At 70.2% G+C, this 45,688-nt stretch carries 44 protein-coding genes (1 of these 44 running past the window's edge); 28 read left to right on the forward strand and 16 right to left on the reverse strand.

Annotation, left to right across the window (positions count from 1 at the left end):
• Positions 1–206, forward strand: partial view of a MaoC family dehydratase gene (locus E1202_RS14475; protein WP_132683576.1) — the end only. It extends 223 nt beyond the left edge of the window; the window shows 206 of its 429 coding nt (coding positions 224–429); its start codon lies beyond the left edge, outside the window; it ends in the stop codon at positions 204–206.
• A gap of 85 nt (positions 207–291) precedes the next feature.
• On the opposite strand, the gene E1202_RS14480 is transcribed toward E1202_RS14475, so the two are convergent.
• From E1202_RS14480 to E1202_RS14495, 4 genes are all read right to left on the reverse strand, one after another.
• On the reverse strand, positions 292–1,398 hold the full coding sequence (locus E1202_RS14480; RefSeq protein ID WP_132683577.1) for an acyl-CoA dehydrogenase family protein: 1,107 nt from the start codon (positions 1,396–1,398) through the stop codon (positions 292–294).
• A gap of 137 nt (positions 1,399–1,535) precedes the next feature.
• Positions 1,536–2,507, reverse strand: coding sequence for an acyl-CoA dehydrogenase (locus E1202_RS14485; protein WP_132683578.1), 972 nt, complete (start codon positions 2,505–2,507; stop codon positions 1,536–1,538).
• The gene (locus E1202_RS14490) at positions 2,504–3,619 is read right to left on the reverse strand and encodes an acyl-CoA dehydrogenase family protein (protein ID WP_132683579.1); all 1,116 of its coding nucleotides are present in this window, start codon (positions 3,617–3,619) and stop codon (positions 2,504–2,506) included. The genes E1202_RS14485 and E1202_RS14490 overlap by 4 nt, the downstream gene beginning before the upstream one ends.
• Positions 3,620–3,622: 3 nt before the next feature.
• Positions 3,623–4,477 carry an enoyl-CoA hydratase gene (locus E1202_RS14495; protein WP_132683580.1) on the reverse strand — a complete coding sequence of 285 codons (855 nt, stop codon included), beginning with the start codon at positions 4,475–4,477 and terminating at the stop codon, positions 3,623–3,625.
• Positions 4,478–4,581: 104 nt separating this feature from the next.
• On the opposite strand from E1202_RS14495, the gene E1202_RS14500 reads away from it, so the two are divergent.
• The 3 genes from E1202_RS14500 to E1202_RS14510 are packed head-to-tail and all read left to right on the forward strand — an operon-like array spanning position 4,582 to position 7,213.
• Positions 4,582–5,772, forward strand: a complete 1,191-nt coding sequence (locus E1202_RS14500; RefSeq protein ID WP_132683581.1) for an acyl-CoA dehydrogenase family protein — start codon at positions 4,582–4,584, stop codon at positions 5,770–5,772.
• Positions 5,769–6,542, forward strand: coding sequence for an SDR family oxidoreductase (locus E1202_RS14505; protein ID WP_132683582.1), 774 nt, complete (start codon positions 5,769–5,771; stop codon positions 6,540–6,542). The genes E1202_RS14500 and E1202_RS14505 overlap by 4 nt, the downstream gene beginning before the upstream one ends.
• Before the next feature lie 44 nt (positions 6,543–6,586).
• The gene (locus E1202_RS14510) at positions 6,587–7,213 is read left to right on the forward strand and encodes a TetR/AcrR family transcriptional regulator (protein ID WP_235878371.1); all 627 of its coding nucleotides are present in this window, start codon (positions 6,587–6,589) and stop codon (positions 7,211–7,213) included.
• A 93-nt stretch (positions 7,214–7,306) separates the two neighbouring features.
• On the opposite strand, the gene E1202_RS14515 is transcribed toward E1202_RS14510, so the two are convergent.
• Genes E1202_RS14515 through E1202_RS14530 form a run of 4 tightly spaced genes read right to left on the reverse strand, consistent with a single transcriptional unit; the run spans position 7,307 to position 10,730 of the window.
• On the reverse strand, positions 7,307–8,359 hold the full coding sequence (locus E1202_RS14515) for an NAD(P)H-dependent flavin oxidoreductase (RefSeq protein WP_207918635.1): 1,053 nt from the start codon (positions 8,357–8,359) through the stop codon (positions 7,307–7,309).
• Positions 8,360–8,370: 11 nt separating this feature from the next.
• A complete protein-coding gene (locus E1202_RS14520) occupies positions 8,371–9,114 on the reverse strand; it encodes a CoA-transferase subunit beta (RefSeq protein WP_132683584.1) in 744 nt (247 codons plus the stop codon).
• On the reverse strand, positions 9,111–9,980 hold the full coding sequence (locus E1202_RS14525; protein WP_132683585.1) for a CoA transferase subunit A: 870 nt from the start codon (positions 9,978–9,980) through the stop codon (positions 9,111–9,113). The genes E1202_RS14520 and E1202_RS14525 overlap by 4 nt, the downstream gene beginning before the upstream one ends.
• Entirely contained in the window at positions 9,981–10,730 is a 750-nt protein-coding gene (locus tag E1202_RS14530) for an enoyl-CoA hydratase family protein (RefSeq protein WP_132683586.1), read from the reverse strand.
• 94 nt (positions 10,731–10,824) lie between these two features.
• On the opposite strand from E1202_RS14530, the gene E1202_RS14535 reads away from it, so the two are divergent.
• From E1202_RS14535 to E1202_RS14545, 3 genes are all read left to right on the forward strand, one after another.
• The gene (locus tag E1202_RS14535) at positions 10,825–11,577 is read left to right on the forward strand and encodes an SDR family oxidoreductase (protein WP_207918632.1); all 753 of its coding nucleotides are present in this window, start codon (positions 10,825–10,827) and stop codon (positions 11,575–11,577) included.
• A 171-nt stretch (positions 11,578–11,748) separates the two neighbouring features.
• Positions 11,749–12,645, forward strand: coding sequence for an SDR family oxidoreductase (locus tag E1202_RS14540; RefSeq protein ID WP_207918636.1), 897 nt, complete (start codon positions 11,749–11,751; stop codon positions 12,643–12,645).
• A 55-nt stretch (positions 12,646–12,700) separates the two neighbouring features.
• Positions 12,701–13,729 (forward strand): MBL fold metallo-hydrolase, encoded by a 1,029-nt coding sequence (locus E1202_RS14545; protein ID WP_132683588.1) that lies wholly within the window; start codon positions 12,701–12,703, stop codon positions 13,727–13,729.
• Here E1202_RS14545 and kstR read toward each other — a convergent pair.
• Positions 13,715–14,323 (reverse strand): cholesterol catabolism transcriptional regulator KstR, encoded by a 609-nt coding sequence (gene kstR / locus E1202_RS14550; RefSeq protein WP_132683589.1) that lies wholly within the window; start codon positions 14,321–14,323, stop codon positions 13,715–13,717. The genes E1202_RS14545 and kstR overlap by 15 nt on opposite strands.
• Before the next feature lie 172 nt (positions 14,324–14,495).
• On the opposite strand from kstR, the gene E1202_RS14555 reads away from it, so the two are divergent.
• From E1202_RS14555 to E1202_RS14565, 3 genes are read left to right on the forward strand one after another with little or no spacing between them, the layout of a single operon-like run.
• Positions 14,496–15,752: a glycosyltransferase family 4 protein gene (locus E1202_RS14555; protein WP_132683590.1), complete on the forward strand. Its 1,257-nt coding sequence runs from the start codon at positions 14,496–14,498 to the stop codon at positions 15,750–15,752.
• 2 nt (positions 15,753–15,754) lie between these two features.
• Entirely contained in the window at positions 15,755–16,468 is a 714-nt protein-coding gene (locus E1202_RS14560) for a methyltransferase domain-containing protein (RefSeq protein ID WP_235877096.1), read from the forward strand.
• Complete coding sequence (locus tag E1202_RS14565; RefSeq protein WP_132683591.1) at positions 16,455–17,519, forward strand: prenyltransferase; 1,065 nt, start codon at positions 16,455–16,457, stop codon at positions 17,517–17,519. The genes E1202_RS14560 and E1202_RS14565 overlap by 14 nt, the downstream gene beginning before the upstream one ends.
• Before the next feature lie 93 nt (positions 17,520–17,612).
• On the opposite strand, the gene E1202_RS14570 is transcribed toward E1202_RS14565, so the two are convergent.
• Entirely contained in the window at positions 17,613–18,296 is a 684-nt protein-coding gene (locus E1202_RS14570) for a class I SAM-dependent methyltransferase (protein ID WP_235878374.1), read from the reverse strand.
• Positions 18,297–18,409: 113 nt separating this feature from the next.
• On the opposite strand from E1202_RS14570, the gene E1202_RS14575 reads away from it, so the two are divergent.
• The 13 genes from E1202_RS14575 (at position 18,410) to hsaB (ending at position 32,073) form a co-directional block, all read left to right on the forward strand.
• The gene (locus tag E1202_RS14575) at positions 18,410–20,509 is read left to right on the forward strand and encodes an acyl-CoA dehydrogenase (RefSeq protein ID WP_132683592.1); all 2,100 of its coding nucleotides are present in this window, start codon (positions 18,410–18,412) and stop codon (positions 20,507–20,509) included.
• Between the two features lie 112 nt (positions 20,510–20,621).
• Positions 20,622–21,677, forward strand: coding sequence for an acyl-CoA dehydrogenase family protein (locus tag E1202_RS14580; RefSeq protein ID WP_132683593.1), 1,056 nt, complete (start codon positions 20,622–20,624; stop codon positions 21,675–21,677).
• 9 nt (positions 21,678–21,686) lie between these two features.
• The gene (locus E1202_RS14585; RefSeq protein WP_132683594.1) at positions 21,687–22,841 is read left to right on the forward strand and encodes an acyl-CoA dehydrogenase family protein; all 1,155 of its coding nucleotides are present in this window, start codon (positions 21,687–21,689) and stop codon (positions 22,839–22,841) included.
• A gap of 13 nt (positions 22,842–22,854) precedes the next feature.
• Entirely contained in the window at positions 22,855–23,814 is a 960-nt protein-coding gene (locus E1202_RS14590; protein ID WP_132683595.1) for a bifunctional MaoC family dehydratase N-terminal/OB-fold nucleic acid binding domain-containing protein, read from the forward strand.
• Between the two features lie 70 nt (positions 23,815–23,884).
• Positions 23,885–24,310, forward strand: coding sequence for a MaoC family dehydratase (locus E1202_RS14595; protein ID WP_132683596.1), 426 nt, complete (start codon positions 23,885–23,887; stop codon positions 24,308–24,310).
• Positions 24,307–25,473: a lipid-transfer protein gene (locus tag E1202_RS14600; RefSeq protein WP_132683597.1), complete on the forward strand. Its 1,167-nt coding sequence runs from the start codon at positions 24,307–24,309 to the stop codon at positions 25,471–25,473. The genes E1202_RS14595 and E1202_RS14600 overlap by 4 nt, the downstream gene beginning before the upstream one ends.
• Before the next feature lie 110 nt (positions 25,474–25,583).
• Positions 25,584–26,360 carry a 2-keto-4-pentenoate hydratase gene (locus tag E1202_RS14605; protein WP_132683598.1) on the forward strand — a complete coding sequence of 259 codons (777 nt, stop codon included), beginning with the start codon at positions 25,584–25,586 and terminating at the stop codon, positions 26,358–26,360.
• 213 nt (positions 26,361–26,573) lie between these two features.
• A complete protein-coding gene (locus E1202_RS14610; protein ID WP_132683599.1) occupies positions 26,574–27,479 on the forward strand; it encodes an acetaldehyde dehydrogenase (acetylating) in 906 nt (301 codons plus the stop codon).
• A complete protein-coding gene (dmpG, locus tag E1202_RS14615) occupies positions 27,476–28,519 on the forward strand; it encodes a 4-hydroxy-2-oxovalerate aldolase (RefSeq protein ID WP_132679270.1) in 1,044 nt (347 codons plus the stop codon). The genes E1202_RS14610 and dmpG overlap by 4 nt, the downstream gene beginning before the upstream one ends.
• A 30-nt stretch (positions 28,520–28,549) precedes the next feature.
• The gene (gene hsaA / locus E1202_RS14620) at positions 28,550–29,728 is read left to right on the forward strand and encodes a 3-hydroxy-9,10-secoandrosta-1,3,5(10)-triene-9,17-dione monooxygenase oxygenase subunit (RefSeq protein ID WP_132683600.1); all 1,179 of its coding nucleotides are present in this window, start codon (positions 28,550–28,552) and stop codon (positions 29,726–29,728) included.
• On the forward strand, positions 29,728–30,579 hold the full coding sequence (gene hsaD / locus E1202_RS14625; protein WP_132683601.1) for a 4,5:9,10-diseco-3-hydroxy-5,9,17-trioxoandrosta-1(10),2-diene-4-oate hydrolase: 852 nt from the start codon (positions 29,728–29,730) through the stop codon (positions 30,577–30,579). The genes hsaA and hsaD overlap by 1 nt, the downstream gene beginning before the upstream one ends.
• A 22-nt stretch (positions 30,580–30,601) precedes the next feature.
• Positions 30,602–31,507, forward strand: coding sequence for an iron-dependent extradiol dioxygenase HsaC (hsaC, locus tag E1202_RS14630; RefSeq protein ID WP_132683602.1), 906 nt, complete (start codon positions 30,602–30,604; stop codon positions 31,505–31,507).
• 11 nt (positions 31,508–31,518) lie between these two features.
• Positions 31,519–32,073 (forward strand): 3-hydroxy-9,10-secoandrosta-1,3,5(10)-triene-9,17-dione monooxygenase reductase subunit, encoded by a 555-nt coding sequence (hsaB, locus tag E1202_RS14635; RefSeq protein WP_132683603.1) that lies wholly within the window; start codon positions 31,519–31,521, stop codon positions 32,071–32,073.
• A gap of 323 nt (positions 32,074–32,396) precedes the next feature.
• On the opposite strand, the gene E1202_RS14640 is transcribed toward hsaB, so the two are convergent.
• Positions 32,397–33,527, reverse strand: coding sequence for a steroid 3-ketoacyl-CoA thiolase (locus E1202_RS14640; RefSeq protein WP_132683604.1), 1,131 nt, complete (start codon positions 33,525–33,527; stop codon positions 32,397–32,399).
• 201 nt (positions 33,528–33,728) lie between these two features.
• On the opposite strand from E1202_RS14640, the gene E1202_RS14645 reads away from it, so the two are divergent.
• A complete protein-coding gene (locus E1202_RS14645; RefSeq protein WP_132683605.1) occupies positions 33,729–34,955 on the forward strand; it encodes a cytochrome P450 in 1,227 nt (408 codons plus the stop codon).
• 277 nt (positions 34,956–35,232) lie between these two features.
• On the opposite strand, the gene E1202_RS14650 is transcribed toward E1202_RS14645, so the two are convergent.
• The 5 genes from E1202_RS14650 to E1202_RS14670 are packed head-to-tail and all read right to left on the reverse strand — an operon-like array spanning position 35,233 to position 39,729.
• On the reverse strand, positions 35,233–35,664 hold the full coding sequence (locus E1202_RS14650) for a nuclear transport factor 2 family protein (RefSeq protein ID WP_132683606.1): 432 nt from the start codon (positions 35,662–35,664) through the stop codon (positions 35,233–35,235).
• Positions 35,665–35,675: 11 nt separating this feature from the next.
• Positions 35,676–36,545, reverse strand: coding sequence for a TIGR03619 family F420-dependent LLM class oxidoreductase (locus E1202_RS14655; protein WP_132683607.1), 870 nt, complete (start codon positions 36,543–36,545; stop codon positions 35,676–35,678).
• 1 nt (position 36,546) lies between these two features.
• Positions 36,547–37,707 (reverse strand): thiolase domain-containing protein, encoded by a 1,161-nt coding sequence (locus tag E1202_RS14660; protein ID WP_132683608.1) that lies wholly within the window; start codon positions 37,705–37,707, stop codon positions 36,547–36,549.
• On the reverse strand, positions 37,707–38,762 hold the full coding sequence (locus E1202_RS14665) for a thiolase domain-containing protein (protein ID WP_132683609.1): 1,056 nt from the start codon (positions 38,760–38,762) through the stop codon (positions 37,707–37,709). The genes E1202_RS14660 and E1202_RS14665 overlap by 1 nt, the downstream gene beginning before the upstream one ends.
• Before the next feature lie 10 nt (positions 38,763–38,772).
• The gene (locus E1202_RS14670; protein WP_408006464.1) at positions 38,773–39,729 is read right to left on the reverse strand and encodes a Zn-ribbon domain-containing OB-fold protein; all 957 of its coding nucleotides are present in this window, start codon (positions 39,727–39,729) and stop codon (positions 38,773–38,775) included.
• 91 nt (positions 39,730–39,820) lie between these two features.
• Here E1202_RS14670 and E1202_RS14675 point away from each other — a divergent pair, with 91 nt between their 5' ends.
• The 4 genes from E1202_RS14675 to E1202_RS14690 all read left to right on the forward strand — a co-directional run bounded on the left by E1202_RS14675 (position 39,821) and on the right by E1202_RS14690 (position 45,458).
• Positions 39,821–40,858, forward strand: coding sequence for an LLM class F420-dependent oxidoreductase (locus tag E1202_RS14675; RefSeq protein ID WP_132683610.1), 1,038 nt, complete (start codon positions 39,821–39,823; stop codon positions 40,856–40,858).
• 135 nt (positions 40,859–40,993) lie between these two features.
• Positions 40,994–42,544, forward strand: coding sequence for an acyl-CoA synthetase (locus E1202_RS14680; protein ID WP_132683611.1), 1,551 nt, complete (start codon positions 40,994–40,996; stop codon positions 42,542–42,544).
• A 158-nt stretch (positions 42,545–42,702) separates the two neighbouring features.
• Positions 42,703–44,343, forward strand: coding sequence for an acyl-CoA synthetase (locus tag E1202_RS14685; protein WP_165943861.1), 1,641 nt, complete (start codon positions 42,703–42,705; stop codon positions 44,341–44,343).
• A gap of 11 nt (positions 44,344–44,354) precedes the next feature.
• Positions 44,355–45,458, forward strand: a complete 1,104-nt coding sequence (locus tag E1202_RS14690) for an NAD(P)H-dependent flavin oxidoreductase (protein ID WP_132683612.1) — start codon at positions 44,355–44,357, stop codon at positions 45,456–45,458.
• Positions 45,459–45,688: the final 230 nt, after the last annotated feature.

The following is a 45,688-nucleotide window of genomic DNA, read 5'->3' on the forward strand; positions in this document are numbered from 1 at the left end:
TCGGTGACCCCGGCGCGGTCGAGGAGTACGGCGTGCGGTTCGCCAAGCCGGTGGTCGTTCCCGACGACGACACCGGCGTCGAGGTCGAGGTCGCCGGCGAGGTGACGGAGAAGCTCGACGGCAACCGCGCGGTGGTGGAACTCTCAGCCACCTCCGGCGGAGTGGAGGTCCTGGCCCAGGCCCGCGCGGTGGTCCGGCTCTCCTAGGTCGAATGTTCGAGGCGCGGCGCGGGGAGCCGCGCAGGTTCCGCCGCCCGCACCGCCGAGCAAGGCGACGACCTCCGCATCTTTCCTAGGCGGTCAGCAGCTTTGCTCGGTGGGTGCTCGGGGTGCCGAACAGCTGGATCGCGGAGTGTGCGCGCTTGAGGTGCAGGTGCGCTTCGTGCTCCCAGGTGATCCCGATGCCCCCGTGCAGCTGCACCCCTTCGGCGGCGATCGCGTAGTAGGCCTCGGTGCAAGCTGACTTCGCCATCGCCGCCAGTTCGCTCGCCCGTTCGTCCCGGGTGGACACCGACCAGGACGCGGCGTAGGACAGCGAGCGCGCGGACTCCACGGCCGCGTAGCAGTCGGCCAGCCGGTGCTTGAGCGCTTGGAACGAGCCGATCGGGCGGCCGAACTGGGTCCGCATCTTGGTGTACTCGACCGTTTCCTGCAGCCACCGCTGAGCGGCTCCCACGGACTCCGCGGCCAGCGCGGCTGCGGCGACGTCGACGATGCGCTGCACCGGGGGAGCGCCCAGCAGTCGCGCCGGGGCGTTGCGCAGGTGGATCTCGGCCATCCGGCGGGTCAGGTCCAGGGGAGTGGTGGCGGTGGCCTCGGGTTCGGCGAGCTCGAACAGCGCGGGACGTCCGTCGGTGGTGGCCAGCACCAGGACGGTGTCGGCCTGCGCCCCGTCGAGCACGTGCACCTTGCGCCCGTCCAGCAGCCACGCGTCGCCGTCGCTTCGCGCCGTCGTGCGGAAACCCCCACGCGCCCAGCCCGTTTCGGGTTCGGCCCAGGCGAGGGACACCACCTGCTCGCCCGAAGCGATCCCCGGCAGCAGCCGTTCGCAGGCCGCCCGGTCGCCCGTGGCCAGCACCGCCTCGGAGGCCAGGACCGCGCTGCCCAGGAACGGGATGTCCGACAACCGCCGGCCCAGCTCCTCCACCACGATCAACGTCTCCAGCAGGCTGAACCCGCCACCTCCGAACTCCTCCGGAATTCCCAGCGAGTGCGCCCCGACCTGCTCGGCGAGCTGCGCCCACACCTCGCGGTCGAACCCGTCGGCCACGACATCGGGCTCCCGGACCTCCGGCCCGCCGCGCCGGTCCAGCAACCGCCGCACGACCCCGCGCAGCTCGTCCTGCTCCTCGGTGAAAGCGAACCGCACAACAACCTCCCAGCTCAGATGCTCATCCATGTCGAACCCGTCCCCGACCCGGCCAGATCCGGCGACTTCAGTGGAGATCAGGAACCGGATTTCAGTGGAGATCGGGAACGGGACTTCGGTGGAAATCAGGTACCGGGTTTCCACCGAAATCGCGGAACCCCGTGGGGTCAGGGGCTGCCGATGGGGGTGTCCGGGTCAGTGGTGAGAGATCGGGCGATGCGGCGGCGGTGCCAGGTGGGGGTGCCCCAGGACTGGCGCAGGGCCGCGGTCTTGGTGAGGTGGCGGTGCAGGTCGTGCTCGGCGGTGTAGCCGATGGCGCCGTGGACCTGCAGGGCGATGCGGCTGGTCAGGTGGGCTGCGTCGGCCGCTGCGAGCTTGGCCGCCGAGGCGTCGCGGCCGGCGTGCGCGGAGCCCGCCGACAGGGCGGCGCCGCGGATGAGCGGGCGGGCGAACTCCAGCTTGAGCAGCGCGTTCGCCAGGTGGTGCTTGACCGCCTGGAACTCGCCGACCGGGCGCCCGAACTGCTGCCGCTGCTTGACGTGCTCGGTGGCCAGGTCGAGCATCCTGCGTCCCAGCCCGAGCAGGTAGGCGGCGCAGCCCAGCACGGCGGTGTCGAAGGCCCGGTCGAAGTCCGCACCGGGGATCTCCTCGCCGGAGCCCTCGACGTCGAACAACCGGCGTGCGGCGTCGAACGAATCCTTGCGCCGCAACGAGGTCGATGACAGGAGGCGGCTCGATTCCGGCCCGCACGCGTAGACCTCGTCGGCGAGATCGGCATCGAGAGCGTGCGGAACGTGCTGCTCGACGATCGCGGTGCGCACCCTGGTGTCGGCGGTCAGGTCGGGCAGCAGCGCAGGCAGGAACGCCAGCGACTCGATCACCGGTCCCGGCACACCGGCGTAACCGCATTCCTGCAGGCACAGGGTCAGTTCCACCGGACCGAGACCGAGTCCGCCGCGCTCCTCCGGCAGCGTCACACCGGTGACACCGAGGTCGGCGAGGTCCCGCCACAGCTTCCGCCAGCTCTCGGCGTCCCCGTCGGCCCAGGAGCGGGCGATGGCGGGCACGTCCGCGGCGGTGAACATGGCGCGCAGGGTCTCGGCCATGTCCTGCTGCTCGGGTTCGAGCACGAATCTCATCGCGACCCCCTCGGCAGTCCGAGCACCCGCTCGGCGGCGATGTTGCGCTGGATCTCGTTGGTCCCGGCGTAGATCGGGCCGGCCAGCGAGAACAGGTAACCCTCGACCCACGAGCTCGTCTCCGCCTCCGGCCCCAGCAGGTCCCAGGCGGTCTCGTGCATCGAGGTGTCCAGTTCGGACCAGAAGATCTTGTTCAGGCTCGCCTCGGCGCCCAGTCCGGCGCCGTCGAGGACCTTGGTGACCGTCTCGAACGTCGCCAGCCGGTACGCCTGCGCGGACACCCACGCGTCGACCACCCGGTCGTCGTCGAGCCCGCCTGATAGCTCGGTCAGCTTCCGCGCGGTGGCCAGGAACCGTCCCGGGCTGCGCAGCGTGAGGCCGCGTTCGTTGCTCGCGGTGCTCATCGCGACCCGCCAGCCGTCGCCGACCCCGCCCAGCACGTCGGCGTCCGGGACGAATACCTCGTCGAGGAACAGCTCGGCGAAGGCGGGTTTGCCGTCGATCCGCTGGATGGGCCGCACCGTGACGCCGGGCGCGTCCAGCGGGAACAGGAAGTAGGTCAGGCCCTTGTGGCGGGGCGCCTCCGGGTCGCTGCGGAACAGGCCGAAGGCGATGTCGGCGAACGCCGCGCGCGAGCTCCACGTCTTGTTGCCGCTGAGCAGCCAGCCGCCGTCGACGCGGCGCGCGGTCGAGCGGATCCCGGCCAGGTCGCTGCCTGCTTCGGGTTCGGACCACGCCTGCGCCCAGATGTCCTCGCCGGAGGCCATCCGCGGCAGGTAGCGCTGCTTCTGCTGGTCGGTGCCGTGCTCGAAGAGCGTGGGGGCCAGCAGGAAGATGCCGTTCTGGCTGACGCGGCCGGGTGCTCCGGCGGCGTAGTACTCCTCCTCGAAGATCACCCACTGCAGCAGCGATGCGCCGCGACCGCCGAACTCCTCCGGCCACGACACCACCGACAGCCCCGCCGAGTGCAGCTGCTGCTCCCACTCGCGGTGCGCGGCGAATCCCTCAGCGGTCTCCAGCGACGGCAGCGGTTCGGCGGGCACGTGCTCGCGCAGCCACGCCCGCACCTCGTCGCGGAAGGCCAGATCGGTCTGCGAGAACTCCAGATCCACGGCTCACCCACGCTCCTGGTCGGACTTCTTCATGCTGCGCGCGTCCATGCCCGCCAGCGAGTCCTTGCCGACCTCGGCGTTGTGGGCGTGGGCGAAGTGGTGCAGCCCGAAGGCGGAGTCCATGCCGCTGTGCATGCCCATCAGGTCCTCGGCCTGGTTGATCGCCTTCTTGGTCAGCGACAGCCCGAGCATCGGCATCTCCGCGACGTTGCCCGCCAGGCTCATCGTCGCGTCGGCGAGCTCCTCGCGGGGCACCACCTGGTTGACCATGCCGATCTCGTAGGCCCGCTGCGCGCTCATCCGCTTGCCGGTGAACAGGAACTCCTTGGCGATCCGCGGGCCGAGCATCCACGGGTGGGCGAAGTACTCCACGCCGGGGATGCCCATCTTCACCACCGGGTCGGCGAAGAAGGCGTCGTCGCTGGCCACGATCAGGTCGCACACCCACGCCAGCATCAGCCCGCCGGCCACGCACGCGCCCTGCACGGAGGCGATGGCGGGCTTGGGCATCTCGCGCCAGCGGCGGCACATGCCCAGGTAGACCTCCTGCTCGCGGGCGAAGCGCGACTCGCCGCCGGTGTGCTTGGTGTGGTCCCACCACAGGCCCGCCCGGCGGGGGTAGCTGACGTCGATGTCGCGCTCGGGAGACCCGATGTCGTGACCGGCGGAGAAGTGCTTCCCCTCGCCGGCCAGCACGATCACCTTGACCCGGTCGTCCTCGCAGGCCCGGTAGAAGGCGTCGTCGAGCGCGTAGGTCATCACCGAGTTCTGGGCGTTGCGGTAGTCGGGCCGGTTCATCGTCACCACGGCGACCTGGTCGCGGACCTCGTAGTGGACGACCCCTCGTTCTGCTGCCATCGGGCGCTCCTAGCTCGGCCTTGCGATTGCGGCACGTCGAGGTTAGCCGAACAAGCAAGTGCTTGGTAGAGTGCCGACGCGGGAACGACGCCGAGGAGGCGGTTGTGGACCTCACCGACAGCGCCGAGGAAGCGGCCTTCCGCCGCGAAGTCCGGCAGTGGTTGTCCGAGAACCTGACCGGCGAGTTCGCCGAAGCGCGCGGACTCGGCGGACCCGGACGTGAGCACGAGGGATTCGACGTGCGGCTCGCGTGGGACCGGCTGCTCGCCGAACACGGGTGGACGTGCTTGGGGTGGCCCCGGGAGTTCGGCGGGCGCGAAGCCGACGTCGGCCGGCAGATCATCTTCCACGAGGAGTACGCCCGCGCTCAGGCTCCGGTGCGCGTCGGCCACATCGGCGAGGAGCTGCTCGGGCCCACGCTGATGGCCTTCGGCAGCCCCGAGCAGCAGAAGCGGTTCCTGCCCGAGATCGTCGGCGCGCGCGAGCTGTGGTGCCAGGGCTACTCCGAGCCCGGCGCGGGCTCCGACCTCGCCAACGTCGCCACCACCGCCCGCCTGGAGGGCGACGAGTGGGTGCTCAACGGCCAGAAGGTGTGGACGTCGATGGCGCACGTCGCCGACTGGTGCTTCGTGCTCGCCCGGACCGACCCCGAACAGCGCCGCCACCAGGGGCTGTCCTACTTCCTGGTGCCGATGGACCAGCTCGGCGTCCGGGTGCGCCCGATCATGCAGCTCACCGGCACCTCGGAGTTCAACGAGGTGTTCTTCGACGACGCCCGCACCGCGGCCGGGCACGTCGTCGGCGAGGTCGGGCAGGGCTGGAAGGTCGCGATGGGCACGCTCGGGTTCGAGCGCGGCATCGGAACCGTCGACCAGCAGGTCGTCTTCCGCCGCGAACTCGCCGAGATCACCGAGCAGGCCCGCGCCGGCGGTGCCCTCGACGACCCGCTGCTGCGCGACCGCATCGCCCGCGCCTGGACCGACCTGGAAGCCCTGCGCTGCACCGTCTTCCGGCTGCTCGGCGCCGAGGGGCCGCCCGGTCCCGAATCGTCGGTGGTCAAGCTGCTGTGGTCGAACTTCCACCGCGAGCTCGGCGAACTCGCCATGGCGGTCGCCGGACCCGACGGGCTCATCGCCCAGGGCGAGCCCTACGACCTCGACAGCCGTCAGCGGCTGTTCCTGTTCACCCGCGCCGACACGATCTACGGCGGCTCCAACGAGATCCAGCGCAACATCATCGCCGAGCGGGTGCTCGGCCTGCCGCGCGAACCCCGACCCCAGGAGGGCACCCGATGACCCAGGCCCCGCCCGCGCACGGACTGCTCAACGGCAAGACCGCGGTGGTCACCGCCGCCGCGGGCACCGGAATCGGCTCGGCGGTCGCGCGCCGGATGCTCGAAGAAGGCGCGCAGGTGCTCATCAGCGACCGGCACGAGCGCCGGCTCGCCGAGACCTGCGCGGAACTCGCCGAGCTGCCCGGCGCGAAGGTCGCCTCGGTGGCCTGCGACGTCACCGACGAGTCCCAGGTGCAGCGCATGTTCGACACCGCGACCAGCACCTTCGGCCAGGTCGACGTGGTGGTCAACAACGCCGGGCTGGGCGGTACGGCCTCGATCCTGGAGATGACCGACGAGCAGTGGGACAAGGTCGTCGACGTCACCCTCGGCGGCACCTTCCGCTGCACGCGCGCCGCGACCCGGCTCTTCCGCGACCAGGGCAACCCCGGCGTCGTGGTCAACAACGCCTCCGTCGTCGGCTGGCGGGCGCAGGCCGGGCAGTCCCACTACGCGGCCGCCAAGGCCGGGGTCATGGCCCTGACCCGCTGCGCCGCGATGGACGCCGCCGAGCTCGGCGTCCGGATCAACGCCGTGGCCCCGAGCCTGGTGATGCACGAGAACCTGGCCAAGGTCACCTCCGACGACCTGCTGGACGCGCTCACCCGGCGCGAGGCGTTCGGCCGCTCCGCCGAGCCGTGGGAGATCGCCAACGTGATCGTCTTCCTCGCGTCGGACTACTCGACCTACCTCACCGGCGAGGTCATCTCGGTCTCCAACCAGCACCCATGACCCTCCGGCGCGCAACGCCGCGGCGGCTTTGAGAGGATGGTCTCGTGGTCTCGACCAAGCGCTTGTCCGCACGCAACCGCCCGGCGCGGGAGAACGGCTCCGAACGCCGAGCCGAACTGCTCGCCATCGCCGGCGAGCTGTTCGCCACCCGTGGGTTCCTCGCGACCACGGTCCGCGACATCGCCGACGCCGCGGGCATCCTCTCCGGCAGCCTCTACCACCACTTCGACTCCAAGGAGGCGATGGTGGACGAGATCCTGCGCGAGTTCCTCGACGACCAGCGGCAGGCCAACGCCAAGATCATCGAGGAGGCCGAGGACCCGCGCACCGCGCTCACCGAGCTGATCAAGCGGTCCTACGCGGCGCTGCGCCGGCACCCGGCCGCGATCGCGATCTTCCAGAACGAGGCCAACTACCTGGCCCAGTTCGAGCGCTTCGACTACCTGCCCGGCGTGGCCGACGAGTTCGAGAAGACCTGGCTGAAGGTCCTCCAGGAAGGGCAGCGGAGCGGGGTCTTCCGGGAAGACCTCAACGCCAAGCTCACCTACCGCTTCATCCGCGACACCGTGTGGACGACCGTCCACTGGTTCAACCCGAGCGGCAAGCTGAGCATCAAGTCCATCGCGGACCAGTACATCAACATCCTCTGCGACGGCATCGTCACCCGCTGACCGGCACCAACACACCCGGCCGGGTGAGGAATACCCATGTCGCGCGGAGTTCGAGTGCGACCTTTCGCGGTCGAACTTCGCGCGACATCGGAATCAGGCGCTGAGCGCGCCGGTCCTGCGGAGAGTGGCCGCTGCTTCGGTGATGAGGGTGTCGATGAGCTTCTCGCAGCTGGGGAGCTCGTCGATCATGCCGACGACCTGGCCCGCCGGGAGGACACCGGCTTCCGGGCGGCCGTCCACCAGCGCCGATTTGATGAGCATCGGCGTGTTGGCGGCGAGCAGGACCCGGTGCAGCGGGAGCTTCTGGGCCTTGCGCATGGCCAGCCCGTCGGTGACGAGCTGCCGCCAGGACATGCCGGTGAGCGACTTGAACGCCACCGCCTGGCGCAGCGCGTCGGGGAGACGCCGGAGCAGACCCCGCGACTCGGCGGACTCGGTGAGATCGGTGCGCAGCATCCGGTGCGGCAGACCGTCCACCTTGGACGTGACGACGGTGTCGCCGACCTGGGCGGTCAAGTAGGAGCGCTTGACCTCGTCGGGAACCCGGCTGTCGGTGGTGAGCAGGAACCGGGTCCCCATCGCCACCCCCGCCGCGCCGTAGCACAGCGCGGCGGCCAGGCCGCGGCCGTCGAAGAACCCGCCCGCGGCGATGACCGGGATGTCCACCGCGTCCACCACCTGCGGCAGCAGCAGGGTCGTGGCGACCGCGCCGGTGTGACCGCCGCCCTCGCCGCCCTGCACCAGCACCGCGTCGGCTCCCCACGCCGCGACCTTCTCGGCGTGCCTGCGGGCGCCGATGGACGGGACCACCACGACCCCGGCGTCCTTGAGCTTGCCGATGAGCCGCTGCGACGGCGCGAGCGCGAACGAGGCCACCTTCACGCCCTCGCGGATGAGCAGGTCGACGCGCTCCTCCGCGTCACCGGCGTCGGCGCGCAGGTTCACCCCGAACGGCTCGCCGGTGCGCTCCTTGACCTCGCGGACCGCGTCGGTGAGCTGCGACAACGTCATCGTCGCCGAGGCCAGCACGCCCAGACCGCCCGCGTTCGCGGTCGCCGAGACCAGGCTCGGACCGGCCACCCAGCCCATTCCCGTCTGCACGATCGGGTGGCGCACGCCGGCCAGGTCGCACAGCGGCGTGCGCAGCAGCTGCTCGGTCACGCCGGGACCTCCTTGTCCCGCAACCCCTTCGGGTCGATCCGGTCGCGGATCAGGGCGAGCTCGTCCTCGGTCGGCAACCGGGTCTCGGCTACCTGGTCGACGGCGAGCTCGAAGCCGGTCTTCTCCCGCACCTCGTCCACGCTCACCCCGGGGTGCACCGAACGCAGCCGCATCGAGCAGTCCGGGCCCTGGAAGTCCAGCACGGCCAGGTCGGTCACCACGACCTGCACGTCGTGGTACCTCGCGCCGATCTGGCGCGCCCGGTCGTGCCCGACACCGGCCACCAGGTCCACGGATTCGACGAAGATCTTGGGGCTGTGGTGGGGGATCCAGTAGTTCGTGGTGTGGTTGACCGAGTTGCCCGGCGCCCCGCGCACCCCGATCAGCTGCACCTTGGGCTGCGCCCAGTCGCCGATGCGGGAGATGTTCTGGTTGCCGAACCGGTCCACCTGGGAAGCGCCCATCATCACCCGTCGCTTCCCACCGGCCAGCAGGTCGAGGACCTTGCCGTAGGGCAGCCAGCCCTCGACCGCGGCGGTGGACTCCTCGCCCAGCGGCGTCGTCTCGGCGATCAGCATCGCCTCGCCGTCGGAGAGCAGCAGCTCGGGCGCGCTGGTCAGCCGCGCCAGCCGGGCGCCGATCGAGGGGATCGTGCCGAACGGCGAGGCGATGACCGTCCCGGCGTCGGCGAAGCTGTCGGCGCAGGCCACCGCGCAGACCTCGGCTCTGGTGATCGTCATGCCGGCACCTCCGCGCGCGCGTGGAACTTCTCGACCGCCGCCTGGTAGTCCGCCTCGTCCCCGTCGAGGAACTCGGCGCGGAACGCCTCCCACTGGCCGGGTTTCGCGCTGGCGACGTAGTGCCGCTGGAACGCCTCGTCGCGGCCGTAGTCGGGCACGCAGCTGGTGAAGTGCGCGCCGTGCGGCGTTTCCACCACGCCCTGCGGGTGGAGGCGGTTGATCAGCAGCGACTGCGGGGGAGCGGTCTCGGTGAGCTCCTCGGTCGCGACGATCCGCTCGCAGCTGAGGAAGCTGGTCGCGGCCGCCGCGCACATCAGGTCGTCGAAGTACGGGTCGGGACCGAGGTACTGGCCGTTGCCGTAGCGGTCGGCGCGGTTCATGTGCACCAGCGCGACGTCCAGCTTCAGCGCCGGCATCGCGACCAGTTCCTCGTCGTCGGCGTAGGGGGAGCGGACGGTGCGCAGCTCCGGGTTCAACGCCATCACGTCGGAACCGAGCCCGGCGCGCGTGGGCAGGAACGGCAGTCGTGCCGCGGCCGCGCGGAGACCCGCCAGCACCATGCCCTCGTCGTACTCGGCCACGTCGAGCTCACCGCGCTGGCGGGCCGCCCGGAAGTGCGGGTCGAGCGGGATCGAGTCCAGCGAGACGAAACCGTGGACGACCTTGCGGAGCTTGCCCGCGGCGCACAGCAATCCGACGTCCGGGCCGCCGTAGGACACCAGCGTCAGGTCCTTGAGGTCGGAGCGCAGGATCGCGCGCACCAGCGCCATCGGCTTGCGCCGGGAGCCCCAGCCGCCGATGCCGATCGTCATGCCGTCGCGCAGGTGGGAGACCACCTCGTCGACGGTCAGCTGCTTGTCCTGCACCTACGCCTCCTTCTCGCGGCCGAACTCGGCGCGGATCTCGTCCGACACCCCGGTGAGGTTGAGCTCGAAGGTGAAGCCCTGCTCGAACCGGTAGCTGCGGTTGACGTCCACCGGGTCGATGCCGTTGAGCGCGGCCTTGGCCTTGCGGATCACCAGCGGGTTCTTGGCCGCGATGTCGGCGGCGACCTCCAGCGCGGCGTCCAGGAGCCCTTCGCGCGCAACGACTCTGTGCACCGATCCGAACTCGGCCAGCTGCTGCGCGGTGGCGGTCTGCCCGGTGTAGAACATCGCGCGCATCATGTGCTGGGGCACCAGCCGTGACAGGTGCGTGGCCGCGCCCAGCGCGCCCCGGTCCACCTCCGGCAGGCCGAAGGTCGCGTCGTCGCCGGCCACGATCACGTCGGAGTTGCCGACCAGGCCGATGCCGCCGCCCACGCAGAACCCCTGCACCGCGCTGATCACCGGCACCGGGCACTCGTAGACCGCCTTGAACGCCTCGTAGCAGCCGTTGTTGACGGCGACGAGCTTGTCGTGGCCGGGATCGGCGGCCAGTTCCTTGATGTCCACACCCGCGTTGAAGCCGCGGCCCTCGGCGCGCAGCACCACGACCCGGGTCTGCGGATCGGCACCGCTGTCGCGCAGCGCCTCGGCGAGGTCGAACCAGCCCCTGACCGGCAGTGCGTTCACCGGTGGGTGGTCGACGGTGAGGACCACGATTCCGCCGTCCCGCCGTTCGATTTGCGTGCCCATGCCACCTGCCAAACCTAGCACTTGTTTGGTTGGGTTGTTACCGTAGCAACACCGCAGGACACCCCGCCAGGGGCGAGAGCGCAGGGAGCGGCGGATGGGCATCGAGATCGACCTCACCGGCCGAGTCGTGCTGGTGACGGGGGGAACGCGAGGCCTCGGCGCGGGCATCGCCGAGACGTTCCTGCGCGCCGGGGCGGAGGTTCACGTCTGCGCCCGCCAACCGGTCGACGAGCTGCCCTCGCACGGCTCGGCCACCGCGCACTTCGCGCAGGTCGACGTCCGGGAGAGCGAGCAGGTCGCCGAGCTGATCGGCAACATCCGGCAGCGCTCCGGGCGGCTGGACGTGCTGGTCAACAACGCGGGCGGTACCCCGGTCGCCGACACCGCGGACGCGTCGATCCGGTTGCACCGCAAGGTCGTCGAGCTGAACCTCATCGCGCCGCTGCTGCTGGCCCAGCACGCGCGGGACGCGCTCGTGGAGTCCGCAGGCTCGATCATCAACATCAGCAGCGTCTCCGGGCGCCGTCCCTCACCGGGCACCGCGGCCTACGGAGCCGCCAAGGCCGGCCTGGACAACCTCACCGGCACGCTCGCCCAGGAGCTCGCACCCGACGTGCGCGTCAACGGCGTGGTCGTGGGTCTGGTCCGCTCGGAGGACCAGGCCGACCACTACGGCGACGCCGACCTGAGCTCGATCGTCCCCATGGGACGCCTGGCCGAGCCGTCCGACGTCGGCAACGCCTGCCTCTTCCTGGCGTCACCGCTGGCCTCCTACGTCACCGGTTCGACGATCACGGTCGACGGCGGAGGCGAACGAACGGCTTACCTCAACGCAATCCGCTCCTGACCACAACAACCCCAACCCCGTCACCCTCCCCACGAAACCTCGATTCCAGCGGAACCCCGACCCCGGATTTCAGTGGAAGTTCGGGTCCTGATTCCCACTGAAATCGGTCGGGGTGGGGTCCTCAGAGGCCGGTGTTGGGTGCCGACAACGACTTCTAGGAGGACGAACGTGATCTGTGAGGACAGGGTCGTCATCGTGACCGGGGGCGCGCGCGGGTTGGGCCGGGCGCATGCCGTGGAGTTCGCGCGGCAGGGGGCGAAGGTCGTGGTCAACGACATCGGGGTGCAGTTGGACGGCAGCGGGGGCGACGGGTCCGCTGCCGCGGAGGTCGCCGACGAGATCCGGGCGCTCGGTGGCGAGGCCGAGGTGCACGGGGCCGACGTCGCGGACTGGCAGCAGGCGCGGGAGCTCGTGGAGTTCGCGGTCGAGCGGTTCGGGCGGTTGGACGTGCTGGTCAACAACGCCGGGTTCGTGCGCGACCGGATGTTCGTCAACATCGCCGAGGACGAGTGGGACCAGGTCATCCGCGTCCACCTCAAGGGCCATGCCGCCACGATGCGGCACGCCGCGCAGCACTGGCGCGACCGCACCAAGGCGGGCGAGGCGGTGCAGGCGCGGATCATCAACACCACCTCGGGCGCGGGACTGCTCGGCAGCATCGGCCAGACCAACTACGCCGCGGCCAAGGCCGGGATCATCGCGCTCACCCTCAACACCGCCGCCGAACTCGCCCGCTACGGCGTCACCGTCAACGCCATCGCGCCGTCGGCGCGCACCCGCATGACCGAGACGGTCTTCGCCGACATGATGGCCCGGCCGGAACAGGGATTCGACGACATGGCGCCGGAAAACGTCTCACCGCTGGTGGCCTGGCTCGGCAGCGTCGACTCCGCCGAGGTCACCGGTCGGGTCTTCGAGGTCGCCGGTGGCGACATCACCGTCGGAACCGGCTGGACCCGAGGGCCCTCGCGCGACGCCGGCCGACGCTGGGACGCCGACGAACTCGGACCCGTGGTGGCGGAACTGCTCGCCAAGGCCCCCGTTCCCGACCCCGTCTACGGCACCTGAGGAAGCGGAGTGGTACATCTCTTTGAAGAAGTTCGTCAAAACTCGGAGGACAGCGGTGAGCGATCGGCACGCGTGGATCGAGCCCGGCGTGGAACAGGTCGGGCCTGGCGTGCACCGGATTCCGCTGCCGCTGCCCGACGACGGACTGCGGGCGGTCAACGTCTACGCCATCGAGGACTCCGACGGGCTGGTGCTCATCGACTCCGGCTGGGCGCTGGAAGAAGCGCGCACCCAGCTGGAGAAGGGCCTCGGCGAGATCGGCTACGACTTCGCCGACGTGCAGCGGTTCTTGGTGACCCACGTGCACCGCGACCACTACACGCTCGCGGTGCAGCTGCGCCGCACCTTCGGTTCCCAGATCAGCCTCGGCGCCGGTGAGCAGCCCACGATGGACGCGATCCTCGCAGGTGGCACCGAACTCGCCGAGATGCGGCGATTGCAGCGGTGGGGCGCGCAGGAACTGCTCGGCAAGCTCGCCGAGGCCTACGGCGGCGCACCGCCGGAGCGCAAGGGGGAGAACCCCTACGAGCAGCCGGACGAGTGGCTGCACGGCAAGGTCGAGATCCCGCTGGGGTCGCGCACCCTGCTCGCCGTGCCGACACCCGGGCACACCCGCGGGCACGTGGTGTTCCTCGACGCCGACTCCTCGACGCTGTTCTCCGGCGACCACATCCTGCCGCACATCACGCCTTCGATCGGCGTCGAATCGGCCCGCCCGGAGCTGCCGCTCGGTGACTTCCTGGACTCGCTGCGGCTCATGCAGACCTACCCGGACCTGCGGTTGCTGCCCGCGCACGGGCCCGTCGGCGGCAGCTCCCACCAGCGCATCGAGGAGCTGCTGCGCCACCACGACGAGCGCCTGCAGCAGACGGCCGAGGTCGTCCGCGACGATGCCGGAACCGCCTACGAAGCGGCCCTCAAGCTCGGCTGGACGCGCCGGAACAAGGACTTCGCCGATCTCGACCTGTTCAACCAGGTGCTGGCGGTCGGCGAGACGAGCGCGCACCTCGACCTGCTGGTCACGCGCGGAGAACTCACCGCCACCGCGAACGGTGATGTCGTGGAGTACTCAGGCCAGCAGTAGCCGCACGGTCAGCTCGAGCCGGTTGGACACGTCGGTGGCCGAGGCGCGTCGGGTCACCCACGCGACCAGGTTGGACAGCCAGACGTCGCCGATGACCCGCGCGATCGCCCGCTGCTCATCGGTGGGCTCGTCGGGAGTCATGGCCTGGGTGAACAGCTGCTCCATCAGCAGCGCCACGGTGTCGACCTCGTTGGCGACCGAGGTGTCGGCGAACATGAAGGCCCTGGTCATCGCCTCGGTCAGCTCCGGGTTGCGCTGGAGCTGGCGGGTGGTGCGGTTGAGCACGTGCAGCACCCGGTCGTAGGGCGTGTCGCCGGGGATCTTCGAGCGGTCCATCTTCTCCTGCTCGCGCGCGAACTCCCGCGCCAAGCCGACCACCAACAGGTGAATCTTGGAGGGGAAGTAGCGGTACAGGGTGCCCAGCGCGACATCGGCCTTCTCGGCGACCGCGCGCATCTGCACCGCGTCGTAGCCGCCCTTGCTGGCCAGCGCGATGGTGGCGTCGATGATGCGCTTGCGCCGCTCGGCCTGCGCCGTGGTGCCGGTGTTGCTGCCGCCCCGGAGCGCTTCCAGCACGTTCTGCGAGCTTTCCATGGGCGGGGGCTCTCCTTGAACAGTCGACGGACATCAGGTGACGGCGAAGCGTGTTCGTCGCCACGCGACTCATCGTGCGGGGCTACCAACGGGTTAAGGTAAGCGGGTTACCTCGACCGAAACATGTTCCAGTCTACCCAGCCCGCGGCCCCCGGGCAGTGTGAGGTGAATCGTGCGGATCGCGTTGCTTTCCTATCGAAGCAAGCCGCATTGCGGCGGACAGGGTGTCTACGTCCGCTACCTCAGCCGCGGCCTCGCCGAGCTGGGACATCACGTCGAGGTGTTCTCCGGTCAGCCCTACCCGGATCTGGACCCCGGCGTGGACCTGGCGCCCGTGGACAGCCTCGACCTCTACAACGACGACGACCCGTTCCGCACCCCCCACTGGCGCGAGCTGCGCGACCACATCGACCTGCTCGAGGTCGGCACCATGTGGACCGCGGGCTTCCCCGAGCCGATGACGTTCAGCATGCGCGCGGCGCGGCTGCTCAAGGCCCGCTCGCACGAGTTCGACGTGGTGCACGACAACCAGTGCCTCGGTTCGGGCCTGCTCTCGTTGCAGCGCGCCGGGATTCCGCTGGTCGCCACCGTCCACCACCCGATCACCCACGACCGCCGGGTCGACCTCGCCGCGGCCAAGGGCTGGCGCAAGATCACCGTGCACCGCTGGTACGGCTTCACCCGGATGCAGGCCCGCGTCGCCCGCCAGATCCCGCAGCTGCTGACCGTCTCGCAGAACTCCGCGGACGACATCCGCGAGGACTTCGGCGTCAGCCCCGAGCAGCTGCGCGTCGTGCCGCTGGGCGTGGACGCCGAGGTGTTCAAGCCGCCGGTCAAGCCGCGCGTCCCCGGTCGCATCGTGGCCATGGCCAGCGCCGACACCCCGATGAAGGGCGTCGGCACGCTGCTGGAGGCCGTCGCGAAGCTGCGCACCGAACGCGAGGTCGAGCTGGTGCTGGTCAGCAAGCTGACCCCCGGTGGGCCGACCGAGCAGCGCATCGAGGAGCTGGCCATCGGCGACGTGGTGCGCACCGTCAAGGGCATCAGCGACGAGGAGCTGGCCGAGCTGCTGGGCTCCGCCGAGGTCGCCAGCGTGCCCTCGCTCTACGAGGGGTTCTCGTTGCCGACCGTGGAGGCGATGGCCTGCGGCACGCCGCTGGTCGCCAGCCGCGCCGGTGCGATCCCCGAGGTCGTCGGCCCCGACGGGGAGTGCGCCGACCTGGTGCCGCCGGGCGACGCCGAAGCGCTGGCCGAGGCGCTGGCCCGGCAGCTGGACTCGCCGGAGCACCGCGCCCGGCTCGGCGCCAACGGGCGCGAGCGAGTGCTGGCCCGCTACAGCTGGAAATCCGTGGCAGCGGCGACCGTCGACTGCTACGCCGAAGCGATCGCGCGCAGCCCGCGCGGTGGGAAGGGAGCAACGCGTTGCTGACGGTGGACTTCGACAGGCTCGGTGTGCGGCCGGGACAGCGGGTGCTGGACCTGGGTTGCGGCGGCGGCCGGCACGCCTTCGAGCTGTACCGGCGCGGCACCGACATCACCGCCTTCGACCAGGACGTCGAAGAGCTGGAGAACGTCGCCGCGATGTTCGCCGCGATGAAGGACGAGGGCGAGGTGCCCGAGGGCGCCAAGGCCCAGACGGTCTCCGGTGACGCGCTCGCCCTGCCGTTCGCCGACGGCGAGTTCGATGTCGTCATCGCCTCGGAGATCATGGAGCACATCCCCGAGGACGAGAAGGCGATGCGCGAGCTCGTCCGCGTGGTCAAGCCGGGCGGACGCGTCGTGGTCACCGTCCCGCGCGCCTGGCCGGAGCGGATCTGCTGGGCGCTGTCCGACGAGTACCACCAGGTCGAGGGCGGCCACGTGCGGATCTACTCCGCCGACGAGCTGATCGGCAAGCTCACCGACGCCGGGCTGCGCTACGTCTTCCGCGATTACGCGCACGCGCTGCACTCGCCGTACTGGTGGATCAAGTGCGCGGTGGGCACCGACAACAACGATCACCCGCTGGCCAAGGCCTACCACGCGTTCCTGGTGTGGGACATGATGAAGGCGCCGTGGATCTCGCGGACCGCGGAGAAGCTGCTCAACCCGGTCGCGGGCAAGAGCATTGCGATCTACCTGGGCAAACCTCGTGCCGGCGCCTGAGCTGCCGGGCGTCGTCTCCGCAGAGGCGCTCGTCCAGACCGGCAAGGCCATCGCGTCCGTTCAGCTCCCCTCGGGGGAGATCCCGTGGTTCCCGGGCGGTCACACCGACCCGTGGGACCACGTGGAGTGCGCGATGGCGCTGTCGGTGATCGGGCAGCTCGCGGAGGCGGAGCGGGCGTACGAGTGGCTGCGCGCCACCCAGCGCTCCGACGGCTCCTGGCCCCTCCAGGTGCGCGACGGCGTGGTCGAGGACGCCGGCGCCGACACCAACTACTGCGCCTACCCGGCGGTGGGCGTCTGGCACCACGTGCTGATCACCGGCGACGAGGAGTTCGCCGAGCGGATGTGGCCGATGGTGCGCGACGCCACCGACTTCGTGCTCACCGCGCAGCACCAGCGCGGTGAGATCGACTGGGGCATCGGCGAAGCCGGGCCGACCGGTGAGGCGCTGCTGTCGGGAAGCTCCAGCATCCACCAGAGCCTGCGGTGCGCGCTGGCGCTGGCCGACCGCGTCGGCGTGCCGCAGCCGAGCTGGGAGGTGGCCGTCGGCCGCCTCGGGCACGCGCTGCGCAGGCATCCGGAGGCGTTCACGCCGAAGACCCGGTACTCGATGGACTGGTACTACCCGGTCCTCGGAGGTGCCGTGCGGGGCGAGGCCGGGCTGCGGCGCATCGACGAGCGCTGGGACGACTTCGTCGTGGCGGACCTGGGCATTCGCTGCGTCGACGACCACCCGTGGGTCACCGGGGCCGAGACCTGCGAGCTCGTGCTGGCCCTGGACGCCTTGGGCGAGCACGACCGAGCCGTGCAGCAGCTGGCTGCGATGCAGCACCTGCGGGACCCCGACGGTTCTTACTGGACGGGTTTCGTCTTCGCCGACGGCAAGCGCTGGCCGGAGGAGCAGTCCTCCTGGACCGCTGCGGCGGTCATCCTCGCCGCCGACGCCCTGACCCGAACCACCTTGGGCAACGGCATCTTCCGAGGCGAAGGCCTCCCCACCGGGCTCCGGGTGGAGAACGCCTCCTGCTGCGAGTACGAACGCACGCGCTGAGCCGACACGGCGAAACCCCACTCGACCGGCGAAAACCACCTGGTCGAGTGGGGTTTTTCAATTTCGCGCGAAATTGGAACAGGTGGTGGGGGCTCAGGGGAGGGCGCCGGGTTCGCCCGCGGTGCGTTCGAGGACGCGCATCGAGCCGGTGGCCCGGGTTTCGGTGAAGGCTCCGGTGGCCAGGGCTCGGCGGTAGATGTTGTACGGGGCCTGGCCGCCGTCCTCCGGGTTCGGGAAGACGTCGTGGATGACCAGCGCGCCGCCCGGGACGAGCCAGTGCGCCCAGCCCTCGTAGTCGGTGATGGCGGCTTCCTCGGTGTGCCCGCCGTCGATGAACAGCAGCCTCAGGGGCGTGCGCCAGAACTCTGCGATCGCGCCGGAGCGGCCGACGACGGCGGTGACCTCGTCCTCCAGACGCGCCCGCGCGATGGTGCGGCGGAACTCGCCGAGGGTGTCGAGCTTGCCGACGGTGGGGTCCACCAGGCCCGGGTCGTGGTACTCCCAGCCGGGCTGGTGCTCCTCGGAGCCGCGGTGGTGGTCGACGGTGACGATCCGGCCGCCGGTGTGCCGCGCGGCGGCGCCCAGGAAGATCGTGGACTTCCCGCAGTAGGTACCGATTTCGACGCCCACGCCGGTCCCGAGGTAGGTCGTGGCGGTCTCGTGCAGCGCCAGGCCCTCGTCGGTGGGCATGAACCCGGTCGCCTGCTCGGCGAGGTCGAGCAGTTCCGCAGGCATCGACGGGTGGTGCTCGCGGTCGGTGGTCGATCCCTGCGTCACGTGGTGCCTCTTTCGAATCGGTACTGATGCGCATTGCAGCGTACCCGGTCCACCCGCTAGCTTGTTAGAACATGTTCTAATTCTCGCAGTGCGGGCGCGGACGAGGAGGCGTAGTGCCGATCGCGATCACCGAGGAGCAGCGGGCCCTGCAGGAGTCCATCCGGTCGTGGGCCGAGGGGTCGGGCACCGATCCGGTGCGCAAGCTGGAGAACGTCGACGCCCCGGTCTGGCACGAGCAGGAGACCTGGACCGGTCTGACCGAGATCGGCGTGTTCTCCTTGATCACCGAAGGTCTCGGCACGCTGACCGATCTCGCCGCCGGACTGGAGCAGGCCGCCGACGCGCTGGTGCCCGGACCTGTCTGGTCCACCGCCGTGGCCGTCGCGCTGCTCGGCGACGCCGACTTCGCCGAGGGCCGGGCCACCGCTGCGGTCGCGCTGGAACCCGGAGAGCTCGTCGGCGCCGAAACCGGGGACGGGCTGGTGGTTTCCGGTCGTGTCGCCGCCGTCGCGGGGGCCGCCGGCGTGACCCACCTGCTGCTGTGCGCCCGGGTGGACGACCGGGACGTGTGGTTCCTGGTCGAGGCCGAGCGGGCGGAGCTGCGAGCGCGCCCGTCGCTGGACGTGTCCCGGCCGGTCGCGGAGGTCGTGCTGCACGACATCACCGTCCCGTCCGCCCACGTCGTCGCCGACCGGGACGTGCGCGACCTCGCGGTGACGCTCGCGGCCGCCGAAGCCGTCGGGATCGCCGGCTGGTGCCTGCGCACCGCCGTCGAGCACGCGGGCACTCGCGAGCAGTTCGGCCAGGTCATCGGCTCGTTCCAAGCGGTCAAGCACCTCTGCGCGCACATGCTGTGCAAGGTGGAGAAGGCCACCGCCCTTTCCTGGGACGCCGCCCGGGCGGCCGAGGACGCCCCGGAGGAGCACCCGCTGGCCGCCGCTGCGGCGGGAGCCGCCGTCTTCGACGCCTCGGTGGAGGTCGCCAAGGACTGCATCCAGGTGCTCGGCGGCATCGGGTTCACCTGGGAGCACGACGCGCACCTCTACCTCCGGCGCGCGCTGGCGCTGCGCCAGACCGTCGGTGGTTCGGCGGGTTGGCGCCGCCGCGTCGCCGAGCTGTCGGCGTCCGGCGTGCGGCGGCGGCTGAGCCTGGCGGCGGAGCTCCCCGAGGAGCGGCGCGGTGAGATCCGCGGTGCGGTCGAGGAGATCGCCGCGCTCTCGCCGCAGCAGCAGCGCAACCGGCTCGCCGAGACCGGCTACCTCGCCCCGCACTGGCCCCAGCCCTACGGCTGCGGAGCGAGCCCCCACGAGCAGCTGCTCATCGACGAGGAGCTGGACCGGGCCGGCGTGCGACGTCCCGACATGGTGGTGGGCAACTGGGCGGTGCCGACGATCGTCGAGCACGGCACCGACGCCCAGCGCGAGCGGTTCGTCTGGCAGACGCTGCGCGGCGAGATCACCTGGTGCCAGCTGTTCTCCGAGCCGGGAGCGGGTTCCGACCTCGCCGGGCTGCGCACCAAGGCCGAGCGCGTCGACGGCGGCTGGAAGCTGACCGGCCAGAAGGTGTGGACCTCCCTCGCGCAGGAAGCGGACTGGGGCATCTGCCTGGCCCGCACCGACCCGGACGCGCCGAAGCACCGCGGTATCGGCTACTTCCTGGTCGACATGGCCTCGGAGGGCATCACGGTCCGGCCGTTGCGGGAGATCACCGGCGTGGAGCGGTTCAACGAGGTGTTCCTCGACGACGTCTTCGTCCCCGACGAATGCCTGGTCGCCGAACCGGGCCAGGGCTGGAAGCTCGCGCGCACCACGCTGGCCAACGAACGCGTCGCACTGGGCGGCGGGTCGAGCATCGGCCAGGAGGTCGAACGGCTGCTGGCGGCTTCCGGGGACACCGATCCGTCGGTGCGCGAACGGCTCGGCGGCGCGGTGGTGGACGGACTGGCCGGTTCGCTGCTGCGCTTGCGGTCGACGCTGCGCAGCCTGCACGGGCGAGGTCCGGGCCCGGAGTCCAGCGTCGAGAAGCTGCTGGGCGTGTGGCACCGCCAGAACGTCGCCGAGCTCGCGGTCGAGATGCTCGGTGCCGAGGCGCTGGTGATGGAGGCCGAACCGGTGCACGAGGTCTTGCTCACCCGCGCCCTGTCGATCGCCGGTGGCACGACGCAGATCCTGCTCAACGTGGTCGCCGAGCGAATCCTCGGGCTGCCTCGCTGATCGTTCCCGCGGTCGGCTCGCGAGTGCGTGCCGAGGCTTGCGCCGGAGCTTGCTCAGGCGGTAGAAGTAGAACAAGTTTCACAACATGGCCAGGGTTGGTCTAGGGGGCGGGATGGAGTTCACGCTCGGAGAGGCGCAGCAGGCAGTGCGGGATCTGGCGGCCGAAGTTCTGGCGCGGGAGACCGAGCGGGCCGCCGCCTCAACTGGAATCGGTTTCGATGAGTCGGTGTGGAAAGCGCTCGGCGAGTCGGGACTGCTGTCGCTGCCCGTGCCCGAGGGGCTCGGCGGTGCCGGACTGGGCCCGCTGGAGGTCGGTCTGGTGCTCGCCGAGGTCGGCAAGGCCGGGGTCGGCGTCCCCGCGCTGGCGACCCTCGCCCTCGGAGTCCTGCCCATCGCCAGGCACGCCGAGCAGGCCCAGCAGGAGCGGCTGCTCGCCGAGCCGGGGCGGGTGTTCAGCGCGGCGCTCAACGAGGTCTCCGATCCGCTGCCCGCGAAACCCCGCACCACGGCGGAGGGAACGCGCGTCACCGGGCGCAAGACCGGCGTCCTGCACGCCGACACCGCGCACCGGCTGCTCGTGTCGGTGAGCACCGAGCACGGCCCCGCGATCGTGCTGGTCGATCCGCACGCCGACGGCGTCACGCTGCACTCGGTGAAGTCCTCGGTGGGCGCCGAATGGGTCGTCGACCTCGACGGCGTCGACGGTGAAATCCTCGGCCCCCCAGGCGAATCGGTCCTCCAGGACGTGCACGACTGCGCGCTGGCGGGCATGTGCGCGCTCGGCGACGGCGCGGTGGCCGGAGCGCTGGAGCTCACCGCCGAGCACCTGCGCACGCGCCACCAGTTCGGCAAGCCGCTCGCGGCGTTCCAGGCCGTCGCGCAGCAGATCGCCGACGTCTACGTGGTCAACCGGACCCTGCACCTCGCGGCGCTGTCGGCGTCCTGGCGGCTGGGCACCGGGCGCGACGCGGGGGAGGACCTCGACGTCGCCGCGTTCTGGCTCACCGACCAGGCGCCGGCGGCGATGCACACCTGCCACCACCTGCACGGCGGGCTCGGCGTGGACATCACCTACCCGATGCACCGCTACTACTCGCAGGTCAAGGACCTGGCGCGGCTCGCAGGCGGCGCCGCGCACCGCGTCGACGTCCTCGCCCGACACGCCTGAGGAGAAGCCGTGTTCATCGAACTCACCGAGGAGCAGCGGGAGCTGCAGGCCGAACTGCGGGAGTACTTCGGCAACCTCGTCGCCGAGGAGGAGCGCGCAGCCCTCGCCGTGGACCGCCACGACGAGGCCCACCGCGCGGTGGTGCGCCGGATGGGCCGCGACGGCTGGCTGGGGGTGGGCTGGCCCGAGGAGTACGGCGGGCGCGGTTTCGGCGACGTCGAGCAGTACATCTTCGCCAACGAGGCCTCCCGCGCCGACGTGCAGCTGCCGTCGGTGACGCTGCAGACCGTCGGACCGACCTTGCAGGCCTACGGCACCGAGGAGCAGAAGTCCTTCTTCCTGCCCAAGATCCTCGCCGGTGACGTGCACTTCGCGATCGGCTACACCGAGCCCGAAGCGGGCACCGACCTCGCCTCGCTGCGCACCACGGCCGTGCGCGAGGGCGATTCGTACGTGGTCAACGGGCAGAAGATCTTCACCACCGGCGGGCACGACGCCGACTACGTCTGGCTGGCCTGCCGCACGAATCCCGAAGCGCCCAAGCACAAGGGCATCTCGATCCTGATCGTCGACACCAGCGATCCCGGCTACTCGTGGACGCCGATCATCACCGCCGACGGTTCGCACCACGTCAACGCCACCTACTTCAACGACGTGCGAGTACCGGCGTCGATGCTGGTGGGGGAGCAGGACCGCGGCTGGAAGCTGATCACCACCCAGCTCAACCACGAGCGCGTCATGCTCGGTCCGTCCGGTCGCACCGGCGGGCTGCGCGAGCGGGTGCACGCGTGGGCGAGCGAGCGGGACCTGCTCGAACGGCCCGACGTGCGCAGGGTTCTCGCGCGGGCGAGGGCGTTCGAGCGGGTCAACGAACTGCTCAACTGGCAGGTCGCGGCCTCGGCGTCGCTCGGTCCGGTGGAGGTCGCCGACGCGTCGGCGACCAAGGTGTTCTCCTCGGAGACCGTGCAGATGCTCGGCCGGGAGCTGGAGGAGATCGTCGGGCGGCACGGTGATCCGTCCGATGAGGACACCGCAGAACTGATGCACTGGCTGGACGTCCAGGCGAAGCGCAACATCGTGCTGACCTTCGGAGGCGGTGTCAGCGAGGTGCAGCGAGAACTGATCGCCACCGCCGGGCTGGGGCTTCCGCGGGTGCCGCGCTGAGGAGGGGAATGTCATGACCAGCACCGAGGCCGACGAGATCCGCTTGGCGGCGAAGCGGATCGCCGAGCGCGGTCCCAGCGCACCGCGTCCGGCGCGCGATCCGGTCAACCTGCCGATGATCAACAACTGGGCCGAGGCGATGGGCGACGACAACCCCGTCTACACCTCGGCGGAGGCCGCGGCCGAGTCCGTCCACGGTGGACTCGTCGCGCCGCCGGCGATGGCGCAGGTGTGGACGATGGGCGGGCTCAACCCGCAGCGCGACCCCGACGACCCGCTCTACGCCATGATGGGCGAGCTCGACGAGGCCGGGTACACCTCGGTCGTCGCGACCAACTGCGACCAGACCTACCACCGCTACCTCGAGCACGGTGAGCACGTCGCGGTCACCACCAAGCTCGACTCGGTGGTCGGGCCGAAGACGACCGGGCTCGGCGAGGGCTGGTTCGTCACCACTCGCAACACCTGGTACGCCGGTGACGAACCGGTGGCGGAGATGATGTTCCGGGTCCTGAAGTTCACACCGGCCGAAGCCACCAGCGCTGAGGCCGCGCCGGAACCGGAGCCGCCGGCCGAGGTCATCCGTCCCGCGATCAACCGCGACACCGCCTACTTCTGGGAGGGCACCGCCGCGGGAGAGCTGCGCATCCAGCGCTGCGGCGGGTGCGGGCTGCTGCGCCACCCGCCGGGGCCGATGTGCCCGGAGTGCGGGGCCACCAAGCGCACGCACCTGGTCTCCGAGGGACTCGGCGAGGTCTACAGCTACGTCGTGCACCACCGGCCGGCGATCCCGGGCAAGAAGCTGCCCCTGTTGATCGCGCTGGTCGAGCTCGACGAGGGCGTGCGAATCCTCGGCGAACTGCACGAGGTCGAGCCCGACGACGTGACCATCGGACAGCGCGTCCAGGTCGCCTACCAGCGCGTTGATGACGAACTCACCCTGCCGTGCTGGAGACCTTCGGAGGACGCATGAGTGACACTTCCGCTTCGCGTGCTCATTCGTCCGACCGGGTGCGGGTGTCCCGCAGAACACTGGAGGCAGCATGACCTTGACGCGCACACGCACGGTGGGCGAGGTCGCGATCGGCGACGCGCTGCCGGAGGAGCGCATCGACGCGACTCCCACCTTCATCGTCAGCACGGCCATCGCCACCCGCGACTTCCAGGACGTGCACCACGACCGGGACCTGGCGCAGGCCAAGGGATCCGAGGACATCTTCCTCAACATCCTCACGACCACCGGTCTGGTGCAGCGCTACGTCACCGACTGGGCGGGCCCCGAGGCGCTGGTGCGCGGGGTGTCGATCAAGCTCGGCGTTCCCTGCTACGCCTACGACACGCTCACCCTGCACGGACAGGTGCTGGAACGCGGTGACGAGGTGTTCGTGATCGAGGTGCTGGGCCGCAACCAGCTCGGCACCCACGTCACCGGCCGGGTGCGGCTGGAACTCCCGGAGGTGGCCCGATGATCTCAGGGAAGACCGCCATCGCCGGCATCGGCGCGACCGAGTTCTCCAAGGACTCCGGGCGCAGCGAGCTGCAACTGGCCGCCGAGTGCGTGCGCGGTGCGCTGGCCGACGCCGGGATCGAACCGTCCGATGTGGACGGCCTGGTGACCTTCACGATGGACACCAACACCGAGGTCGCGGTGGCCCGCGAGGTCGGCATCCCGAACCTGAGCTACTTCAGCCGCATCCACTACGGCGGCGGTGCGGCCTGCGCGACCGTGCAGCAGGCGGCGATGGCGGTGGCGACCGGGATGGCCGAGGTCGTGGTCTGCTACCGCGCGTTCAACGAGCGCTCCGGGCAGCGGTTCGGCCAGTTCAACGCCGGGCTGTCCCGGCAGGCGACCTCCACGGGCGTGGACAACAGCTGGTCCTACCCGATGGGCCTGGGCACACCGGGCGCGCAGGTGGCCATGTTCGCCCGCCGCTACATGCACTCCTACGGCGTGACCAGCGAGGACTTCGGCCGCATCGCGGTCGCCGACCGCAAGCACGCCGCCACGAACCCGAACGCCTGGTTCTACGAGCGGCCGATCACCCTGGCGGACCACCAGAACTCGCGGTGGATCACCGAGCCGCTGCGGTTGCTGGACTGCTGCCAGGAGAGCGACGGCGGGGTCGCGCTGGTGGTGACCAGCCTGGACCGCGCTCGCGACCTGGCCCACCCGCCTGCGGTCGTGGCGGGGGCCGCCCAGGGCAGCGGGCCGGACCAGTTCACCATGACCAGCTACTACCGCGACGACATCACCGGTCTACCGGAGATGGGCCTGGTGGCGCGGCAGCTGTGGGAGCAGTCCGGGATCGGTCCGCAGGACGTGCAGGTGGGCATCCTCTACGACCACTTCACGCCGTTCGTGCTGGTCCAGCTCGAGGAACTCGGGTTCTGCGGCCGGGGTGAGGCCAAGGACTTCATCGCCGACGGTGCCATCGAGCACGGCGGGCGGCTGCCGCTGAACACCCACGGCGGTCAGCTGGGTGAGGCCTACATCCACGGGATGAACGGCATCGCCGAGGCGGTCCGACAGATCCGGGGCGCGGCGGTCAACCAGGTCGACGACGTGAACAACGTTCTGGTGACCGCGGGAACCGGCGTCCCCACCAGCGGACTCGTCCTCACGGCGAACTGAAACATGTTATAGATTTTGCCGCGTCAGGCGGTATGATGTAGCGCGTAACAGCACGTGAACCGGTTCCAGTGCGATGGGGAACCTGTTCCATTCGGGGTCGGGGAGGTCGCATGCTCAGTGCCGAGACCCGGGAAGGGCTCGCCGAGCGGTTGTGGCGGGCCGAGCGGGATCGGGACCCGATCCCGCCGCTGGTCGAGTCGCACCCGGACATCGACGTGGTCGACGCCTACGAGATCCAGCTGATCAACATCCGGCGCCGCGACATCGCCGTCGCCGGGCACAAGGTCGGGCTGTCCTCGCCGGCGATGCAGCAGATGATGGGCGTCGACGAACCCGACTACGGTCACCTGCTCGCCGACATGCGGTTGGCCGAGGACGTTCCGATCGATGCCCGCGCCTACTGCTACCCGCGCGTGGAGGTCGAAGTCGGATTCCTGCTGGCCGAGGACATCCCGCCGGACTGCGACGAGCAGGGCGTGCTCGACCGCACCGAGGCGCTGATCCCCTCGATCGAGCTGATCGACAGCCGGATCCGCGACTGGCGCATCGGCATCGCCGACACCATCGCCGACAACGCCTCCTCCGCCGGCTACGTGCTCGGAGCGCAGCGGGTGGCGCCCGCCGAGCTCGACCCGCGCGGCATCGACGCCGTCCTGCACCGCAACGGCGAGGTCGTCGCCGAGGGACGTTCCGACGCGGTGCTGGGCAACCCCGCCACCGCCGTGGCCTGGCTGGCGAACAAGGTCGCCGGTTTCGGGGTGCGGCTGCGCGCCGGGAACGTCGTGCTGCCCGGTTCCTGCACCCGCGCCATCGACCTGCTGCCGGGCGACGTCTTCCGCGCCGAGTTCACCGGTCTCGGCACCGTCGATCTCACCGCGAAGCCCTAGGGGGTGCATCGAAGTGGCGGAGCCGCTTTCTCTTGTGGCGAGTGGGCAAGCAGCTTGCACCGCCGGAGGTTCTGAGGGGCTTCGCGGCGAGCGCGCCGCGACGCCGTGCATTGGCGGACATCAGGAGTGGCGCGCGGAGTCCACGGAGCCCCTCGGGTTCTCCTACCTGCACTCATGCGCAAAAGGACTTCGACACACTCGTAGGAGGGCGTCATGACCGCGAAGGCGGCCATCGTCGGGTCGGGCAACATCGGTACCGACCTGCTCTACAAGCTCAGCCGGGCCGAACACGTCGAACCGGCTTGGATGATCGGCATCGACCCGGACAGCGACGGCCTCCGCCGCGCGGTCGACCTGGGCGTGACCACCAGCGCCGAGGGCGTGGACTGGCTGTTGGAGAACGAGACCCCGGACATCGTCTTCGAGGCGACCTCGGCCTACGTGCACAAGGCCAACGCGCCGCGCTACGCCGAGCGCGGCATCCGCGCCATCGACCTCACGCCGGCCGCCGTCGGGCCTTACGTCGTCCCGCCCGTCAACATCGACGAGCACCTCGACGCGCCCAACATCAACCTCATCACCTGCGGCGGGCAGGCGACCATCCCGATCGTGCACGCCGTGTCGCGAGTCGTCCCGGTCGGTTACGCCGAGATCGTCGCCTCGGTCTCCTCGGTGTCGGCCGGGCCCGGAACCCGCTCGAACATCGACGAGTTCACCCGCACCACCGCCAAGGGCATCGAGGTCATCGGGGGAGCCGAGCGCGGCAAGGCGATCATCGTGCTCAACCCCGCCGACCCACCGATGATCATGCGGGACACCATCTTCTGCGCCATCCCGGCCGACGCCGACACCGACGCCATCGGCGAATCGATCACCCGCATGGCCGCCGACATCGCCGAGTACGTCCCCGGATACCGGCTGCTGTCCGAGCCGCAGTTCGACCCGCCCTCGGCCGTCACCGGCGGTCAGGCCCGCGTCGCGGTGTTCGTCGAGGTCGAAGGCGCGGGCGACTTCCTGCCCAAGTACTCCGGGAATCTCGACATCATGACCGCCGCCGCGGTGCGGGTCGGCGACGAGCTCGCCCGCACCGGGGCGCTGCAGAAGGAGGCCGCGCGGTGACCGGACTGCCCAAGACCTACAGCGACGAGCTGGACCTGCGCATCACCGACACCTCGCTGCGCGACGGCTCGCACCACAAGCGCCACCAGTTCACCGCCGACGAGGTGCGCGACATCGTCACCGCGCTCGACGGCGCCGGTGTGCCGGTGATCGAGGTGACCCACGGCGACGGGCTCGGCGGATCCTCCTTCAACTACGGCTTCTCCCGCACGCCGGAGCAGGAGCTGATCACCCTGGCCGCCGAGACCGCGCGCAACGCCAAGATCGCCGTGCTGATGCTGCCCGGCGTCGGCGTCACCGACGACATCGTCATCTCGCGCGACAACGGCGCCTCGGTGTGCCGGATCGCCACCCACTGCACCGAGGCCGACGTGTCCGTGCAGCACTTCGGGCTCGCGCGCGACCAGGGGATGGAGACCGTCGGATTCCTGATGATGGCGCACTCCCAGCCGCCGGAGGTGCTGGCCAAGCAGGCCAGGATCATGGTCGACGCCGGCTGCCAGTGCGTCTACGTCGTCGACTCCGCCGGTGCGCTGGTGCTCGAGCAGGTCGCCGAACGGGTCTCGGCGCTGGACGCCGAGATCGGCGGTGACGCGCAGATCGGCTTCCACGGCCACGAGAACCTCGGTGTCGCCGTGGCCAACTCGGTCGCCGCCGCACGTGCCGGTGCCGTCCAGATCGACGGCAGCGCACGGCGTTTCGGCGCCGGAGCGGGCAACACGCCGGTCGAGGCCTTCGTCGGGGTGTGCGACAAGCTCGGGTTCCGGACCGGGGTCGACTTCTTCGCCATCGCCGACGCGGCCGAGGACGTGGTGCGCCCGGCGATGCCCGAAGAATGCCTGCTGGACCGCTCCGCGCTGATGATGGGCTACGCCGGGGTGTACTCCAGCTTCCTCAAGCACGCCGCCAACCAGGCCGAGCGCTACGGCGTCAGCCAGGCGCAGCTGCTGGTCCGAGCCGGTGAGCGCAAGCTCGTCGGCGGCCAGGAGGACCAGCTGATCGACATCGCGTTGGAGCTCCAGCGCGAACAGGCCGAGTGACACGACCCGAACTCTCGAACGGAGCGCTGCATGAGTGAGCGGGACAGCACAGAAGTTCTCGAAGCGGTGCGCAAGCTGCTTCCCTCGCTGCGCGATCGCGCGCAGCAGGCCGAGGACGGCCGCAAGGTCCCGGCGGAATCCATCGCCGAACTGCAGGACGCGGGCTTCTTCGCGCTGCTGCAGCCCAAGCGCTACGGCGGCTACGAGGCCGACCCGGTGGAGTTCTACACCGCGGTGAAGCTCATCGCCAGCGCCTGCGGCTCCACCGGTTGGGTCGCCTCCATCCTCGGGGTGCACCCCTGGCACCTGGCGCTGTTCCCGCAGCAGGCGCAGGACGACGTCTGGGGCGAGGACACCACCACGCGGATCTCCTCCTCCTACGCGCCGATGGGCAAGGCCACCGTCGTCGACGGCGGCTACCGGTTGTCCGGCAAGTGGAGCTTCTCCTCCGGGTGCGACCACGCCGGCTGGGTGTTCGTCGGCGGGCCCGCGCTCGACGGCGAGGGCAAGATGGTCGACTTCTGCACCTACCTGCTGCCGCTGGGCGACTACACCATCAACGACGTGTGGGACACCGTCGGCCTGCGCGGCACCGGCAGCAACGACATCGTCGTGGACGACGTGTTCATCCCCTCCCACCGGGCGTTGAGCTTCATGGCCATGTCGAAGACCCAGTGCCCCGGCCACGAGATCAACACCGCGCCGCTGTACCGGCTGCCGTGGGGAACGGTGCACCCCTCGACGATCACCGCCCCGATCATCGGCATGGCGCAGGGCGCCTACGACGCGCACGTGGAGCACCAGGCCAAGCGGGTCCGTGCCGCCTACGCCGGTGAGCAGGCCAAGGACGACCCGTTCGCCAAGGTCCGCATCGCCGAGGCGGCCAGCGAGATCGACGCCGCGTGGCTGCAGCTGTCCACCAACATCGCCGAGGAGCTCGCCCTGCTCCAAGCCGGTGAGGAGGTGCCGATGTCGCTGCGGCTCAAGGCCCGGCGCGACCAGGTGCGCGGCACCGCGCGGGCGATCTCCGCGGTGGACCGGCTCTTCGAGAACTCCGGCGGCCGGGCGTTGCAGGCCGGTACGCCGATCCAGCGGTTCTGGCGGGACGCGCACGCCGGCCGGGTGCACGCGGCCAACGACGCCGAGCGCGCCTACACGATGTTCGGCAGCGGGGAATTCGGTCTACCGGTGAAGGATTCGATGGTCTGATGGTGGAGATCAAGAGCCAGGGCGCGACGCTGCCCTCCGGGCTGACGCTGCACTACCACGAAGCCGGAGTCGACAACGAGTCCACTGTGGTCATGCTGCACGGCGGTGGGCCCGGGGCGTCGGCGTGGAGCAACTTCAGCCGCAACATCGCCGCCTTCGCCGAGGAGTTCCACGTCATCGCCGTGGACCAGCCCGGGTTCGGCAAGTCGTCGAAACCGACCGAGCACGGCCAGTACTTCACCCACAGCGCCAACGCGCTCAATGAGCTTTTCGACGCGTTGGGCGTCGACAAGGCGCACCTGCTGGGCAACTCGCTCGGCGGCGGCACCGCGGTGCGCTTCGCGCTGAACTTCCCGGAGCGCGCGGGCCGACTGGTGCTGATGGGGCCGGGCGGGTTGAGCATCAACGTGTTCGCGCCCGACCCCACCGAAGGCGTGCAGAAGCTCGGCCAGTTCGCGGCGCCGCCCGGACCGACCAAGGAGAAGCTCGAAGCGTTCCTGCGGACGATGGTCTACGACCAGTCGCTGATCACCGAGGAACTGCTCGACGAGCGCTTCGCCGCTGCGAGCGCACCGGAATCGCTGGCCGCGATGAAGGCGATGGGAAAGTCCTTCTCCCAGCCGGAGTCCTTCGAGGAGGGCCTGCTGTGGAGGGAGGCCTACAAGCTGCGGCAGCGGGTGCTGCTGATCTGGGGACGCGAGGACCGGGTCAACCCGCTGGACGGGGCGCTGGTGGCGCTCAAGCTCATCCCGCGCGCGCAGCTGCACGTGTTCGGCCGCTGCGGGCACTGGGCGCAGCTGGAGAAGTTCGACGAGTTCAACCGCATCACCCGAGATTTCCTGATCGACTGACTTGGCAAGGGAGGGTTCGACCATGGGCATTCGCTCGCTCGGGTACCTGCGCATCGAGGCCACCGACATCGAGGCGTGGCGGGTGTACGGCCTGAAGGTCCTCGGCATGGTCGAGGGCAGCGGGAACGACCCGGACGCGTTGTACCTGCGCATGGACGACTTCCCGGCGCGGTTGGTGATCGTGCCCGGTTCGCAGGACCGGCTGCTGCACGCCGGCTGGGAGGCCGAGCACGCGGCCGGCCTGCAGGAGGTGCGGGACTCCTTGAACGCCAACGGGGTTCCGTTCAAGGAGGGGACCGCCGACGAGCTCGCGGACCGGCGGGTGATGGAGCTGATCCGCTTCAGCGACCCCTCGGGCAACGAGCTGGAGGTCTTCCACGGCGCGGCGTTGCAGCACCGGCGGGTCGTCAGCCCCTACGGGCACACGTTCGTCACCGACGAGCAGGGCCTGGGGCACGTGGTGCTGTCCACCCACGACGACGAGGCGGCGCTGCGGTTCTACCGCGACGTCCTCGGGTTCAAGCTGCGCGACTCGATGCGGATGCCGCCGGAGCTGGTCGGCAGGCCCGCCGACGGCGATCCCGCGTGGCTGAGGTTCTTCGGCTGCAACCCGCGCCACCACAGCCTGGCGTTCCTGCCGATGCCCACGCCCAGCGGCATCGTGCACCTGATGGTGGAGGTCGCCGACGTCGACGACGTCGGGCTCACCCTCGACCGCGCCTACCGGCGGAAGGTGCCGATGTCGGCGACGCTGGGCAGGCACGTCAACGACCTGATGCTGTCGTTCTACATGAAGACCCCGGGCGGGTTCGACGTCGAATTCGGCTGCGAGGGAAGGCAGGTCGACGACGATGACTGGATCGCCCGCGAGAGCACGGCGGTCAGCCTGTGGGGTCACGACTTCAGCGTCGGAAACCGGCCGCAGTGAGGGGAGGGGCGATGGAAGCCGTGGTCCCGGAGGTCGACGGCGCCGCGTTCCGGCGGACGCTCGGGCACTTCTGCACCGGCGTCACGGTCGTGACCGCCGTCTGCGACGGAGAGCCGGTGGGTTTCGCCTGCCAGTCCTTCTCGGCGTTGTCCCTGGACCCGCCGCTGGTGCTGTTCTGCCCGGGCAAGACCTCCCGCACGTGGCCGCTGATCGACCGCGCCGGCCATTTCTGCGTCAACGTCCTGGCGGCAGGACAGCGCGACGTCTCCACGGTGTTCGGCCGCAGGGGCGAGGACAAGTTCGCCGACTTGACCTGGTCCCCGGCGCCCTCGGGCTCCCCGGTCCTCGACGGTGCCCTCACGTGGCTCGACTGCGCCGTGGAGTCGGTCCTCGACGGCGGTGACCACCACGTCGTCCTCGGCAGGGTCCACACCCTCGGCGAGGCCACGGAGGAGGACCCGCTCCTGTTCTACAAGGGCGCCTACACGGGCATCACCCGCCCGACCACCCCGGCCCAGTACTGGCCGGAGGACTTCCTCACCGGAACCCCGGACGACTGGCTCTGAAACCCGATCCCACGACAACCCACGCGCCGGCTTTCACGAACACGGCCGCGAACCGAACCCTGAACACCGCAGCAATCAGGTACCGGAACACGGCGGTAATCCGGTAACCCGGAATACCGCCGTAAACGGGGGACGGGTTGCGGCCGTGTTCGGGGACCCGATCACTGCGGTAATCCGACGCTCCCCGCCCCTCCGCTGAGCGCGGCTGGGTGGGGAGTCGTGTTCTCGGGCGGCTTCGTGAGGCCGGTGGTCGGGGTTGTTGTGGGTGGTGAGCGCGCGGGCCGCCTCGGGTGGGTGGTCGAGGCGGCCCGCGTTTGCGGTGGTCAGAGTCGTTCGATGATGGTGCCCGTGGAGAGGGCTCCTCCTGCGCACATGGTGACCAGGGCCGTGGTGCCGTCGCTGCGCTCGAGCTCGTGGAGGGCCGAGGTGAGCAGGCGGGCGCCGGTGCTGCCGACCGGGTGGCCCAGCGCGATGGCGCCGCCGTTGACGTTGACGCGGTCCAGGTCGGGCCCGTGGACGCCGGCCCAGGACAGCACGACCGAGGCGAACGCCTCGTTGACCTCGAAGACGTCGATGTCGCCGATCTTCATGCCGCTGCGGCTGAGCACCCGCTCGGTGGCCTGCACCGGACCGTCCAGGTGGTAGTAGGGCTCGGCGCCCACCAGGCACTGCGAGACGATCCGGGCGCGCGGGCGCAGTCCCAGGGCCTGGGCGCGGTCGGAGTCCATGAGCAGCAGAGCCGCCGCGCCGTCGGAGATCTGCGAGGAGCTGCCCGCGGTGTGCAGCCCGCCGTCGAGGACGGGCTTGAGACCGCCGAGGGCGTCGAGGCTGGTCTCGCGCAGCCCCTGGTCGCGGGTGGCCTCGTCGTCGCCGACGCGGACCGGGACGATCTCCCGGTCGAAGCGCCCCTCCTGCCACGCCAGCCGGGCCCGCTCCTGCGAGCGGACGCCGAACCGGTCCAGGTCGTCGCGGGTGATGCCGCGGCGGGCCGCGATGCGGTCGGCGGCCAGGAACTGGTTGGGCAGGTCGATGTCCCAGGAATCGGGCTTCGGGCGTCCCACGTCGGTGCCGATGTTGCTGCCCAGCGGCACCCGCGTCATCGCCTCGACGCCGCAGGAGACGCCGATCTCGATGGCGCCGGTGGCGATGAGCCCGGCGATGAGGTGGGTGGCCTGCTGCGCCGATCCGCACTGCGCGTCGATCGAGGTGGCGCCGGTTTCCCGGGGGAGTCCGGCGTGCAGCCACGCGGTCCGGGTGATGTTGCCCGCCTGCTCGCCCGCCTGGGTGACGCAGCCGCCGATGACCTGTTCCACCGACGCCGGGTCGATGCCCGCGCGGTCGAGCAGGCCGCGCTGGGCGGCGCCGAGGATCTCCGAGGCGTGCAGCCCGGACAACCAGCCCTTGCGCTTGCCGATCGGCGTGCGCACCGCCTCCACGATCACCGGAGTGCCCACCTGAATCTCCTCTCACCCGCGATCACTGCCGGCTCAAATCTAGAACATGTTATCCCCATGCGCCATGGTGCGGTCGATCGCCAAACGATCTTTCCCTTTGGCTGTGGGATTCATGTGCGGTGAAAGGGGTTTACCGAACCCGCTTCTTGTGGTTCTCTTCACATAGAACTCGTTTCAGTTCGTGCAGCGCAGGAGGTAGCCGTGGTAGCACCGAGCCTTCCGGAAGGCTTCGACTTCACCGACCCCGACCTCTACTCCGAGCGGGTGCCGCTGGAGGAATTCGCGGAGCTCCGGCGTACCGCGCCCATCTGGTGGAACAAGCAACCGTTCCGGAAGTCGGGTTTCGACGACGAGGGGTACTGGGTCGTCACCCGGCACGCGGACGTCAAGGAGATCTCCCGGCGCAGCGACGTGTTCTCGACCTACGAGAACACCGCGATCATCCGGTTCAACGAGGAGATGACCCGCGAGCAGATCGAGATGCAGCGGTTCGTCATGCTCAACATCGACCCGCCGGAGCACACCAAGGTGCGGCGCCTGGTGGCGCGCGGGTTCACGCCGCGCGCGGTCAACAGCCTCAAGGAGGTGCTGCACCAGCGGGCGGAGGCGATCGCCTCCGGAGCCCTGGAGTCCGGCACGGGCGACTTCGTCACCGACATCGCCTGCGAACTGCCGCTGCAGGCGATCGCGGAGCTGCTGGGCGTGCCGCAGGACCACCGCAAGGACATCTTCGACTGGTCCAACCAGATGGTCGCCTACGACGACCCCGAGTACGACATCGACCCGGAGACCGCCGCCGCGGAGATGCTCGGCTACTTCATGGGCGTGGCCGACCAGAAGCGCAAGTGCCCGATGGACGACATCGTCACCAAGCTCGTCGAGGCCGACGTCGACGGCAGCGCGCTCAGCGACGACGAGTTCGGGTTCTTCACGATCCTGCTGGCGGTGGCGGGCAACGAGACCACGCGCAACGCGATCAGCCACGGCATGCACGCCTTCATGCAGAACCCCGACCAGTGGGAGCTGTACAAGCGCGAGCGCCCGGAGACCACCGCCGACGAGATCGTCCGCTGGGCCACCCCGGTGGTGTCCTTCCAGCGCACCGCGATGGCCGACACCGAGCTGTCGGGGGTGCAGATCAAGAAGGGCGAGCGGGTCGGGATGTTCTACAGCTCGGCCAACTTCGACCCCGAGGTCTTCGACCAGCCCGAGAAGTTCGACATCACCCGCGACCCGAACCCGCACGTCGGATTCGGCGGCACGGGCGCGCACTACTGCCTGGGCGCGAGCCTGGCGCGGCTGGAGATGGATCTGATCTTCAACGCCATCGCCGACCACATGCCCGACATCCGGCAGCTGGAAGAGCCCCGCCGGCTCCGCTCCGGCTGGCTCAACGGCATCAAGGAGTACCGCGTCCAGTACCGCTGACCCCGACGGCGCTCCGCCATCCCGAGCACCGGTGACCCGACGGTGTCCAGCCCCGAGGGCCGGGGCACCGCGGTCCCGCCCCGCCGGCTGGTTCCACGATTTCAGTGGAAGTCGGGTCCCTGATTTCCACTGGAATCGTGAACCGGTGCGGGGGTCGAGGCATGTTGTGGGGTGAGCGGGCGGAGCGGGTCGTTGTCGGCCGCGACGTGGTGATCGGGTTCCCCGGAGATGCGACGGCGCCGTTCCCCCGCGGGGGAACGGCGCCATCGGTTCGGGGTCAGTGCAGGGTGGCCACTGCGCGGTCGAACTCCCAGAAGGCCCTGAGGGCCTGGATGCGGCCCTCGTCGTTGACGCGGTAGGAGAAGACGCCTTCGGCGTCCATCGCCGAGCCGTCGGGCAGGTGGGTGGTGATCTTGCCGGTGTTGGCGACCTCGCTGCCGCAGGCGAAGGAGTCCTCGATGTGGAACTCGATGCGCTCGGCCTGGGCGATCGCGATCTCCCAGAACGCCGAGATCCCCTCGCGCCCGTGATGCCCCTTGCCGTCGGGGTCGAACACCGACGGTCCCACCGGGTCCTCCACCACCGCGTCGGAGGCGAACAGCGCGAGCCATTCGTCCTTCGCGCCCCGTGCCACAGCCTCCATCGACGCCATGGCGGCGTCGCGGGCGGGATGCGACTCGCGGGTCGCCTTCCAGTGCACTCCGCTCATCTCCGGCCTCCTCAGACGTTCTCGATGACTTCGGCGGCGAACTTGCGGATGGAGTCCTTCTTGGCCTCCAGCGGGGCGTCGAAGCCGTGCCCGTCGAAGATCCACGGCACCACGATCGCGTCGGTGACGCCCACCTCGGCCTGCTCGCGGTAGCCGTCGACGCCGAACCGGTCGATGCACACCGCCTGGATCTCGAAGGGCACGTCGGCGCGGTCGTAGGAGGCGCGCAGCTCGCCGAGCCGGTCGATCGTCTCGCGCAGCTCGGAGAGCTTCATCATCGCCGAGGCCCAGCCGTCTCCCACCCGCGCGGCGCGCTTGAGAGCCGGCTCGGTGTGCCCGCCGACGTAGATCGGCATCGGCTCGGACGGCGCGGGGGAGATCTGCAGCTTGTCGAAGTCGAAGAACTTCCCGTGGTACTCCACCATTCCGCCGCCCAGGACCAGCCGGATGATCTCGATCATCTCGTCGACCCGCGCTCCGCGCTTGGCGTACGGTGCACCGCACCACTCGAACTCCTCGGGCGCCCAGCCCAGCCCGAGCCCGAGGCCGAAGCGGTTGCCGGTCATCGACGCGACCGAGGCCAGCTGCCGGGACAGCAGGACCGGGTTGCGAGGGCCGAGCTTGAGCACCGAGGTGTAGAACCGCAGCCGCGAGGTCGCCGCACCCATGGCCGCGGTGGCGATCAGCGGATCCACCCACGGCGTGTCGGCGTCCCACATCCGGGACCCGTCGGGCGTGTAGGGGTACTCGGCGGAGACCTTCTCGGAGTAGAACAGCGAATCCGGCAGCGCGACCGAGGCGAACCCGCACTCCTCGGCGGTGCGCGCGAGCTCGACGAGCTGGTCCAGCGGCGTCATCGCCACCGACATCGTGAACTTCATGTCAGGCTCCCGGTTTGTTCGATCCGACGACCCACATGGAGAAGTACTGCGAACCGCCGCCGTAGGCGTGGCCGAGCGCGATCCGGGCTCCGTCGACCTGGTTCTCCCCGGAATCGCCGGTGACCTGCCGCGCCGCCTCGGCGAAGCGCAGCAGACCGGAGGCGCCGATCGGGTTCGAGGACAGCACCCCGCCCGAGGGGTTGACCGGAATGCGGCCGCCGATGGCGGTCTCGCCGGCTTCGGTGAGCTTCCAGCCCTCGCCCTCGGCGGCGAAACCGAGGTTCTCCAGCCACATCGGCTCGAACCAGGAGAACGGCACGTAGATCTCGGCCGCGTCGACCTCGGTCAGCGGGTCGGTGATCCCGGCCTGCTTCCACAGCGCCGCCGCCGCGTCCCTGCCCGCCTGGGGGTTGACCTGGTCGCGGCCGGCGAACGTGGTCGGCTCGGTGCGCATCGCGGTGGCGTGGATCCACGCCGCTGTGCGGCCGTTCGCGCTGGCCTCGTCGCCGATGACCACCGCGCACGCCCCGTCGGACGACGGGCAGGTCTCGTCGTAGCGGATCGGGTCCCACAGCATCTGCGAGGACATCACCGAATCCACCGTGATGTCCGGCTGCTTCAGGTGCGCGTAGGGGTTTCGAGCGCCGTTGCGCCGGTCCTTGGCCGCCACCATCGCCCCGGTGTGCGTCGGCGCACCGGAGCGGCGGATGTAGGAGCGCACGTGCGGCGCGAAGTAGCCGCCCGCTCCCGCTCCGACCGGCATGCTGAACGGCGGGACGATCGACAGCGCCCACATCGCGTTGGACTCGGACTGCTTCTCGAACGCCACCGCCAGCACGCGCTTGTGCACGCCGCCCTGCACCAGGCTCGCCGCCACGTTGCCGGTGGATCCGCCCACCGATCCCGCGGTGTGCACCCGCAGCATCGGTTTCCCGGTGGCGCCCAGCGCGTCGGCCAGGTGCAGCTCGGGCATCATCACGCCCTCGAACAGGTCCGGTGCCTTGCCGACCACCACCGCGTCGATGTCCGGCCAGTCCACCCCGGCGTCGGCCATCGCGCGGTCCACCGCCTCGCGGCACATCCCGGCCATCGAGACGTCCAGCCGCTTGCTGGTGTGGTGGGTCTGGCCGGTACCCAGCACGGCCGCCAACTGCTTGCCCATCAGGCTCGTCCCTCCATCACGCACACCAGGTTCTGCTGCAGCGCGGGACCGCTCGTCGCGTGCGCCAGCACCTTTCCGGCCCTGCCCTCGAAGACCTGCGTGGCCGCCTCGCCGATGCGCGACAGCCCGGCCGCGAACATCGGGTTCCCGCACAGCGCCCCGCCCGAGGGGTTGACCGACACCGACTCGCCCAGCCCGAGCGCGCGGCGCAGCACGATCTCCTGGTGGGTGAAAGGCGCGTGCAGCTCGGCGATCTCGACCCCGTCGGTGCCCAGCGCCGTGCCCGCGGCCTCGGTGGAGGCCGAGCGGCGCAGATCGCGGGCGCCGAGGCTGCCGGACTCGATGCGGTGCTGGATCCCGCCGATGTAGGCGGGCCGCTCGCGGATCTCCCGGGCGCGCTCGGCGGAGGCCAGCACGATCACCGAGGCCCCGTCGGTGATCGGCGCGCAGTCGTGCGCGCGCAGCGGATCGGCGAGGTAGGGCTCGGACAGAAGCTCCTGCGGGTCGAACGCCCCGGAGATCTGCGCGCTCGGGTTCCCCTTGGCGCAAGCGCGGTTTCGCGCGGCGACCTCGGCCATGTCGTGCTCGGTGTAGTCCCCGGCGTCGAGACCCATCCGGGCCTGCAGTCCGGCGATGCTCACCGAGTCAGGCCACAGCGGCGCGACCGAGTAGGGGTCGAGCTGCAGGGCCAGCGTGCGGCGCAGGTTCCCGGCCGAGGACTTGCCGAAGCCGTAGACCAGCGCGGTGTCCACCTCGCCGGTCTGGATCTTCACCCACGCCTCGAACAGCGCCCAGGCGGCGTCCATCTCGACGTGCGACTCGTTGATCGGCGGGACCGCGCCGATCGCGTCGATCGCGGCGATGAACGAGAAGGCGCGTCCGGCGAGGTAGTCCGACGATCCCGAGCACCAGAAGCCGATGTCGGACTTCGACAGCCCGGTCTGGGAGAAGACCTCCTGGAAGATGGGGACCAGCATCTCGACACCGTTCGTGGTGCCGCTGGTGGCGCGCACGTTCGGTGCCTGTGCGAAGCCGACGACGGCGACGTCAGTCATTCCAGCTCCTTCACAGGTGGTGGGCGTAGGTTTCGAACGCCGCGTCCGGTTCCCCGGTCGGTTCGAAGTGGTCGATGTTCTCCAGCGTGTGGCCCCACTGGTCGCGCGGCTTCCACGACGCCTTGACCCGCATGCCCATCCGCACCTGATCGGCCTCGCAGCCCAGGACCAGGTGCAGGAAGGCGATGTCGGCGCCGTCGAGCAGGATGTAGGCGCCGACGTACGGGGGCTTGATGCGCTGGCCCAGGAACGGGACGTTGACGATGCAGAACGTCGTCACGATCCCGGTGTCGGGCAGCTCCACCTCCTCGACCGTGGGCACGCCGTCGGTGGGGCAGGCGCCGCGCGGCGGCATGTAGACCTTCGCGCAGGCGGGGCAGCGCTGGCCCAGCAGCCGTCCCTCGACGAGCCCTTCCAGGTAGCGGCTCTCCTCCGGGGAGGCGGAGTGGGTGTAGTCGAGGTTCACCGGTGTGGTCAGCATCGTCACCGGATCACCCCCGGCCGGTTCCAGCTGCTCTGTGGTGCCGGCGGGTTCGAAGCAGGCGATGTCGCGAATCCCGTTGCCGCGCTCGGCCGCCCAGCGGACCTGCACGCGCATCCCGGTGGAGATCGCCTCGGGGCCGGGCACGTCCACGGCGTGCAGCAGCGGGGTGTCGGCGCCGTCGAGGCGCACCAGCGCCCAGGCGAACGCGCGCTCCAGCGGCTGGCCGGGCAGCGGTTCGGGCATCCAGGTCCAGCTCACCACCGTGCCCTGGCTGCCGACTTCGACGAAGTCGTCCAGCGGGGCGGCGGTGTCCGGGTCGTACTCGATGGGCGGCACGTGCACCCGGCCGTCGCTGCCGCGCACGCCGATGATGCCGCCATCGCGCAGCGACGTGGCGAATCGGCCGTGCACGGTCCCGAGCGAACGGGTGTAGTCGAAGCCGATGTTGAGCGGGGCGCTGAGCGGTTCGGAGATCCCAGTCACAACCAGAAGTGAAACATGTTCTCGCCATCCCGGCAATATCCGGTGCAGTATGGGCAGGGTCCGCCGGCGGCCGGGAAAGGGAGGTTCACAAGTGAAAGTAGGACTGCAGCTCGGGTACTGGGGTGCTGCTCCACCGCAAAACGCTCAAGAACTCGTTCTCGAAGCTGATCGGGTCGGATTCGACGCCGTCTTCGCCGCCGAGTCGTGGGGTTCGGACGCCTTCACGCCGCTGGCCTGGTGGGGTTCGGACACCCGCGAGGTCCGGCTGGGCACGTCGGTCGCGCAGATGTCGGCGCGCTCGCCGGCGTCCTGCGCGATGCACGCCCTGACCCTCGACCACCTCTCCGGCGGCCGCGCGATCCTCGGCCTGGGCGTCTCCGGTCCGCAGGTGGTGGAGGGCTGGTACGGCCAGCCGTTCGCCAAGCCGCTGGCCCGGACCAGGGAGTACGTCTCGATCGTGCGGCAGGTGCTGGCGCGCGAGGCGCCGATCCGCAACGACGGACCGCACCACCGGCTGCCCTACGACGGTCCCGGTTCGCTCGGGCTGGGCAAGCCGCTCAAGCCCATCACCCACCCGCTGCGCCCGGACCTGCCGATCTGGCTGGGCGCGGAGGGTCCGAAGAACGTCGCGCAGACCGCCGAGATCGCCGACGGCTGGATCGCGGTCTACTACTCGCCCCGGGTCGGCACGATGTACGAGGAGTGGCTCGCCGAGGGCTTCGCCCGCGAGGGTGCTCGCCGCACCCGCGAGGAGTTCGAGGTGGCCGCGACCTGCCAGGTCGTGGTCACCGACGACCCGGAGGCCGAGCGCGCCAAGCTCAAGCCGTCGGTGGCCCTCTACCTCGGCGGGATGGGGGCGCCGGGGATGAACTTCCACGCCGAGCTGTTCCGCCGGATGGGTTATGACGAGGCGGTTTCCGACATCGAGCGGCTCTTCGCCGCGGGTCGCCGCGAGGAGGCGGTGGCGGCGGTGCCGGACGAGGTGGTCGACGACGTGGCCATCATCGGCGACCGCGACCACGTCCGGGAGCGGATCGCGGTGTGGGAGAAGTCCGGCGTGGACGTGCTGCTGGTCGGCTGCCGCGACGTCGAGCACGTCCGGTCGGTCGCCGACGCCGTCCAGAACTGAAATATGTTCTCGGCGTCGTGGAGGTGCGGGCCGGGGTGTCGGCAGCCGGTTCGGTCCGCGACCTTGCTCAACAACTGCAACACGTTCTAGGTTTGTTCGGCTGGGGAAAGCTCACGCCGTCGACAGGAGTCCGCCGTGGCCGACATAGGACTGTGGAACATCGCCGACCAGCAGCCGAACCGCACGGCCGTGGTCTCGCCGGACGGTGGCTCGGTGACCTACGCCGAGCTCGCCGCCGCCGCCGACCGGTACGGCCGCGGGTTGCAGAGCATGGGGCTGGAACCGGGCGACAGCATCGTGCTGATGCTGCCCAACGGCGCGGACCTGCTGGCCGCGTACTTCGCCGCGATCCAGACCGGGCTGTACGTGGTGACCGTGAACTGGCACCTGGTCGGTGCCGAGGTCGCCTACATCGTCGAGGACAGCGGGGCCAAGGCGTTCATCGCGCACGAGCGCTTCGCCGACGCCGCCTCCGACGCCGCCGCGCGCAGCGGGCTGCCCAGCGCGGCGCGCTTCGCCGTCGGCGAGGTGCCGGGGTTCCAGCCGCTGGCGAACCTCGGCGCGGACGAACCCGCCAAGCGGCCCGACGCGCGCACCACGGGTTCGCCGATGCTCTACACCTCCGGGACCACCGGTCGACCCAAGGGCGTGCGCAGGCCGCTGAGCGGGTCCGACCCGGACGACGTCCCGGCGGCCAACGCGTGGTTCTTCGGAGTCTTCGGGCTCAAGCCCTTCGACGATCACGTGCACCTGTGCGGGTCGCCGCTGTACCACACGGCGGTGCTCAACTTCGTGAGCATCTCCATCCAGTTCGGGCACGCGGCCGTGCTGATGGACCGCTGGGGTGCCGAGGAGATGCTGCGGCTGATCGAGCGGCACCGCGTCACGCACAGCCACATGGTTCCCACCCAGTTCCACCGGCTGCTGGCGCTGCCGGAGGAGACTCGCGCGCGCTACGACGTGTCCTCGCTGCGCACCATGATCCACGGCGCCGCGCCGTGCCCGCAGGAGGTCAAGCGCGCGATGCTGGACTGGTGGGGCCCGGTGGTCGTGGAGTACTACGCGGCCACCGAGGGCGGCGGCACGACGATCATGGCCGACGAGTGGCTGCGCAAGCCCGGTTCGGTGGGCAAGCCGTGGCCGGGTTCGGTGGTCAGCGTGCTCGGCGATGACGGCGAGCAGCTGCCGGCCGGTGAGATCGGCACCGTCTACATGCAGATGGGCGGCTCGACCTTCGAGTACCACAACGACAAGAAGAAGACCCAGGAAGCGCGGGTGGGTGACCTGTTCACCCTGGGCGACGTCGGCTACCTCGACTCCGACGGCTACCTCTACCTGTGCGACCGGCGCAACGACATGATCATCTCGGGTGGCGTGAACATCTACCCCGCGGAGATCGAGAACGCGCTGTCGGTGCACGACAAGGTCGCCGACGTGGCGGTGTTCGGCGTGCCGCACGACGACTGGGGCGAGGAGGTCAAGGCCGTCGTCCAGCCCGCCGAGGGCGTCGCTGCGGGCGATGAGCTGTCCGCGGAGCTCCTGGCCTACGCGAAGGAGCGGCTGGCCAAGTTCAAGGTGCCGCGCAGCATCGACTACATCGATGAGCTGCCGCGCGATCCCAACGGCAAGCTCTACAAGCGCAAGCTGCGCGATCCGTACTGGGAAGGCCGCGAGAAGGCCATCTGACCTGCGGTGATCGGTGCGCGACCGCGTGCGGTGGCAGGAGCGCTCTCCCCGCACGCGGTTTCGTGCTGCCCATCGGGTTCTTCCATGGCGAACCGCCCGTTTCGCGGTAGCGCTCCCGCCCCCTTGCCATTGGCGATAACACGTTCTACTTTTTTCGGGTGGCACTCAACATCGCAGATCTCTTCGAGCACGCAGTCGACATGGTCCCTGAGCGCGTCGCAGTGGTCTGCGGCGAGCGCCAGGTGACGTTCGCGGAACTGGAGCAGCGGTCCAATCAGCTGGCCCACCACCTCGCCGCCAAGGGCGTCGGACCGGGTGCGCACATCGGTGTGTACTCCAGGAACTCGATCGAAGCGCTGGAGGCGATGCTCGCGGCGTACAAGCTGCGCGCGGTCGCGATCAACGTGAACTACCGCTACGTGCCCGCCGAGCTGCAGTACATCTTCGACAACGCGGACATGGTCGCGCTGGTCCACGAGCGGCGCTACAGCGACCACGTCGCCGAGGTGCTCCCGCAGGTTCCGGCGTTGAATCACGTTCTAGTGATCGAGGACGGTTCGGACGCCGACCACAGCCGCTACGGCGGCGTGGAGTACGAGGCCGCGCTCGCCGCCCAGCGCGCCGACCGCGACTTCCCCGAGCGCAGCTCCGACGACCTCTACCTGCTCTACACCGGCGGCACCACCGGCATGCCCAAGGGCGTCATGTGGCGCCAGGAGGACGTCTGGCGCGTCCTCGGCGGCGGCATCGACTTCATGACGGGCGAATACGTCAAGGACGAGTGGGAACTCGCCCGCACCGGAGCGGAAACCGGTGGACTGGTGCGACTACCGGCGGCCCCGTTCATCCACGGCGCGGCCCAGTGGGCCACCTTCGGCAACCTCTTCGCCTGCGCCACCACGGTTTTCGTCCCCGAGTTCGACCCGAACGAGGTGTGGCGGGCCGTCGAGCGCAACGGGGTCAACGTGCTGGCCATCGTCGGAGACGCCATGGCGCGTCCGATGATCGAGGCGCTCCACGAGGGCGACTACGACGCCTCGTCGGTGGTCGCGATCTCCTCCACGGCCGCGCTGTTCTCCACCTCGGTCAAGCACCAGTACCTCGACGCGCTGCCCCACGTGGTGATCACCGACGCCATCGGCTCCTCGGAGACCGGCTTCGGCGGCATCGGCATCGTCACCAAGGACGGCGTGCAGACCGAAGGCCCCCGCGTCACCGCCGACCGCAAGCTCATCGTCATCGACGACGACAACCGGCCGCTGGAACCGGGAACCGGGCAGATCGGCTGGCTGGCCAAGACCGGCCACGTGCCGCTGGGCTACTACAAGGACCCGGAGAAGTCCGCCTCGGTGTTCGTCGAGGTCGAGGGCACGCGCTACGTCGTCCCGGGGGACTACGCGCGGCTGGAGGCCGACGGCACGGTCACGCTGCTCGGCCGCGGCAACATGTCCATCAACACCGGTGGCGAGAAGGTCTTCCCCGAAGAGGTCGAGAGCGCGCTGAAGTCGCACCCCGACGTCTTCGACGTGCTGGTGGTCGGTGTTCCCGACGAGCGCATGGGCCAGCGCGTCGCCGCGCTCGTGCAGCCGCGCGCCGGTGCCGCGCCGAGCCTGGCGGAGCTCGACGCCCACGCGCGCCAGGTCATCGCCGGCTACAAGGTGCCGCGCAGCCTGTGGCTGGTCGAGCAGATCACCCGTTCGCCCAGCGGGAAGCCCGACTACCCGTGGGCGCGCAAGCACACCGAGACCCACGAACCCACCGAAGTCAACCAGCCCTCGCGGAAATCCGCCGCGCGCTGAGAGGAACGCAGATGCGCACATCGCTTTGCGACACGCTCGGGATCGAACATCCCATCGTCGCGTTCACCCCGTCCGAGCACGTCGCGGCCGCAGTCAGCAAGGCCGGTGGGCTCGGCGTGCTGGGGTGCGTGCGGTTCAACGACCCCGACGAGCTCGACCGCGTCCTGGACTGGATGGACCAGAACACCGGAGGCAAGCCCTACGGCGTGGACGTCGTCATGCCGGCCAAGGTGCCCACCGAGGGCACCCAGGTCGACCTGGACTCGCTGATCCCGCCCGAGCACCGCGAGTTCGTCGACCGGACCCTCGACGAGCTGGGCGTCCCGGATCTGCCCGAGGACGAGAAGGAGCGCGGCGGTGTGCTGGGCTGGCTGCACTCGGTGGCCCGCTCGCACGTCGACGTCGCCCTGCGGCACCCGATCTCGCTGATCGCCAACGCGCTGGGCTCGCCGCCGGTGGACATCATCGAGCAGGCCCACTCCCACGACGTCCTGGTGGCGGCGCTGGCGGGCAAGGCCGAGCACGCCCAGCGGCACGTCGACAACGGCGTGGACATCGTCGTCGCCCAGGGCCACGAGGCCGGCGGGCACACCGGTGAGATCGCCACGATGGTGCTGGTGCCGGAGATCGTCGACGCCATCGGCGGCCGCGCTCCGGTGCTGGCCGCGGGCGGCATCGGCACCGGACGCCAGATCGCCGCGGCGCTCGCGCTGGGAGCCTCGGGCGCGTGGATGGGGTCCTACTGGCTCACCACGGCCGAGTACGGCATGACCATGGGCGACTCGGTGACCCAGGAGGCGCTGCTGGCGGCGAACTCCAGCGACACCGTCCGCTCCCGCATCTACACCGGTAAGCCCGCCCGGCTGCTCAAGACCAAGTGGACCGAGGCGTGGGCGGCCCCGGACGCCCCGCAGCCGCTGCCGATGCCGCTGCAGAACATCCTCGTCAGCGACGCCCACCAGCGCATGATGCGGGCCAGCGACCCGCAGGCCGTCTCCATGCCGGTCGGCCAGATCGTGGGCCGCATGAACGAGATCCGCCCGGTGGCCGACGTCTTCAACGACCTCCTCCGCGAAGTGGAGGAAACCTTCACCCGCCTCGACAAACTCCGCTAACCCCCAGCACAACCCGGAAAACCGCCGCAATCACCAACCCGATTGCGGCGGTTTCCGGCGACCTGATTGCGGCGGTTTTCCGGCCGAGACCCTGATTGCTGCCGCACTCGGTGCTCCGACTACGGACGTTCTCGGGGTGGGGGACCGGATTACCGCCGTAGTCGGGGGCCTGATTGCGGCGGTAATCAGGGTCTGGAGCCTGTGGCCTTGGAGGAGCTGATCGGGTGGTC

It is taken from the genome of Saccharopolyspora karakumensis (assembly GCF_004349225.1).
Lineage (GTDB): Bacteria > Actinomycetota > Actinomycetes > Mycobacteriales > Pseudonocardiaceae > Saccharopolyspora > Saccharopolyspora endophytica.

Bases quoted from the DNA above. Each gene is read 5' to 3' on its own strand.
- hsaA (WP_132683600.1), top strand. From the start codon at position 28,550: ATGAGTGAGCGGGACAGCACAGAAGTTCTCGAAGCGGTGCGCAAGCTG.
- E1202_RS14605 (WP_132683598.1), top strand. From the start codon at position 25,584: ATGCTCAGTGCCGAGACCCGGGAAGGGCTCGCCGAGCGGTTGTGGCGG.
- E1202_RS14590 (WP_132683595.1), top strand. From the start codon at position 22,855: ATGACCAGCACCGAGGCCGACGAGATCCGCTTGGCGGCGAAGCGGATC.
- hsaC (WP_132683602.1), top strand. From the start codon at position 30,602: ATGGGCATTCGCTCGCTCGGGTACCTGCGCATCGAGGCCACCGACATC.
- E1202_RS14495 (WP_132683580.1), bottom strand. From the start codon at position 4,477: ATGGCAGCAGAACGAGGGGTCGTCCACTACGAGGTCCGCGACCAGGTC.
- E1202_RS14650 (WP_132683606.1), bottom strand. From the start codon at position 35,664: ATGAGCGGAGTGCACTGGAAGGCGACCCGCGAGTCGCATCCCGCCCGC.
- E1202_RS14580 (WP_132683593.1), top strand. From the start codon at position 20,622: ATGGAGTTCACGCTCGGAGAGGCGCAGCAGGCAGTGCGGGATCTGGCG.
- E1202_RS14600 (WP_132683597.1), top strand. From the start codon at position 24,307: ATGATCTCAGGGAAGACCGCCATCGCCGGCATCGGCGCGACCGAGTTC.
- E1202_RS14505 (WP_132683582.1), top strand. From the start codon at position 5,769: ATGACCCAGGCCCCGCCCGCGCACGGACTGCTCAACGGCAAGACCGCG.
- E1202_RS14530 (WP_132683586.1), bottom strand. From the start codon at position 10,730: ATGGGCACGCAAATCGAACGGCGGGACGGCGGAATCGTGGTCCTCACC.
- E1202_RS14485 (WP_132683578.1), bottom strand. From the start codon at position 2,507: ATGAGATTCGTGCTCGAACCCGAGCAGCAGGACATGGCCGAGACCCTG.
- hsaD (WP_132683601.1), top strand. From the start codon at position 29,728: ATGGTGGAGATCAAGAGCCAGGGCGCGACGCTGCCCTCCGGGCTGACG.
- E1202_RS14480 (WP_132683577.1), bottom strand. From the start codon at position 1,398: ATGGATGAGCATCTGAGCTGGGAGGTTGTTGTGCGGTTCGCTTTCACC.
- E1202_RS14520 (WP_132683584.1), bottom strand. From the start codon at position 9,114: ATGACGATCACCAGAGCCGAGGTCTGCGCGGTGGCCTGCGCCGACAGC.
- E1202_RS14690 (WP_132683612.1), top strand. From the start codon at position 44,355: ATGCGCACATCGCTTTGCGACACGCTCGGGATCGAACATCCCATCGTC.
- E1202_RS14595 (WP_132683596.1), top strand. From the start codon at position 23,885: ATGACCTTGACGCGCACACGCACGGTGGGCGAGGTCGCGATCGGCGAC.
- E1202_RS14535 (WP_207918632.1), top strand. From the start codon at position 10,825: ATGGGCATCGAGATCGACCTCACCGGCCGAGTCGTGCTGGTGACGGGG.
- E1202_RS14610 (WP_132683599.1), top strand. From the start codon at position 26,574: ATGACCGCGAAGGCGGCCATCGTCGGGTCGGGCAACATCGGTACCGAC.
- hsaB (WP_132683603.1), top strand. From the start codon at position 31,519: ATGGAAGCCGTGGTCCCGGAGGTCGACGGCGCCGCGTTCCGGCGGACG.
- E1202_RS14655 (WP_132683607.1), bottom strand. From the start codon at position 36,545: ATGAAGTTCACGATGTCGGTGGCGATGACGCCGCTGGACCAGCTCGTC.
- E1202_RS14665 (WP_132683609.1), bottom strand. From the start codon at position 38,762: ATGACTGACGTCGCCGTCGTCGGCTTCGCACAGGCACCGAACGTGCGC.
- kstR (WP_132683589.1), bottom strand. From the start codon at position 14,323: ATGGAAAGCTCGCAGAACGTGCTGGAAGCGCTCCGGGGCGGCAGCAAC.
- E1202_RS14660 (WP_132683608.1), bottom strand. From the start codon at position 37,707: ATGGGCAAGCAGTTGGCGGCCGTGCTGGGTACCGGCCAGACCCACCAC.